This window comes from Undibacterium sp. FW305-107 (genome assembly GCF_058788535.1).
Genome location: NZ_JBYTAV010000003.1, coordinates 345,524 through 403,077, shown reverse-complemented (window position 1 = coordinate 403,077; position 57,554 = coordinate 345,524). Strand labels below are relative to the sequence as shown.

Genomic DNA, 57,554 nt, shown 5'->3' with positions numbered 1-57,554 from the left:
GCCAGCGTGCCATGTCTGTGGCGCGGATACCGGCAGCGATAGAGATCAGTAATTGCTGATCCAGATACGGTACCAGACCTTGCACAACCTCACGCAATTGCTGTGGTTTGACTGCCAGGATGATCGCATCCATTTGTGCCAGCCTGGCATCTGCAGCCAGTGCCGTACTGACGCCAAAGTCGCTGCTCAATTTATCCAGGGACGGCTGATTGAGGTCTATGACATGGATATGTTCAGCCGTAGTTAAATTTTTAAGCAAGCCGCCTATCAGGGCATTTGCCATGTTGCCGCCACCTATGAAGGCGATTTTTATCTTATTTTGCATAGTTCCTGTTTCCAAAAATAGCTGTTCCTATCCTGAGCATGGTACTTCCCTCCGCGATTGCCGCGTGCATGTCTGCGCTCATGCCCATGGACAGGGTATCAAGCACAATGCCTGTAGCTTGTATGCTGTCACTCAACTGTTTCAACCGGCGAAATGCCTGCCTTTGCACCTGTTCATCATCACTGGCTTCTGGCACGGCCATCAGGCCACGCAAGTGCAAGCCAGGCAGCAGCACAATTTTTTGTGCCAGTGCCAAGGCCTCACCTGGTAAAACACCACTTTTACTTGCTTCGCCGCTAATATTAACTTGCAGACAAATATTCAGGGCTGGCATACCTGCTGGCCTTTGTTCAGACAGTCGCTGGGCGATTTTTTCCCGATCGACTGAATGAACCCAGGAAAAATGTTCGGCAATGGGACGGGTCTTATTGCTTTGTATGGGCCCAATAAAATGCCATTCGAGCTGAAGTTGCGGCTTTTTTTCCTGTACTTCCTGCATCTTCTCCAAAGCTTCTTGCAGATAATTTTCACCAAAACAATGTTGGCCAGCATCTGCAGCGTCTATGACGGCTTCGGCGGGAAAGGTCTTGGATACAGCCAACAGGCGTAGTTGTTGCGGATCGCGCCCGCTGGCAAGGGCAGCAGCACGGATATCCGCACTTACGGCTTGCAAGTTGTCAGAAATTGAGGACATAATCAGTAACCAAAAATCTATCTAATTCGTTGTGGACTTCTGGTAAAACTCCTGTCCACAGCTTAATATTGCTGTAATCTTGCCTTAAAGCAGCTTACCCACAATCAGCAACGATCATTACCGGAATTATAAATGGACATTTCAGAACTGCTGGCGTTCTCCGTCAAGAACAATGCCTCCGACTTACATCTATCCTCCGGCTTGCCGCCCATGATACGGGTACATGGCGACGTCAGGCGCATTAATTTGCCCCCACTGGAGCATAAAGATGTCCATGAGTTGATCTATGACATCATGAACGACTCGCAGCGCAAAGCCTATGAAGACACGCTGGAGTGCGATTTTTCCTTCTCTATCCCCGGTCTGGCACGTTTCCGTGTGAATGCCTTCAATCAGGAACGTGGCGCGGCAGCGGTTATGCGTACCATTCCATCCAAGATTTTGTCGCTTGAGCAATTGAATACACCAAAGATTTTTGCTGACCTGGCCTTGAAGCCACGCGGCCTGGTGTTGGTGACCGGCCCTACCGGTTCTGGTAAATCAACTACCCTGGCGGCGATGGTGAATCACCTTAATGAACATGAATATGGCCATATCCTGACCGTCGAAGACCCGATAGAATTTGTGCATGAATCCAAAAAATGCCTGATCAACCAGCGCGAAGTCGGCCCACATACCATGTCTTTCAACAACGCGCTGCGCTCTGCCCTGCGTGAAGATCCTGATGCGATCCTGGTTGGTGAGTTGCGTGATCTGGAAACCATACGCCTGGCACTGACAGCTGCGGAAACCGGTCACTTGGTGTTCGGTACATTGCATACCTCATCTGCCGCCAAGACCATTGACCGTATTGTCGACGTTTTCCCGGCGGAAGAAAAAGAGATGGTGCGTTCAATGTTGTCGGAATCACTGCAGGCGGTTATCTCGCAAACCCTGTTGAAAACCAAGGATGGTTCTGGCCGGGTAGCGGCACATGAAATCATGCTTGGTACCCCGGCGATACGCAATCTTATCCGCGAAGCCAAGATTGCGCAGATGTATTCGTCGATACAAACCGGTAGTAACCTGGGCATGCAGACGCTGGATCAAAATCTGACCGATCTGGTGCGCCGCAATGTCATCTCGGTGGCAACTGCACGTGGTGCGGCCAAATCACCAGACAACTTCCCAGGCTAATTGATCAAAGGATAAAAACATGGAACGCGATCAGGCCACCAAATTCATGAATGATTTGCTGAGACTCATGCTCAGCAAAAACGGTTCGGACTTGTTTATTACTGCCGACTTCCCGCCGGCCTTCAAGATAGACGGGCGAGTAACACCCGTATCGAATCAACCGCTTTCACCTGCCCATACTGTCGATCTGGCCCGTTCTATCATGAACGACAAACAGTCTTCAGAATTTGAATCGACCAAGGAATGTAATTTTGCGATCAGCCCGGCAGGCCTGGGACGTTTCCGCGTCTCGGCCTTCATGCAGCAAGGCCGTGTTGGCCTGGTCTTGCGGACGATTACCACCGCCATTCCAAAACTGGAAGACCTGGGCTTGCCAGAGAACCTCAAAGAAATCGCCATGACCAAGCGCGGCCTGGTCATCATGGTGGGTGCTACCGGCTCAGGTAAATCCACCTCGCTGGCGGCGATGCTGGGCTATAGAAATGCGAATAGCTACGGTCACATCATCACGATCGAAGACCCGATAGAATACGTGCACCCGCACATGAATTGCATCATCACCCAGCGTGAAATCGGCATTGATACTGAAGACTGGGGTGCAGCGCTGAAGAACTCCCTGCGCCAGGCGCCAGACGTTATCCAGATCGGTGAGATCCGTGACCGCGAAACCATGGATTTTGCTGTTGCCTTTGCAGAAACCGGCCATCTTTGCCTGGCCACCCTGCATGCCAACAGCTCCAACCAGGCACTGGACCGTATCATCAACTTCTTCCCTGAAGAACGCCGCGCCCAGTTGCTGATGGATTTGTCGCTGAACCTGAAGGCCGTTATTTCCCAGCGCCTGGTACCACTGAAAGGGCGCAAGGGCCGTGCTGCAGCAGTAGAAATCATGCTCAATACGCCGCTGGTGTCTGACCTGATCTTTAAGGGTGCGGTACATGAAATCAAAGAGATCATGAAGAAATCCCGTGAACTGGGCATGCAAACCTTCGATCAGTCTTTGTTTGATTTGCATGAAGCAGACGAGATCACGTATGAAGATGCGCTGCGTAATGCCGACTCTGTCAATGAACTGCGCCTGGCCATCATGTTGAAGGGCAAAGACGCCAAAGACCGTGACTTGAGCGCAGGTACTAAACATCTGGGTATCGTATGAGTACGCTGGACTTTCAAGCCAACAGCCTGCAAGGCACGCCCGTCGATCTGAAGCAATATGCAGGCAAGGTATTGCTAATCGTGAATACCGCTAGTAATTGCGGTTTCACGCCACAGTACAAGGGACTGGAAGCACTTTACCAGCAGTTCAAGGACAAGGGTGTCGAAGTATTGGGTTTCCCGTGCAACCAGTTTGGTCATCAGGAACCTGGTTCTGCCGGTGAAATTGGTTCTTTCTGCGAAAAGAATTATGGCGTGACTTTTCCCTTGTTCGACAAGATAGACGTCAATGGTGACAATGCTCATCCCTTGTTCCTGCACCTGAAAAGCCAGGCCCCTGGCTTATTGGGCAGCCAGTCCATCAAATGGAATTTCACCAAGTTCCTGGTCAAGAAAGATGGCACAGTCTTCAAGCGCTATGCGCCACAAACTGCGCCTAAAGACTTGCTGGATGATATAGAAAAGCTGCTGGCGGAGTGATCATTCACAAACGCCCCGCCAACATAGCCTGGCGTATCAGCAGTTTTAAGCCCCAGCGATGAAAAGGGCGTATCAATTGTATATAGACTCGCCCAAACCAGTTGTGAGTGATGCAGACCGTGGATACTACGATAGAGATGGCCTGCTCCTCCTCTACCCGCACAATCGAAAGCCGGAAATCCAGGTGGCTATTGTCGCGCCCGGCAACCAGTTCTTCTGAACTCAAATAAAAGATAGGCCATGCGCCTATTTTTTCACCCACTTTATACTCTGATCTCAAGCGTGGATGCATGATTTCTGCCCTATCTGGTACGGCAATACCGAATAGGGACATCAGGTAATTACGGCTCAACATGATCAACTTCATCCATGTTGGCCTGTGCATGAAAATCGCATGAAATGCATCGCTGACTGTCAGCGCGGTGCGACCAAGCTCAGCCCTGTACGAATCGCGATAATAGGCTGCATGCACTACCTCGGGCATCAGCACACTTTGCTGCGGATGCCCGCATTCGCTGAGGAGTGTGCGCTGGTCAGGCATGTGTCATCCGGGTTTATTTACATCGCTTGGCGCACTTCCCGCTTCTGGCAAATCCTGATTTATCGCAGAGTCCTGCAAGGCCCTGTCTATAAGTTCTATCCAGTGCTGTACCGGCAATTCTGTGCCTGATTGCAAATGCGTGAGGCAACCTATATTCGCCGACAAAATCATCTCTGCGTCCGTCGCCTCCAGATTGCGTAGCTTATTATCTCGCAACTGATAAGAGAGTTTGGGTTGCAGGACAGAATAAGTACCAGCTGAACCGCAGCATAAATGGCTGTCGGCACACAGCTTCACATCTACGCCTATCGCCATCAACAGGCCTTCGACCTTGCCACGTATCTGCTGGCCGTGTTGCAGGGTGCACGGCGGATGCCAGGCGATGCGCCTGCTCAGTTTGCCTTGCAGGCGCTGCACCAGTTGCGGCTGGAATTCTGGCAGAATTTCGCTGAGGTCGCGGGTCAGTGCCGAGATTTTTTCTGCCTTGACTGAATAGGCTGTATCATGCGCCAGCAGATGCCCATATTCTTTTACTGTGGCACCACAGCCGGAGGCAGTCATGACGATGGCTTCGGCACCGGCTTCTACATAAGGCCACCAGGCGTCGATATTCTGGCGCATATCATTGAGGCCATCTTCATGCTCATTCAAGTGATAGCGTATGGCACCGCAGCAACCTGCCTTTTGCGCAATCTGCAATTGCACTCCCATGGCATCCAAAACCCTGGCCGTAGCGGCATTGATATTCGGTGACATGGCTGGTTGCACGCAACCATCGAGCAAGAGCATCTTGCGGGCATGTTCAGTTTGCGGCCAGATGCCTGCATCTTGCGCCACCGGCACTTTATTTTGCAAGGCCTTGGGCAAGACTGCGCGCAGGCTTTGCCCCAACTTCATCGCCGGGTTGAATATCCATTTGCGCGGCAGCACAGTCTTGAGAGCTGCACGATTGAGTTTTTGGAACAGAGGGCGGCCAACCTGTTTTTCGACTACCTGGCGGCCTATATCGACCAAACGGCCATATTGCACACCGGATGGGCAAGTGGTTTCGCAATTACGGCATGTCAGGCAGCGGTCAAGATGTTGCTGGGTTTTGACTGTAGCAGGCTTGCCTTCCAATACCTGCTTGATGAGATAGATGCGGCCACGCGGACCATCGAGTTCATCACCAAGTAATTGATAAGTTGGGCAAGTAGCTGTACAAAATCCGCAATGTACGCACTTGCGCAAGATATCTTCAGCCTCTTTGCCTTCGCGTGTGTCTTTGATGAAATCAGCGAGATTGGTTTGCATTGTCTTTACCAGCCTTTATACATGCGACCGGGGTTGAATATACCGGCAGGGTCAAAAGTATTCTTCAGGCGTCTATGTATTTTTTCTACCGGTGCAGACAAGGGTGCGAATACACCTATGCTCTTGTCACCACCACGAAATAATGTCGCATGGCCACCGGCAGCCAGTGCCGTCAGGCGTATCAGCTCTGGTTTTTCCGTGCTGTAAAGCCAACGCTGCGCCCCGCTCCATTCGATCATGGATTTGCCAGTCAGCTTCAAGGCCGGGCTGGTAGATGGTAGTGACAAGCGCCATAAGCCGTGTTCTTCTTCCTGCTGGAAAAAATCCAGGGTCTGTTCGCACAAAGCCGTCCAGAAGGCCGTGGCATCCTGCATTTCTTCACCACCCAGCCTGGCTTTGGCAGCACGCACTGCGGCCTCTGCGCCAGACAGACGTAACATCAAACGGCCTACATGCCAGCAACTGGCCGAGATAGGCAAGGCCTGGCCTGCCCATAGATTCAAGCGCATCAAAGCATCTGCCTCCGACAAGGCAAACACCAGGGTGGTTTCTGCAAAGGGACGTGGCAAGACCTTGATGGAAATATCCAGCAGCAAACCCAGGCAGCCCATGGAACCCGTCAACAAACGCGAGATATCGTAGCCGGCGACATTCTTCATGACCTGGCCACCAAATTCCAGTATTTGCCCTTGCCCATTCATGAGGCTGACACCGAGCACAAAATCACGCACGGCACCGACGGCTGGCCGCCGCGGGCCAGACAAGCCTGCAGCCACCACACCGCCTATCGTGGCGGCGTTGCCCCAGTGCGGTGGCTCGAATGCCAGCATCTGGTTTTGTGCGGCCAGGGCAGCTTCTATTTCTGACAGCGGCGTACCGCTGCGGGCTGTCAGCACCAGCTCAGTCGGGTCATATGCCAGGATGCCGCTATAGGCGCGGGTATCCAGTACCTCGCCCTGCAATCCCTGCCCATACCAGTGCTTGCTGCCACCGCCCTGTATCTGCAGCGCAGTACCACTGGCGCTTGCTGCCAAGATGCGTTCACGAAAATTGTCTAGCGTCGTTTGCATGCCATCGTCCAATTAAGTCTAGCCTTTGTCTTTAAAAACGCGGCAAATCAGGAAATTTCAACACACCTTTTTTCACATGCATGCGCCCGTATTCGGCGCAACGATGCAAAGTAGGTATAGCTTTGTCCGGATTTAGCAAGGCAGCCGGATCAAAAGCCCGTTTCAAGGCGAGGAAGGCAGTAATCTCTTCGCTGGAAAACTGCACACACATGGAATTGATTTTTTCTATGCCCACGCCATGCTCACCGGTGATCGTGCCACCGACCTTGACGCATAGCTCCAGTATCTCGGCGCCAAATTCCTCGGCACGGTGAAACTCACCTTCTTTATTTGCATCAAATAAAATCAGCGGGTGCAGGTTACCATCGCCCGCATGAAAGACGTTGGCGCAACGCAGGCCATATTTTTCTTCCATGGCAGTGATGCCGATCAGGACTTGCGCCAGATGCTTGCGCGGTATCGTGCCATCCATGCAGTAGTAATCAGGGGAAATACGACCCGCAGCGGGGAAAGCATTCTTGCGGCCAGACCAGAAACGCAGGCGCTCTGCCTCGCTATTGGAGACTGCCAATGCGGTCGCACCTGCCTGCTCTAATACAGCACTCATGCGGGCAATTTCTTCTTCGACTTCCTCTATCGTCCCGTCTGACTCACAGAGCAAAATAGCCTCGGCATCGGTGTCATACCCTGCCTGCACAAAGGGTTCCACCATGCGTGAAGAGGTCTTGTCCATCATCTCCAGCCCGGCTGGGATGATGCCTGCGGCGATCACGCTGGCCACCGCGTTGCCGCCTTTTACTACATCATCAAACGAGGCCATGATGACGCGTGCTGTTTGCGGCTTGGGTATCAGTTTGACGGTCACTTCAGTGACGACACCGAGCATGCCTTCCGAGCCTATGAACACGGCCAGCAAATCCAGGCCAGGTGCATCCAGTGCACCGCCGCCCAGCTCGATGACTTCGCCTTCCATGGTAATGGCGCGTACCGCCATGACATTGTGAACGGTCAGGCCATATTTGAGGCAATGCACACCACCAGAATTTTCTGCCACGTTGCCGCCTATGGTGCAGGCGATTTGTGAAGACGGGTCGGGCGCGTAATACAAATCGTGGGCAGCTACCGCTTCAGAAATCGCCAGATTGCGTACGCCCGGCTGAACCACGGCAGTGCGGGCATAGGCATCGACCTTGATGATCTTATTGAGCCTGGCGGTTGACAGCACCAGGCCATCAGCAATCGGCATGGCACCACCAGACAAACCAGTACCGGCACCACGGGGCACGATGGCAATCTGTTTTTCGCGGCAGATATTGATGATGCTGATGACCTGGCCTTCGTTCTCCGGCAGGGTAACCACCATCGGTAACTGGCGGTAGGCAGCCAGGCCATCACATTCATAGGGACGGGTATCTTCTTCATCATACAAAATGCAATGCGCAGGCAATTGCTGGCGCAGTGCGCGCACAAGATCTTGCTGGCGTGAAGAAATGGCGAGTGATGCTTCCATGCTGGCTCCTGTTGATCAGAACCCGTTTCATCAATGGCGATGTTGGCGCTTCATTGATGAAATGAGTTCTAGAGGAGTGTAATCAGCTTTACTACTCTTGTGATGAATTGTTCAGAGAAATTGCCGCAAATACTTTTCATTTCTCGAAGGGAAGTGACTTATGCAACAGTTCAATGTAAGAGTTTTTATCGGGTAGAAAATTTTCTGCTTAACAAGCAAAAATAAACAAAAAAACAAGCACGAAACTGTTATTTAGCCCCAGCCTTCACCAGGGTTTCTATCATTGTCTTGTTTTGCTTCGCTGCATATCTTGCCGTGGACAATGGCGTATCACCATTAGGGGCAATGGCATTGACGTCGGCTTTTTTGCTGATTAACAATTGGACTGTCTCCAGTCTGTCCATCAGTACGGCGCAGAGTAAAGCTGTATATCCATCACCATTCGTGGACTCAATACTTGCACCCGCCTTAAGCAAAGCCAGGATAATGTCATTGTTACCCTTCAAAGCCGCCTGCGTCATGAAGGTGGGGGCAGCCCTGCTGTCTTCTTGCAAGTCCAGCCTGATTTTATCTTTGATGAGCTTTTCAACTGCCGCAACATTATTCTCGTTGATGGCTTTCAGCATGGCAGTGTACTGACTGCGCTCTGCCTTGCTCAAACCACCCGCACCTGCACTGGCTGGCAGTGCTACCGCGAACAGGATGGACATCAGGATAGACGTCAAGCTGAGTATGTATTTGTTTTTCATGTCTGAAACCCTTTACTAAACCAAAGGGCGGCATCTTACAGGAATTGCCATGGCAAACCTTTTATCAAAGCGCAATAAACTGTAACAATCAATGTAATGCAGACAGACAAAAACACAAAAGGACGCCGCAGCGTCCTTTTTCAGGCAAATCGACGAGGATTATGCTGAGAATGAAGAACCGCAACCACAAGTGGTTGTTGCATTTGGGTTCTTGATGACGAACTGTGCACCTTCGAGGTCATCCTTGTAATCGATTTCTGCGCCAACCAGGTATTGGTAGCTCATGGAATCGATCAGCAAATGGACGCCATTCTTGGTCATGGTCGTATCATCTTCATTGGTGATTTCATCAAATGTGAAACCATACTGGAAACCTGAGCAACCACCGCCTTGTACGAAGACGCGCAGTTTCAGGTCAGGATTACCCTCTTCTTCAATCAGCTGGGCTACTTTGGCAGCGGCGCTTTCAGTGAAAACAATGGGTGCGGGCATTTCGGCAACAGCGTTCATAATTACTCCTTCAGACTATTTACCATCATTATAGACCCGCACGGAAATCTATGCATTGTTCGCTGCGAGTTTCAAGACAGGTTCTTGAGCCTGGTCATGGCTGAGCTTGCCAGAAACGACAGCACCGCTCAGCATTTCCAGTGTTTTGTAGTGCACATCACCAGATATTTGTGCTTTTGGCTGTAATTCAAGCAATTCTGATGAAAATACCGGGCCATTGATGACGCCATTCACCACGATGTGGGCGGCACGGACTTCGCCATCAATTTTTGCCTGTTCAGAAATCACCAGCATGCTGGATGCTTCCAGGTCAGCAACAACATTACCGCGTATATGACCATCGATGCGCAAACCGCCCTTGAAATGCAAGTCGCCTTGTATGACGGTGGTCGCACCGATCAGACTGTCTATGGTGTTTTTGGTTTTTCGATTAAACATTCGTGTTCCTTCTTGAGGAAGTGAGCCAGAAGCCGCAGCATATAAGAAATGCCATTTTAGCAAGCGCAGCTTTTCTTTGCGTGGTTTATAAATTGACCGCTTACAAATTGACCGCTATAAATTGACCATTTGCTGAGCCCGGATCTGGCCATTTACTAAGACCTTGGCCTGCACACCTTTAACCGTAGCTCCTTCTGGTAAGGTAATGGTACCTTCCAGTCTTTGATAATGCCGGAATGACAACTTCAACTTCCCGGCATCGCCCGACTTAGGATCGGGAAACAGCATCGTAGCAGGTTTACCCGCTTGTACCAAGTTCAGGCTGAATTGCATTTCCCCAGTGAAATCCCGGCCACTTTTGCCACCTTGCATGACCAATGCCCTATAGCGCAACTGGCCCGGACTGAGTATTTCTACTTTGAAATTTTGCAGCGAGATACCTTCAGCGCCAACGGCAGAAGGTGTCAGACTTTCAAAAAATGCCAGATCATCCTTAAGCTTGAGGTTTTCTGTAGTCAGGACCTTGACCTGGTCAGTCAATTGCTTTTGCGTCGACTTGTCTATATTAACCGTGCTTTCTATGGTATTCGCTGCCAGCGATAACTTGTCGCGTTCGGCAGTCAGTTCCTTGATTTTTTCTTTGAGCTCTTCGACCTGATCAGCGCTGATCCTGGAACCAAAGGCAAAGCTCTTGCCCAGATCATAAGTCCACCAGGCGACACCGGCAGCAACAGCAATGACGATGCCAGCCATGGCCATTTTTGATGACCATGGGCGTTCATGCGTAATCGTCATTTTTGGCGCCAGGAAGCGCTTGGGAGTCAGACGTGACTTTGGCATGGCCGTGCGATTAAGGCAGCACTGGCACGTGCATCAACCCAGTGCTTTCTTCAAGACCAAACATCAAATTCATACATTGCACTGCCTGACCGGATGCACCTTTCACCAGGTTGTCCTGCACAACCAGAATAATGACCGTATTGCCATTATTTGGCCTGTGCAAAGCCAGGCGCAACATATTCGAAGCACGGGTAGAGCGTGTTTCCGGATGCGAGCCAAATGGCAGAACATCAACAAAAACCTCATCTTTATAGGCGTTTTCAAACAGGGCCTGCAAGTCTTCGTTGTTGATTTCTGTATTCAGGCGTGCATACAGGGTGGAATGCATGCCACGTATCATAGGCACCAGGTGCGGCGTGAACAGCAAACCTATCTGCTCTTTGCTGATGCGCTGCAATTGCTCTATGGTCTCAGGGGTATGTCTGTGGCCGGATACGCCATAAGCTTTGAAGGTGTCACTGGTCTCAGAGAACAAGAGTCCCAGCTCAGCCTTGCGGCCAGCACCGGATACACCGGATTTGCAGTCAGCGATGAGGTTACCGGCATCAATGATGCCAGCCTTCAGCAGCGGTGCAAAACCCAGTTGCATGGTGGTTGGATAGCAACCTGGGTTACCAACCACTCTGGCGGTCTTGATGGCGGCACGGTTCAGCTCCGGCAAGCCATAGACAGCCTCTTCCAGTACCTCGGTGCAGGTATGCGGGATACCATACCATTTTTCAAATTCTGCCACATTCTTCATGCGGAAGTCAGCTGCCAGGTCGATGACCTTGACGCCGGCGGCCAGCAATTCTGGCGCCTGTGCCATAGCGACGCCATGCGGGGTGGCAAAGAAGACGACGTCGCATTCTTTGAGGTTGGCTTTGTCAGGCGCAGAAAAAGCAATATCCACGCGGCCACGCAGGGAAGGATACATTTCAGAAACTGGCAGGCCATCCTCCTTGCGGGAGGTGATCGCCGTAATTTGCGCCTGAGGATGGATGGCCAATATGCGCAATAACTCTACCCCGGTATATCCAGTGCCACCTACGATGCCAATTTTGATCATATGCTTTCCTTGCAAGAAATTTTGACGCTATTCTAGCAGCATAAGAGTCTATGCCGCTGCGACTGAAAAAACTCGTTACATGCCTAAGAATGTGTTTACGATCTTACTGCGCGAGCGTGATCGGGACTCATGTGCTGCTCAAAATGCTCATGTACTTCAGTACATTCCGCTTTTTGCGCTGCTCTTCATCCCGCTGACGCACGCTCGCTACAGATCGAAAGCACTTTCTAAAAGCAAAAAAGCCGCCCTTGCAGGCGGCTCTCTTGTAGCAATTCGTACAGCGATAAAAAATTAACGCTTGGAGAATTGTTTTGCGCGACGTGCTTTGCGCAGACCAACTTTTTTACGTTCAACTTCGCGAGCATCACGAGTAACGAAGCCAGCTTTTGACAATTCAGGTTTCAAAGCTGCATCGTAGTCGATCAGGGCACGAGTGATACCGTGACGAACAGCACCGGATTGGCCGGATTCGCCGCCGCCGTGAACGTTAACCATAATGTCGAATGTTTCGAGATTATTAGTCAGTTCCAGAGGTTGACGGATGACCATCAGGCCAGTTTCACGAGAGAAATACTCGTTTGCTGGTTTGCCGTTGACAACGATCTTGCCGCTGCCGGATTTCAGGAATACGCGAGCAACTGCGCTCTTGCGACGGCCAGTTCCGTAGTTGTAATTACCGATCATGGCTAATCCTTAGATGTCGAGTACTTGTGGTTGCTGAGCTGCGTGCGGATGTGTTGCATCTGCATAGACTTTCAGCTTCTTGATCATTGCATAACCGAGTGGGCCTTTAGGCAACATGCCTTTAACAGCTTTCTCGAGTGCACGACCTGGAAAACGCTCTTGCATTTTCTGGAAATTTGTTTCATAGATACCGCCTGGATAACCAGTGTGACGGTAGTATGTTTTGTTCAGAGCTTTAGTACCAGTCACGCGCAGTTTGCCTGCGTTAACAACAACGATAAAATCGCCTGTGTCTACGTGTGGTGTAAATTCTGGTTTATGTTTGCCGCGTAAACGGAGTGCCACTTCGCTGGCAACACGTCCGAGTACTTTATCTGTCGCGTCAATCACGAACCAGTCGCGCTGAACCTCATGGCCCTTAGCGGAAAAGGTTTTCATGTTGAATCCTAATAAAAGTTAAAAACGCCCTCAAATATTCTGTGTTTTTGGTGGTTCTGCCATTAATTTCAGCAGACTCGTCCTTATCACTTCTCCCTTGGGCGATCAGGGAGTCGGAAATTATAGTATTTTCAAAGACTTAGTGCAAGAACTGTTTAATTTTTGTGCAGACTTTGCAGAAACTGTGTGGAAATTTTGCGGAAACACAGGCAAAAAAAACCCGAAGGCTGGCTTCGGGTTGAATCCACCAAAGGAGTAGGTGGAGGAGACAATTGCAGGGTTAGTTGACAGACTTGCTATTAACTAACCGATGAGTCAATAATAGGATAAGAAATTGTGCAGTGCAAGGTAATTTACAGTTTTCTGCGCAAAAGTTCACGATTTTGAGCAATAGGCTACAATCTGAGGACAGCATTTTCAATTCAACGGGGGTAAGAAATGGAAGCAACAGTACGCTGGACAGGGTCGTCCGGCATGTCTTTTCTGGCAGAAACCGGTTCTGGTCATGCGGTATTAATGGATGGAGCGCCCGATGGTGGTGGCCGCAACCTGGCACCACGTCCCATGGAAATGGTGTTGCTCGGTACAGGCGGGTGCTCCGCCTATGATGTGGTGCTGATTTTGCGCAAGGGCAAACAGGATATCCGTGGCTGTGACGTCAAGCTGACGGCAGAACGTGCTGATACTGAACCCAAGGTATTCACAAAGATCAATTTCCACTTCGTCGTGCGTGGCCGCCAGTTGAAAGCGAACCTGGTGGAGCGTGCCATCAAGCTGTCACATGAGAAATACTGCTCGGCGTCCATCATGCTGGAAAAAACAGCAGAGATGACGCACAGCTTTGAAATTATTGAAGACCTCGACCTGCCTTCAGAGCATCAGGCAGCGGGCTGACTTTCTTCCTCCGGCTTACCAAAAATATCTGTGTAAGTCGGATAGGAGGAACAATAAGCGATGATAAAAATAATAAATGACAATATTGTCAACAGCAACACCGCAACGCTAACGTCTATGCTAAGAAAGATAAGCGCCAGAGGGCTAATGAGGATCGAAAGACCATACCAGCCAAGGAAATAAACAAGAAATGCTTTCCAGGAGTGAAGGACGGCAAAGAAACTGTAGAACATGGATTTAATCAAGGACATGCGCTGCCAGGCAATCAATGGAACGCTATACCAGAATGCCATCACAAATGGGACATAGATCAGGACGGACAAAAGCATCGCCTTGACCGGTATGGCTTGATCCAGGCTGGCAGCATCTGCAGGCGTAGCCTTTCCTGCTGCCTTCATGAAGTTGGACAGAGCATCATCATTGAGCAGGTCAGAAAGCCAATAGGTAAAGAATATGGCGACTATGCGAAGCAAACCCGAGCCGAGCAAAGCGACCATGCGCGGGGATTTAAAACCGGAGAAAAGTAAGCCGGGTGTTATTTTTTGCTGATTATCTGCGCGTCGGCATGCTTCTATAAATCCGACTGAAAATACCGGGAATAAAAACAAGGTCAGGAATTGCCCGGCTACAGGAATGAACCTCAGCAACTGCGTCAGCATCATCCACAAGAAAAACAGGCTGAGTAATTCCAGTGGCCGCTTGCGAAACAGTGCAAAGCCCTGCTTAACCCATGTCCAGCCGGACTGTGCATTAACAGCATTCATTGATTATTGGGGTAAAGCTGGCACGCGACCAGACTCACGCAGGCGCAGAATACGTTCAAAATGAGTAGGATCATGCGGGGTCAGCATTTCTGCGTCCCTGGGTTGATAAAAATCATACAGGCGCGACAACCAGAAACGCAGGGCAGCAGCGCGCAGCATAGGTTGCCAGGCTATACCCTCTTCTTCAGTGAAAGGGCGTACAGCATGATAGGCGTTCAACAAGGCCAGCACACGCGCCTCATCCAGCACACCGGTAGCGACATCAATACACCAGTCATTGACTGTTACGGCCACATCAAAAATCCAGGTATCGCAACCAGCAAAATAAAAATCAAAGAAGCCCGTCAGCCGCTCGCCATCGAACATGACATTATTGCGGAACAGGTCGGCATGAATGGGGCCGCGCGGCAAGGCGCGGTAAATTGACGTACTGTCAAAGGCATCCTGGAAATGAACCTCTGCGCGCAACAAATGCTGCAATTCATCTGACAAGAATGGCAGGACTTTGGGCGTCGTCTCGTGCCACCAGTCCAGCGAACGCAGATTTGGCTGCTGTATGCTGAAATCCTTGCCTGCTGTATGCATGCGTGCCAGCATGGCACCCACTTCTGCGCAGTGTACGGTCTGCGGCTCCATCTGTGAGCTACCTTCAAGTTTGCTGACAATAGCAGCAGGCTTGCCTTGAAGAGCGACCACTAACTCACCTTGATCATTAGCGATAGGTGCAGGCACCAGTACGCCATGATCTGCCAGGTGGCGCATGAGTTTCAGGTAAAACGGCAATTGCTCGAAGCTCAGGTTTTCAAAAATCGTCAGGACGAATTCACCTGCTTCGGTATTAATGAAAAAATTGCTGTTCTCTATACCTGAAGCAATACCTTTGATGCTTAGCGCCTTACCGAGAGGAAATTGCTGCATCCAGGGGCCAAGGTCTTCCAGACTTACCGGTGTAAAAACTGCCATGTCAATTAAAAATGAGGAGCTAAGTGAATGCTTACTTCGATGCTGCAGCACTGGCGGAGGCGGCTGATTTTGCTGGCGCAGGTGCCAGCACATCAGGAGGGTTGCCCTCTTTAACTTCTTTCTTGCCACCGAATTCGAGTATCGTCCATTGGGCTGCACGATTAGCATCGCCCTGTACCGTACCTTTTGGTGCATTACCTACATCGGTATCGGTTTTAACCGTGTAATTACTTTTACCAGACTTCACTTGCACTTCGGTTCCCTTACCACCAATGACACGTTTTTCAGTCACCTTGGTTTTAGGTTCTGGTTTGCTCACTGACACACCCTTGGGATCAGGGAGCTCCTCCAGTTTTTCCATTTTTGGCGGAGGTGGCACGTCAGCCTTGGAAGGCGCTTGTGCTGAAACTGACTGAGCGGCTGTGAATGCCAACAAAAACGACATCAGCAGCACTGCAGATTTGTTTGTGATTTTCATGTTGAAGCCCGGAAACGATATATATTCTGTCATTGTAACAAACCCAGGCGGGTCTGACAGGAATATACGGTCAGACCTGGCGCAAAGCTTATGTCAGCGTCTGCCTGCATTCACAATTACAACGGCTTTGAATAAATAAAATAAAAGAGGCGCTATCTTAAAAGATAGCGCCTCTTTCGTATTCAGATCAAACGGGCCTGAACCCGTTTAACAAGAACCGTATTAGAACTGGTGACGGATACCAGCTGTCAATTCTTTTACGTCAGCGCCTTTAACTGCTGCGCCCACTTTTTGGGAATTGGCATCTTGTGATGTGCTTGCGAAAGCAGCATACAGGTCAGTACGCTTGGAGAATGCATACTGATAACCGATAGCGAATTGCTTGGCATCGCCAACTGTCGCTGTCGAAGATGCGGACAGACGTGTAGAGTCTTTGATGTTGGAGTAAGTAGCCAGGATCTTGTTGGATGCATCAAACGGAACTGTTACACCAACTGTGTAGATTTTTTGATCTACAGCCAGCGCAGCATCATCGCTTACTTTTTGATAGATCAGCACTGGTTTTGCTACGCCGAAGTCGTAGGAAGCTGCCAGAGTGTTACCTTTGCGTGCATTGATAACGCCACCAGCTACAGCTTGGCCATTATCTTTAACGAAAGAGTAACCAACGTCCAGACCATTTGCTGAGTAACGCAGGTTCAGACCCAAGGAACGGCCAGCGGAGTTGTCGCCAGCAGCTTCGCCGAAGCCATATTGACCAGCAGCAGAGAAACCATTCAGGTTACCTGGTGTGTAGTAGTAAACTGCATTGCTTGCACGGCCACCGGAGTTGGCGTTAGCGCCAGCAACTGTAGCTGTACCGCCGATGAAGTACAGATTGGACAGACCATTGCCGCTGTTGATATAGCCGGATGCAAACGGATCGTAGTTGTCGAAGAATTTGAAAGTTGGAGTCTTGTCACGGCCCAGATCTACTGTACCGAAATCGCCAGACAGGCCAACTGTAGAACGACGGCCAAATGTACGGCCTTGAGCAGAGCTACCATCATCAACGTTCAAACCCATTTCCAGAACGAAGTTGGCTTTCAAGCCGCCGCCGAGGTCTTCAGTACCTTTGAAGCCTACGCGGGAACCGTTTTCCTGACCACTCTGCAGTTTGTTGAAACGGCCAGCAGGCGTGCCGTTGTCCAGACTTTGGAAGCCAGCGTCAACGATACCGTAGACAACAACGGAAGATTGAGCGAACGCTGCACCGGAGAAAGCACTCATCAGAGCAAGTGCGAGGAATGATTTTTTCATTATCTAGTATCCAAAAATGAATGTTAAGTTTTTACCAATTTCACATCAAGCACGGTAAAAACAGAATTACAGGTGTTTTACAGCCTTGAATCGGTAAGAGATCCAATGACAAGCGGCACGATACCTGTGAAAAGTGACAACTTGATGAATTCAATGTGTTTAGAAAGCTACACTTTAATAAAGTTCAGCCAAAAAGAACACGACGGATATCTTATTTGCATATGCGGAACGAATAGTACACAAAATCAGGGAAACCTGCTGCCACACAAGATTATGCACCATTGCTGCAAAGCACCAATTATATAAGGCCAGTAACAAGCATTTCAAGTAACTGACTTGAAATTTATTTATATATTACAGTAATTGAAACATTTCATAATCAGTGAAAACCCCTACTCTATGGCCTCCCAGGCGTTCTGTTTTTGTGCAGTCATGGCACGCCAGTAAGCACGTCCGGTGTACCACATGGCTGCGCCTATGGCCGCACACGCAAACTGCCCCAGGGCCAAAGTCAGGACGGAATGATCAAGGGCCGGTGCGACAATACCGGCAATCACTGCCCCCAGCAGGGTTACCGTGGCCGACTGACAGGACGCGACGATGCCACGTATATTCGGGAACAAGTCCAGCACCAGCAAGGTTGCCCCTGGTGCAACCAGAGACATGCCAAAGGTATAAAAAAACAGCGGTGTCACTGACCACAAGAGTATAGGTGGAGAAAAATAGTGGAAGATGACATTAAACAAAGATGCGCCAATCAGGAAGCAAAAACCTATGCTGACCTGCTTCCATACCGTCATATTGCCTGCCAGCCTGTTGGCTGCCAGAGCACCAAAAAATATGCCGCCCACCGACGGTACAAACTGCCAACCAAACTGGTCTGGCCCCAGATGCAAATGCTGGGTAATAAAAGCCGGGGCTGCAGAAACATAGAGGAACAAGCCAGCAAAATTAAAGGCGATGGTGCCTGCCTTTAAATGAAATAGTGGTGACTTGAATACTTTTTTATAACTAACCCATAAAAATTCTGCGCTGAAAGGCTGGCGCTTATCCATAGGCAGGGATTCAGGCAGACGCTTATAGCAAGCCCACCACAAGACCACGGTATAGCCAAACAACAACAGGAAAATCGCCCGCCAGCTCAGGAAACTGACTACCCAGCCACCCAGGATAGGTGCAATCGCCGGTGCAATAGAGAAAATCATGGTCACCAGTGACAGCAAACGCTCAGCCGGGGCACCTGCATACAAGTCACGGATGATGGCACGACCAACCACCATGCCCGCCCCCGCCGACACACCTTGCAGAATGCGAAAGCCCCACAAATAATGAATGCTATGCACAGAAGCACAACCAAAGCTGGCCACGGCAAACACCCCCAGTGCCACCAGGATCACGTTGCGGCGTCCAAAAGCATCTGACAAAGCACCATGCCATAAGGTCATGACGGCAAAGGACAGCATATAAGCTGTCAGGGTCTGCTGCACTTCCAGTGCACTCGCATGCAGGGTGGACTGGATATTGGGGAAAGCAGGGAGATAAGTATCGATCGAGAACGGACCAAGCATGGCCAGGGCAGCCAGTAAGGTCGCCAGGCCAGCATTGCTGATCTTGGTTGCAGAGGACATGGGCAAATTCAGTGTTGCGCCTGATAGCCAGAGCAGCTATCAGGCATGGGACTACAAATTGGGAGGCGAAAAAACTGCAGCCAATACTACTCCGCTGTTCACGCTGAAGTTCACACTGAAATTCAGATGCCACCCATGCAAAGGTATTTCATTTCCAGATATTCATCCATGCCATATTTGGAGCCTTCACGCCCCAGGCCGGATTGTTTGACGCCGCCAAACGGTGCTACTTCATTCGAGATCAAGCCGGTGTTGATGCCTACCATGCCGTATTCGAGTTTTTCAGCAACCCGCCAGACACGGCCTATGTCGCGTGAATAAAAGTATGACGCCAGGCCAAAGTCAGTGTTATTCGCTGCGGCAATGGCTTCTTCTTCAGTCTTGAACTTGACGACTGCGGCTACCGGGCCAAAGGTCTCTTCATTCATGATCAGCATGCCGGATGTGACATTCGACAGCACGGTTGGTTCATAAAAAAGTTTGCCGGCTTCCAGCAATTTGCCACCCGCCTGCAAGCTTGCACCTTGCTTGAGGGCGTCGGCCACATGTTCTTCTACCTTGGCGACTGCCTGTGCATCTATCATTGGCCCCTGGTTAATGCCAGCACCAAAGCCATCGCCCACCCGGATCTTTTTAGCACCGGCTGACAGTTTTTCTACAAAGGCATCGTAAATCGACTCATGCGCATAAAAGCGGTTGGTACAGACACAGGTCTGGCCAGAATTGCGGAATTTCGATTGCAGCGCACCTTCGACAGCAGCATCCAGGTCAGCATCTTCAAACACGATGAAGGGAGCATGGCCACCCAGTTCCAGCGCCAGTTTTTTTACCGTCTGGGCAGACTGACGCATGAGGATACGGCCTACCGGCGTTGAACCGGTAAAGGACAAATGCCTGACCACAGGGCTGTCGCACAAGACCTTACCAACAGCAATAGACTGCTCCGAGTCAGCGGTGATGATATTGATGATGCCTGCCGGTATGCCAGCCCTGTGCGCCAGTTCTGCCATGGCCAGCGCCGACAAGGGTGTTTGCTCGGCAGGCTTGATGACGATGGAACAGCCAGCGGCTACTGCAGGCGCCACCTTGCGCGTAATCATCGCGATAGGGAAATTCCAGGGCGTGATCGAAGCGCAGACACCGATAGGCTGCTTCAAGACCACCATGCGCTTGTCGCTCCAGGTCGATGCCATGACATCACCAGATACGCGCTTGGCTTCTTCAGCAAACCATTCTATGAAACTGGCACCGTAGATGACTTCACCCTTGGCCTCAGCCAGTGGCTTGCCCTGCTCTGCCGTCATGATGGCAGCCAGGTCGTCGGCATTCTCTATCATCAGGTCAAACCATTTGCGCATGAGCGTCGCGCGTTCCTTGCCGGTTTTTGCGGCCCAGAGCGGGAAGGCAACTTGCGCGGCCTTGATGGCGGCCTCGGTATGGCTGGCGCTCAGGTTCGGTACTGTGCCCAATATTGCCAGCGTGGAAGGATTATTCACTGCAAAACTGGCCGTGCCTGTAACCCATTCGCCATTGATGTAGGCCTGCTCACGTAATAAGGATGGGTCTTTTAAATTCAGTTGCTTTGCTGTTGATTCCAGTGCCATGACTACATCTCCTTGCAGAATCTTGAAGTTAAGCCTCAAGCCTAAAGCAAAATGGCCAGGTCTGCTGAGACCCGGCCATTTTTTTAGTAGCTTATTGCCATAGCATGAAAATTATTCAGCTATATCTTTGGGTTTGGCTTCTTCCCTGCGGTTAAAGCCTGCCACCATATCAAAGCGGAACAAACGGCATTCCAGTGCACCGTTGAAGAATGGCGTCTTGCGCGACTCTTTCAGACGCAACATCTTGGGCAAACCCAGGTCAGCAGTGAACAGGAACACACTCCAGCCAGCAAAGCGCTGCTTGAGCGTGGTACTGAAGGCACTGAAGAAGTCTTTGGCCATATCATCTTCTTCCATCGTGCTGTCACCGCGTACACCGATACGTTCACCGTAAGGCGGATTGGTCAGCAAGATGCCTGGCTCTGTCGTTGGTGCCTTGATTTCCTGCGCTTCTATCTGCTTCAATGGTACGTCAAAACGTATGCCAGCCTTGTTCAGGTTATTGCGTGTCATGACTATCATGTCGCCAGAAATATCGCTACCGAAAATAGTTGGTTCAGCAGGCAGAGGATGTGGCTTGGCGCTGGCCTTGATCTGAGCCCATGCATCGGCATCGAATTGATGCATTTTCTCAAACGCGAAATCGCGCTTCAGGCCAGGTGGTATGCCTGCCAGGATTTGCGCAGCTTCGATGAGGATGGTGCCGGAACCGCACATGGGATCAAACAAAGGGGTGCCAGGTTTCCAGCCAGCGGTTCGCAGCAAGCCTGCTGCCAGGTTTTCTCGCAAGGGCGCATCACCGGTTTCCAGACGCCAGCCACGCTTGAACAAAGGCTCGCCAGAGATATCCAGATATACCGTAAAATTGCGCGCATCCATGAAACCGACGATGCGCATGTCAGGGTTCTTGGTATTGACCGAAGGACGCTGGGTGAACTGGTCACGGAAACGGTCGCAGATCGCGTCCTTGATTTTGAGCGTGGCAAAGTCCAGGCTCTTCAAAGGTGATTTTACTGCCGTGACATCGACACGGATAGTGTGGTGATAACCAAACCAGTCTTCCCAGGGCTGTGCCAGCACCAGGTCGTAAATATCGTTTTCATTGGTATAGCCAGAATGCGCCATACGCATCAGCACGCGCGATGCAATGCGTGAATGCAGGTTGATACGCCAGCCATCATGCAGGCTGCCTGAGCAATGCACGCCGCCCGGCACTTGATTGTGGACAGCCATGGTCTTATCCAGGGCGGCAATTTCACCCAACTCTTCAGCCAGGGCTATTTCCAGGCCACGTGGACATGGACAAAAATAAGAATAACGCGTCATAGGAGTACCCTTTATCCGTTAAAAAAAACGATGGTGAATATTCACCGCCAATTGTTGGCCTGGAGTTCTGCACTCCAGGTCAACCATATTTTGAAACCTCATCAAACCTAGAAAGGTTTGACGACTACCAAAATCAATATCGCCAGCAACAAAATTACCGGCACTTCATTAAACCAGCGGAACCAGACATGACTACGCTTGTTAACACCCTTCTCAAACTTTTTCAGCAAGCTGCCACAGGCGTGGTGATAACCTATCAGCAAGATCACCAAGGTCAGTTTGGCATGCAGCCAACCATTACCCGGTCCCTTGCCTATGCCATAGCCTAGCCACAACCACAGGCCGAAGATCAGTGCCAGCACCGCCAGGATCGTCATGAAACGGTAGAGCTTGCGCGCCATCAGCAACAGACGCTCTGTTGTGGGTGAGTGATTTTCCATCGCCAGGTTGACCAGAATGCGCGGCATATAAAACAGGCCAGCGAACCAGGACGTGACGAACAGGATGTGGAAAACTTTAACCCAAGGATAAAAATCCATATTGCTCTTTCTTTTTATTGACGCACTTCACCATGGCCAAAGACTACATACTTCATCGAAGTCAGCCCTTCCAGACCTACCGGGCCGCGTGCATGCAGCTTGTCATTCGAGATGCCAATCTCTGCACCCAGGCCATATTCAAAACCATCGGCAAAACGGGTGGAAGCATTCACCATCACCGATGCTGAATCAACTTCGCGCAAGAAACGCAGGGCACGGCTGTAGTCTTCTGTGATGATGGATTCTGTATGTTTGGATGAATAATCATTGATATGCGTGATGGCTTCATCCAGGTCAGCCACTAGCTTGATGGCCAGAATAGGGGCCAGGTATTCAGTACTCCAGTCTTCTTCTGTGGCTTTAGCCAGATGCGGGTAGCCTGCCAGAATCGCAGCGGCGGCATCGTCACAGCGTAATTCCACCTGCTTGCCTGCATATAACTCAGCCAGTGCAGGCAAGACTTGTGCAGCTATGCCCTGCGCGACCAGCAAGGTTTCCACGGTGTTGCAAGTACCATAGCGGTGGCACTTGGCATTGAAAGCCACGTCTACCGCTTTTGTCAGGTCAGCCTTGTCATCAATATACACATGGCAGATACCATCGAGATGCTTGATCATGGGCACTGTCGCCTCTTGCATCAGACGCGCAATCAGGCCCTTACCACCACGCGGAACGATGACATCGACATATTGCGGCATGGTGATCAGCTCACCGACGGCAGTGCGGTCTGTGGTCTCGACGATTTGTACAGCATCAGCAGGCAAACCGGCACCGGCCAGGCCTTCCTTGACCAGCTTCGCCAGCGCCTGGTTGCAATGGATAGCTTCTGAGCCGCCACGCAAGATGGTGGCGTTGCCACTCTTAATGCACAGGCCGGCGGCATCTACAGTCACATTCGGGCGTGCTTCATAAATGATGCCGATGACACCCAGCGGCACGCGCATTTGCCCTACCTGTATGCCGGTTGGGCGGTATTTCATGTTCGAGATTTCACCGATAGGGTCAGCCAGGCTGACGATCTGCTCCAGGCCTTCGGCCATGGTGGCAATCGCCTTGTCGGACAGGGTCAGCCTGTCGAGCATCGCTGCTTCCATGCCTGCTGCTTTGGCTGCGGCCAGGTCAAGTTCATTGGCGGCACGCAAGGCGGCGGCTTCACGCCTGATGGCGGCAGCGATCAGGGACAGAGCCTTGTTCTTGGCGGCGGTGTCGGCTTTGGCCATGGCGCGCGATGCTGCGCGGGCACGGATGCCGAGGTCATTCATGTAGTGCTTGATATCCATATCGTCATTCAGAGGACATCTAGTCCTCATATTCGTTGATCAGCCACCAGCAAGGTGGCGAGGGAATTCAATTTCCGGTTTGATAAACCGCTTAATCAGGTGCAGGTACAATTGCGATTAAGCCGCTTTTGCCACTCTCAAACCCAACTGTAATAAGGCATCCCAGGGATCACCTGCAAATGCCTTCGCTCGTAAACCTTTTACCATCTTATCGACTTGCGATGCCTCTTGCAGTGCAGCCCGCAAGTTTGCCAGGCTGACGCGACGCAAGGCGGGGTCCATGAGTTTTTCCCGCGGGCCCCAGATGCGGTATTCTTTCAGCAAGGCTGACAAGGGCCTGCCTTGCGCCATGCCAGACTTCAGTTTCAGCAAGGTACGTATCTCTTCTGCCATGGCCCACAAAACCAGTGGCAGTGCTTCGCCCTCACCTTTCAAACCATTCAACATGCGTACCAGTCTCGCAACGTCACCAGCCAGCATGGCTTCATTGAGTTTGAAGACATCATAGCGCGCCACATTCAGCACTGCATCATGGATTTGTTCAAAACTCAGCTTGCCTGGCGGATGCAAGAGTGCCAGCTTCTGGATTTCCTGATGGGCCGCCAGCAAGTTGCCCTCTACCCTGTCGGCAATGAAATCCAGGCTTTGCCGGTCTGCACTTTGCTGCTGCAAAGACAGGCGCATGCTGATCCAACCTGGCAGTTGATTACGCTCTACCAGCGGAATATCGATATATACCGCTGCCTGCTGCAAGCTGCCTACCCAGGCGGCTTTTTGCGTCGCCCAGTCCAGCTTGGGCAAAGTGATCAGGGTGAGGTTATCGGGCGACAGATTCGTCACATAATCCTGCAGGGCCTGGCCACCATCTTTGCCGGGCTTGCCGGTAGGGATACGCAAGTCGATGAGTTTTTTATCACCAAACAGGGATTGCGACTGATTCGCGGCCAGCAAGCCCCCCCATTTGAAACTGCGTTCCACTGTCAGGATTTCGCGTTCGTAAAAACCCTGCGACTTTGCTGCACGACGTATCTTGTCTGCGGCTTCCAGCGCCAGCAAATGCTCATCACTGGTGATCACATACAGTGGCGCCAGTGTTTTCGCCAGATGGCCATCAAGGGCATCGAAGCGTAATTGCATATCAGTCGTCCATCTTTACAACAGCCAGCCTGCGCATGATTTGCTGCACCAGGTCACTTTGCATGTCGCGGTACAGCAAGACTTCTTCCGCTTCTTTCGCCAGCACTTGTGATTCATTAAAGCTGATATTACGCTTCAACTGCAGATCTACCGGTTCCAGATACTCCTTGCCCACATTATTGCGGACACGGAAGCGGAAGTTATAAATCAGATTGTATTCACGCACACGCCCCTGGCTGTTCAGGGACAGGATTTGCTTGTCCCTGGTTTCGCTGAGCACTTCCAGTATGACCTGGGCATCCTTGGCTTCAGACATGATCTGGGTCTGACCATTGGCACGGATATGGCGGCGCAATTCGCCACCAAGTGCCGAGCTTTCAGGCATGCCGATATAGATACTCTTGAATGGCAAAGCAACCGGGCCACGCAGGGCAAAACCGCAAGCCGACAACAACATGATGGACATGATGACTGCCAGCCATTGCAGATGCTTTAAATACTTTGCTTGCATGCGGTTTCCTTTATTACTTTGTCAGACTATTGTTCAAGACCAAGATATCACGCAACGATATTCACCAGCTTGCCAGGTACGATGATGATTTTCTTGGCTGCGCCTTCCATGAATTTCTGCACGCTTTCATTGGCCAGGGCTGTCGCTTCAATGGTCGCCTTGTCGGCATCCTTGGCAACCTTGATACTGCCGCGCAGTTTGCCATTGACTTGCACCATCAGCTCGATTTCATCTTGCACCAATGCAGCTTCATCCACCAGCGGCCACGGCGCATCAATGATTTCACCAAGTTCTGTCGCCAGACCCAGTTCCTGCCACAGTACGTGGGTAATATGCGGACATACCGGATACAGGCCACGCAGCAGGATGCTGAAAGCTTCACGCAAAGCTGCCGCGCTGCCTTCGGCTTCTGACTTGAAGGACTCTATGGTGTTGAGCAACTTCATGGCACCAGAGACAACGGTGTTGTATTGCAGGCGATCATAATCAGCATCAATCTGCTTCAGCGTCAGATGCACTTCACGACGCAAAGCCTTGACATCATTGGCATACGCAGCAGGCGCAACGGTGCCAGCAGCAATGCTGCCAGATAATTTCAATGCAGACGCCCACAGACGGCGCAGATAACGTGATGCACCTTCTACACCGCTATTACTCCATGCTGCACTTTGATCCGGAGGACCAGCGAACATGGTGAACAGGCGTGCTGTATCAGCACCAAACTGCTCAATGATGTCTTTCGGCTCAACTACATTGTTCTTGGACTTGGACATCTTTTCTATGCCGCCCATTTGTACAGGCTGACCGTCGCTTTTCAGCGATGCCGAAATTGGGCGTCCCTTGTCATCATGCTGGACTTCAATTTCATTCGGGTAGAACCAGATTTTCTTGCCAGTAGAATCTTCACGATAGTAAGACTCGTTGAGCAACATGCCCTGGGTGAACAGGTTCTTGAAAGGCTCGTCTATCTTGACCAAGCCCAGGTCACGCATGGCCTTGGTCCAGAAACGTGCATACAGCAAATGCAAAACTGCATGCTCGACGCCGCCTATGTACTGGTCCATCGCCATCCAGTAATCATTGCGCTCGTCGACCATGGTCGGCGCATCTGGGCAGGTATAACGCATGAAATACCAGCTGGAATCAACGAAGGTGTCCATGGTGTCGGTTTCACGATGTGCCGGACTGCCACATTTAGGGCAAGGCACATTAAGGAAATCTTCACGATGCTTCAATGGGTTGCCAGAACCGTCAGGAATGCAGTCGGTAGGCAAGACCACCGGCAAATCTTCATACGGCACAGGCACATCACCACAGCTTGCGCAGTGAATGATAGGGATAGGTGTACCCCAGTAACGCTGGCGGGAAATACCCCAGTCACGCAAACGCCAGGTGGTTTTCTTTTCGCCGAGTTCTTTGGCAATAAGGTCGGCAGCGACTGCATCGACAGTAGCCTTGAAACTCAAGCCATCATATTTGCCGGAATTGACGGTGACACCACGTTGCTTGTCGCCATAATATTCTGCCCAGGCATCAGTGCTGAAGCTTTCACCTTCAATCGCCACCACTTGCTTGATGGCGATATTGTATTTTTTCGCGAAAGCGAAATCGCGTTCATCATGCGCAGGAACACCCATGACAGCGCCATCGCCATAAGTCATGAGGACATAATTACCGACCCAGACTTCTACCTGCTCGCCAGTCAAAGGGTGAGTAACGAAGAGGCCAGTAGGCATGCCCTCTTTTTCCTTGGTCGCCATTTCGGCTTCTGTCGTACCACCGGCTTTGCAGACTTCAATGAAGGCTGCCAGCGCTGCATTGTTTTTTGCGGCCAGCGTAGCAACAGGATGCTCTGCCGCTACTGCGCAGAAAGTCACGCCCATGATGGTGTCTGGACGCGTAGTAAATACATACATCTTGCCGTCTTGTATCAGCGCGCCTGCTTCATCAGCGATCTGGTGCGGAAAAGCAAAGCGTACGCCTTCGCTCTTGCCTATCCAGTTGCGTTGCATGGTGCGTACTTGCTCAGGCCAGCCATCCAGATTATCGATGCTGTTCAGCAGTTCGTCAGCGTATTGGGTGATGCCGAAGTAGTAGCCTGGGATTTCGCGTTTTTCTACCAGGGCGCCAGAGCGCCAGCCGCGACCATCGATGACCTGCTCATTCGCGAGCACGGTTTGATCGACAGGATCCCAGTTGACGACCTGGGTCTTTTTGTAGGCGACGCCTTTTTCCAGCATCTTCAGGAACAGCCACTGGTTCCAGCGATAGTAATCCGGGTCGCAGGTCGCGACTTCACGCGTCCAGTCGAATGCCAGACCCAGGGGCTGCATTTGCGACTTCATGTCTTCAATATTCGCGTAAGTCCATTCTGCCGGTGATTTTTTATAGGCAATCGCCGCATTTTCTGCTGGCAAGCCAAATGCATCCCAACCCATGGGCATGAGAACGTTATAGCCCTTCATGCGCAACTGGCGTGCCAGCATGTCATTGATCGTGTAATTGCGCACGTGGCCCATATGCAGCTTGCCAGAAGGATAAGGCAGCATGGAACAGGCGTAATACTTGCCTTTAGGGAAACGTGGATTGTTTTCTACTGCCGTATAGGCATCGATCTTTTTCCAATGGGATTGCGCCGATTGTTCGACGTCGGAAGGCGTGTATTTTTCTTGCATGGCGTAAGCAGAAGTAGATGCGGAAATGACTCAGAACCTTTGATTATAACTGGTTCAGGCACATTATTGAGGAAAGCCTGATGGACAAAGGCTGTCAGGGCGAATTTACAGGGAGAGTGGTGCTTATTCAGGCTAGTCTGACCTGAGCAGGCCAAGAACAATTAAGGCTTTTTAGCCTGCTTGCTGTCGGTCACGAAAGAAATCTTGGCCAGCCCCTGTGCCTGGGCAGACGCCATGACCTGGGCAATGATTTCATAACGGGTGGACTTATCTGCGCGTAGTTGCAATTCTGTCTGCTTGTTCTTTTTTGCCAGCAAAGCCAGTCTGGATTCCAGATCAGCCATGGCGAGAACCTGTTTATCCCAGTACAGAATGCCGTCAGCATCAAAGGAAATACGCACTGTATCTGCCTGGTCCGGCACCGGGGCAGACTGGGCTTGTGGCAAATCCAGCTTGACGGCATGTGTCATGAAAGGAGCTGCAATGATAAAGATGACAAGCAAGACCAGCATCACATCGACCATGGGCGTGACATTGATGTCCGCCATTGAAGTCAAGGGGCGGGATGAAGATTCGCGCAGCGTATGGAATTGACCGAATGTCATCTCTGGAAAGTATCAAACCTTGCTCATGTGAGCATGCAAGTCAAAAGCAAAACCATCAAGCTCTGCCAGGGTAATGCGGTTGACACGGTTAAAAGCGTTGTAAGCAAGCACTGCAGGTATCGCGACCAGCAAACCCAGCGCTGTCATGATCAGGGCCTCACCTACCGGCCCTGCCAGTTGGTCGATTTGCACCACGCCATTGGACGAGATTGCCGTCAAGGCGCGGTATATACCCCAGACCGTTCCCAATAAGCCAACAAAAGGAGCGGTTGCGCCGACTGAGGCGAGAAAGCTCAGGCCGGTTTCCAGCTTGACTGTCAGCCCCTGCAATTCTTGACGCAGGCTACGTGTCAGGATTTCGCTAAGCCCGGCACTGGCAGACAGCGTGGCGCTGCGCTGTGCAGTGTCACCTGCTGCATGCGCAGCATCTGCCAGAGTGATGAATACCTTGGATTGATCCGCCTGACGCAAGGACGACAAGGCATCTGCCAGGCTGGGGGCGCGCCAGAATGTACGCACTGCCGGCGCCGCCTTACGGATGCGCCAGAAACTCCAGCCCTTCATCAAGATCAATGTCCAGCTCAGTACCGACATCAACAATAATAGCCAGCCGACCAGATGACCCAGGGCATCAGCCTGTTCCCAGTAATGTGCAATTGCAGAATTCATGCGTGCGCCGCTTATTTCACTTATTTAAATGTCAGGCAAATGTTGTGTTATTAACGAAAACTAAATAGGACTTACGCAAAATTGTCCCGGCAAGGCTATCGCCTTAGGAAACCTCTCTTGCAAGAGAGGTTCGTTACGTCGGCAGGCAACATGTTGCCTGAAACCCCGACTACACCATAGCGACGAAGACAGTACTTTAGTACGGCCAGGAGCTGCAACGCTGCTGGGGCAGTTTTGCGTCAGTCCCACTACCGCAAACCCAGCACATCATACATATCATACAAGCCTGTAGACTTGCCTTGCAGGAAACGTGCTGCACGCAGGCTGCCATGGGCATAAGTCACACGGCTGGATGATTTGTGGCTGATTTCTACACGCTCACCTATGCCGGCAAACAAGACTGTGTGGTCACCAACAATGTCGCCGCCACGGATAGTGGCAAAACCGATGGAAGATGGATCGCGTTCACCAGTCACGCCTTCGCGGGCAAAGACACCCACTTCATTGAGGTCACGGCCCAATGCATCGGCGATGACTTCACCCATTTTCAGGGCAGTGCCTGATGGAGCATCCACCTTGAAGCGGTGATGGGCTTCGACGATTTCGATGTCATACCCCTCTGCAAAGCTCTTGGCTGCCATTTCCAGCAACTTCATGGTGACATTCACACCCACACTCATATTCGGTGCAAACATGATGGCAGTTTTTTCTGCGGCGGCGGCGATCGCTGCCTTGCCAGCCTCATCAAAGCCTGTGGTGCCTATGATCATCTTGATGCCATGCGCAGCACAATATTCAAGATGCTTAAGTGTACCTTCCGGACGGGTGAAGTCGATCAGGTAGTCAGCATTCGCCAGGCCTGCGGACAGGTCAGCCGTAATGCTGACACCAGAAGGCTTGCCCAGGCTGGCTGCCGCATCCGTACCCAGAGCTGGCGAAGCTGGCACATCCAGGGCACCAACCAGTACCATATCATCCGCATTGCTGATCGCTTCGACCAGCATTTTCCCCATACGGCCAGAAGCCCCGGCCACGGCGATTTTCAGTGCAGTCATTGGTATTAATTTCTCTTTAGATTTATTTCTCTTTAGGCTTATTTAAGACTTATTTATCTTTTTTCTTCGGCGCATCAGTTTCTATTACTGATTGCACCCGGTTCAGGCCCAGTGCGGATTCAGTGATGCGCGCCAGATATTCTTTTTCAGTCGGCAAATTACCACCGCCTTCGAACTTCGCTACCGTACCATCCTTGAAGTACACCGAAACACGGCTGGTAATACGCTCGCCATTCGGCTTGGTCAGGCGGAAAGGATAATCCCAGCGGTCTTCATGGAACATATCGGTCAGCAAGGCTGTACCAAGCACAAAACGCACTTGTTCGCGCGTCATGCCTTCTTTTAATTGCGCCACCATTTCCTGGGAAACAAAATTACCTTGCTGTATGGAAACGCGATAAGGTGAAATAAAGGCCAATACCTTGCCAAAACCAGTAGGCTCTACCACTTGTGCACCATTCGCATCACCAGGTGTGCCCGATGTTGCATATACTGATGTCTTGTCAGCCGATGACAGCAGGGGAATAGGTGATGAGCATGCTGTCAAAGAAGCCAGCACTACCAGACCCGCTACACGGCTCATCTTCTTCCGTGTTAATTCTGAAAACAACAGTTGCATAGATAACCTCTTAATTGAGCAACAAGCCCTAAAACCCGATATCATAAAGCAGATAGCAATTTTTTGATCGAAAACATGACAAACAGCACCCCCAACCTCAAGGCCAGCGGTCTGAAAGCCACTCTGCCCCGTCTGAAAATCCTGGAAATCTTCCAGAGCAGCAAGGTTCGTCATCTGACAGCAGAAGATGTATATAAGATCCTGCTGAATGAAAATATGGATGTCGGTCTGGCAACTGTGTACCGCGTACTAACCCAGTTTGAGCAGGCTGGCCTGTTAAACCGCAATCATTTTGAGACTGGCAAAGCCATTTTTGAATTGAATGAGGGTTCACACCATGACCATCTGGTTTGCCTGGATTGTGGTCGCGTGGAAGAGTTCTTTGATGAAGAAATCGAGCGACGCCAGCAGACGGTAGCTCAGGAGCGTGGCTTCAAGATTGCTGAACATGCACTGGCGATCTATGGCAACTGTACCAAGCCGAATTGCGAGCATAAGGCTTAAGTCAGACAACAATTTCTCAAATTTGGTTTTCAAGCGCACCGGGATGGATATACATGTCCTGTGCGCCGCCAGACTCACTTATTGATCTTGGTAACAACAGCTTCCACAGTACCTATGATCTTTTGGGCATTAAATGGCTTGAGGATATAGCCATGTATGCCGGTTTTGACTACCTCATTGATGGTTTCCTGATCTTTATTGGCTGTCACCATGAGTACCCGGGCATCTGGCAGCAGTTCTCGGATACGCGGTAAAATTTCAGTACCGCTGATTTTGGGCATCACAATATCAAGCAAGATCAGGTCGGGCCTGAGCTTCACTGCCATTTCCAGGCCAGCACCGCCATCCGTTGCCTCACCAACAACGTTATACCCCTCGCTGCGCAATATGACCCTGAGCACTTCGCGGGTTACATCATTGTCATCTATCAATAAAATCTTCGCGTTTTTCTTGTCCATGGCAATCTGTATTCGCGTAAATGTTTAATAAGCTGCTACGCCAGTCTGGGCATGTTGACATCCCGGCTTATTGACTTAATGCATTCGATAATAATTTCGAAGTGATATCCACGATAGGAATTACTCTTTCATATGCCATGCGGGTTGGGCCTATGACACCCAGGGTACCTACTATTTTACCGTTCACCTCGTAAGGGGCAGTGACGATACTCATTTCTTCCATGGGCACCAGTTGCGACTCGCCGCCTATGAATATCTGCACGCCGGTTGCCTTGCTGGAGACATCAAGCAGTTGCATGAGACTGTTTTTTTGCTCAAACATATCAAATAGCTTGCGCAGGGAACTCATATTCGAAGACAGGTCCTGCACATTCAGCAAATTGCGCTCGCCAGAGATGACGACTTCGTCATTATCTTCATCCATGGCATTGCTGCCTGCTTCAACAGCCGCCTGCATGAGTCTGGTCATGTCATTTTGCAATTGCCGCAACTCACTATTGATACGGGTACGTGCATCGGTAAAACTAAGGCCGCCAAAGTTCTGGTTCAGGTAATTGGCTGCCTGCACCAGTTGGGTGGGTGTGTAATCAACATCCGTCAACAGCAAGCGGTTATGGACTTCGCCTGTTGGAGTGACGACCACCAGTAAAATACGTTTTTCTGAAAGACGCAAGAATTCAACTTGCTGGAAAATCGACTCAGTACGCGGGGTCATGACGACACCGGCAAACTGCGTCAAGGAAGACAAGATTTGCGCCGCATTCGCAATCAGTTTTTGCGGCGGCTGTGCATTCATATTCGATTGCAGGCTCGATTGCAGGCGCGAATCCATACCTGCACCATTGATATCTTGCACAGTCAGCAACTTATCAACGAAGACACGATAACCTCTGGGGGTGGGGATACGGCCCGCAGACGTATGCGGGCTAGCGACAAAGCCCATTTCTTCGAGATCCGCCATGACATTGCGTATCGTCGCTGGCGATAACTCCAGACCGGATATTTTTGACAAGGCGCGAGACCCCACAGGCTGGCCATCGGCGATATAACGCTCGACCAGGGCTTTTAATAAAGTTTGTGCGCGGATATCTAGTTGCATGGTTTCATTTTATGCGTTCATGACTGACATGAACATAGAAAAATTCACAGCCATAGAGTCAGGTCATGCAGATTGGCAAATTCTGCATCCGGCTTGATATGCAGATGGCGCTCATCTTCAATTTTTAAACCCTGGCGGTTCATCCAGCCGCCTTTTAATCCCGCCTGTTGCGCACCTTGCACATCAAGCAACAAATCATCACCTACGTACAATACCTCTTGCGGGGCCAGACCCAATTCCTGGCAAGCAGCCAGAAATATCCTGGGATCAGGCTTGGCACAGCCAAAGCGGAAGGCAGCGATAGACACCTTGAAATGGTGCGCCAGGCCTATCGCCTGTAAATCGGCAAAACCATTTGAGACAGTGCCCAGCAGCAGTTTTTCTTGCAGGGCCTGTAAAGCCGGTTTGACATCGCTGTACAAATCGACTTTGTTCCTGGCATCGGCAAATACCGCCATGGCCTGGTCGGCTTTATCGGCTGCCACGCCATGCTCATCAAACACCTGCTTCAACAGGGTATGCCGCAAGGCCCATAAATCGTATTGAAAACGCTGGTCGCTCGCTACCAGCACATTCCTGCGCTCGCGCAATTTTTCCATATTGTAATTTTGTGCCACGACTGGTACATGCTCATGCATCCATTGCTGCAACACTGATTCGGCATGGCGAATTACCGGTGCAACCGGCCACAAAGTATCATCCAGATCCAGCAAAACTGCTTTAATTGCCATAAAGAGCACTCATTCCATTCATTGATGTCCTAATTATGTTCTAATCTTAGCCATCATGTCACCCTACCTTTGTTTATGACAGTACAGGCCAAAACCATTGCACTTGTTGGAAAATCTAATGCGGCAGGCATTGCCGACTCGATTAAGGAGCTGGCCAATTTTCTTGCGAGCGAGGGACATCGTGTCGTCATCGAAGCAGAAACGGCGCAGTACCTGCAGTTAAGTGAATTCAGCAGTATGCCCGTGCCAGAGATAGGCAAGCTGGCGGACGTTGCCATCGTGGTTGGAGGTGATGGCACCATGCTGGGTATAGCGCGGCAACTGGCCCCCTATAATATCCCGCTGATCGGCATCAATCAGGGCAGGCTGGGTTTTATCACAGATATTGCGCTCGACCGCAAAATCCCTGTCATCACAGAAATGCTGAATGGCAAATATGTGTCTGAACGGCGCAGCCTGTTACAGGCTATCGTTACCCGTGACGGCAACCAGATTTTCAGTGGCGTGGCTTTCAATGATATTGTGGTGTCGCGTGGTGCTGGCTCAGGCATGGTGGAACTGCGCGTTGAGGTAGACGGGCACTTCATGTACAACCAGCGTTCAGACGGCCTTATCGTCTCGACACCGACTGGCTCTACGGCCTATGCGCTTTCTGCTGGCGGCCCCTTGCTGCACCCCAGCTTATCCGGCATTGCGATGGTGCCGATTGCACCGCATGCCTTATCGAACCGGCCCATCGTTTTGCCAGACAGTAGTGAAATCGTCATCACCATCGTGGCTGGGCGCGATATCAGCCTGAACTTTGATATGCAAAATTTTGCCAGCCTGCAGCATCAGGACAGGATCATCGTCAATCGTTCTGCTCATACAGTGACCTTTCTTCATCCTCAGGACTGGAATTATTACAACACTCTGCGCGAAAAATTGCACTGGAATGAATATCCATCCGTAGAGGGTGCGCTGAATTAATCTACTGAGTAAGTACCCAACTAAGTAGGTATCCTATTGAGTAACTTATTAAGCGTACCAAACCCACTCTTACGAACACAGAAGTCACAGGCTGTTGCTAGAATAGCGATTTCGCTATGCTGGGCCATATACCGGGTCATATACCATATAGTCCAGCCCTGTTTTCTTAACAAATTCCTTCATGTCAGCCCATTATGTTGCGCACGCTTGCCATTCGTGATTTTGTCATTGTCGATACGCTGGAACTTGAATTTTCTTCCGGCTTCAGTGTGCTGACCGGAGAAACCGGTGCTGGTAAATCCATCCTCATCGATGCCCTGACCCTGGCCTTGGGTGGACGGGGTGATGCCAGCATGGTGCGCGAGTCTGCCAGCAAAACTGATATCAGCGCGGAATTTGCCGTCAATGAGATTCTTGCAGCATGGCTCAAAGAACATGAATTCTTTGACCAGGACCAGCCTTTGATCTTGCGCCGTACCATCGATAATGCAGGCCGCTCAAAAGCATGGATCAATGGCATCACCGCCACAGCAAGCCAATTGCGCGAGATTGGCGACATGCTGGTGGATATCCACGGCCAGCATGCACATCAGTCATTGCTGAAAACTGAAGCGCAACGCGATTTACTGGATATGCAAGGCGGCTTGCAAGAACAAGTCACAGAAGCAGGTTTGCGTTACCGGGCGTGGCGTAACATCAGCAAGCAACGCGAAGAATTTGAAACCAATGCCAAGAGCGTATTGCAAGAGCGCGAGCGCCTGGAATGGCAAGTTGGTGAACTCGATAAATTGCAAATCAAACCAGGCGAATGGGAAAGCATCAGCCAGGAGCACAGCCGCCTCGCCCATGCCGCCAGCCTGCTCGAAGCTGGTCAGGAAGCGGCGGCATTGATTTCTGAATCCGAGCATCCGGTCTTGTCGCAACTGACTGCCATCCAGCAAAAGCTGTTGAAGCTTATCGATTACGATGCAGCGCTCAAGCCCGTCACCGATGCGCTGGAATCTGCCTGTATCAACTTGCAGGAAACCACTTATGCACTCAATGTTTACCTGAGCCGCACCGAACTTGACCCGGCCCGCCTGCGCGTCGTGGAAAACCGTGTAGAAGCAATACACACCACGGCAAGGCGCTTTCACGTCGCACCAGAAAAACTGCATGAAGAATTTGCCACGCTGTCTGCCCAGTTGGCACAACTATCCAATGCGACTGACATGGATGCCCTGAAAGCACAGGAAGAAAAAGCCAGGCTGGCTTACCTGCAAACCGCAGAAAAACTCAGCAGGGCCAGACAAAAAGTTGCCAAGGACCTGGGCGCAGCAGTAACCACGGCAATGCAAGACTTGAGCATGGGCGGCGGCAGTTTCTCGGTCGCCCTGAACCCGGTCGAACCAGCCGGCTATGGTCTGGAGCAAGTGGAATTTCTCGTGGCAGGCCATGCAGGTGTGCAGGCAAGGCCATTGGCCAAGGTGGCCTCTGGCGGTGAACTCGCACGTATCTCGCTGGCGATTTCTGTTATCACCTCTTGTGCTACGGCCACCCCTACCCTCATATTTGATGAAGTTGATAGCGGCATAGGTGGTGGCGTGGCTGAAGTGGTTGGACGCTTATTGAAACGTCTTGGACAAGACAGGCAAGTCTTGTGTGTGACGCATCTACCACAAGTAGCCAGTCAGGCTAACCAGCACTTCCAGGTCAGCAAAGCCAACCAGAATGGCAAAACCGTTTCGCAGATAGAAGCACTCGATAATAAGCAGAGAGTGGAAGAAATTGCCCGCATGCTGGGCGGCATAGAAATTACAGCGACTACGCGCAAACACGCCAGAGAATTATTGGCATCTTAAGAAAAAAAATACATCATGCGCTTCCTTAAAGAACCTGAATATTCACACGGCAAAATCCCCAGGACAGCAGTAGTGCTGATCAACCTGGGCACGCCTGATGCGCCAACGACATCGGCTGTGCGCCGCTACCTCAAACAATTTTTATGGGACAGGCGTGTGGTTGAAGTGCCGCGCCCGGTCTGGTGGCTGCTCTTGCATGGGATTATCCTGCCCTTCCGTTCTGGCCAGTCAGCAAAAAAATATGCGTCCATCTGGACCAAGGATGGCTCGCCACTGAAGATACATACGCAAAAACAGGCTGCATTGCTGAAAGGCTATCTGGGTGAGCGTGGGCATGAAGTACAAGTTGCGTATGCCATGCGGTACGGCTCACCTTCTATACCCGATGTCTTGCAAAAGCTAAAAGCCGACGGTTGTGAACGCATACTGATATTGCCTGCTTACCCGCAATATTCTGCCACCACGACGGCATCCAATTTTGATGCCGTAGCCCAGCATTACCAGCAAGTCAGGAATATGCCTGAACTGCGCTTCGTCAAGAATTATCATGATCATGATGGCTATATACAGGCGCTGCGTATATCAGTGATGGATCACTGGCAAAGCCATGGCCGCCCGGACAAACTGGTCATGAGTTTCCATGGTTTGCCCAAGGCCTTTTTACTGCGTGGCGATGCTTACCATTGCGAATGCTATAAAACCGCGCGCCTGCTGGCTGAAAAACTGGGGCTGGGCAAAGATGATTATGTGGTCACCTTCCAGTCTCGCCTGGGTCGTGCAGAATGGCTGCAACCTTACACTGCACCTACTGTGGCAAAACTGGCCAAAGAAGGCGTCAAACGGATTGACGTGATCTGCCCTGGCTTTATCGCTGACTGCCTGGAAACCCTGGAAGAAATCGCCATGGAAGTAAAGACCGATTTTCTCAAAGCAGGTGGCAAGGAATTCAACTACATCCCCTGCCTGAATGAATCACCAGCATGGATGCGTGGCCTGGCTGAAATTGCAGAACAACATCTGATAGGCTGGCCAACCATGATCACTGCCAGCGTGCGTGAACAACAAAAGCAACAAGCCCTGACCAGCCGCGCAGAAGCCAAACGTCTGGGTGGAGAACCCTGAGGCAGCAATGGCAAAAACTTATTTTATCGGTGATATACAAGGCTGTGCCAACCAGTTACAAAGCCTGCTCAATAAAATAGAGCTGACCGAACCGGATTCGCAGTATTTGTTTGCAGGCGACCTCGTCAATCGCGGCCCCAAATCGCTGGCCAGCCTGCGCCTGATACGTGAGTTGCAAATCGCTGGCCGGGCAGAATCCGTGCTCGGCAACCATGATCTGCATTTGCTGGCTGTCGCCAACGGTATACGCAAAGCAAGTCGTAGTGATACCCTCGACGATATCCTGCAAGCTCAAGACCGTGAAGAATTACTGGACTGGTTGCGACACAGACCCTTGGCGATTTTGCAGCATCAGCATTTGCTGGTGCATGCAGGCATATTCCCGCAATGGTCAGCAAAGCAAACCATCAAGCTGGCGCATGAAGTCGAAACACAGTTACGCAGTAAAGACTGGATAGATTTATTGCGCAATATGTATGGCAATACACCCGCGCAATGGTGCGATGATTTGCAAGGTTATGACAGGTCACGCTGCATCATCAATGCGTTGACACGCATGCGTTTTTGTAGTGCTGATGGCGTCATGGATTTTGACAGCAAGGATGGTCTGGATGGCGCACCAGAGGGATTTGCCCCATGGTTTGACCTGCCACGCGCCAGTGAAAAAACCTCTGTCGTATTTGGTCACTGGTCTACCCTGGGCCTGATCTTGCGCGACAATCTGATCAGCCTTGATACCGGCTGCGTCTGGGGTGGCAAGCTGACTGCTGTTGCTCTGGAAGACAGGCAAGTTGTGCAGGTAGATTGTCCGCAGCAGCAAAAACCGGGTTAAGCCTTACTCGCTTAAACCCAGTTCTTTCATCACCGCCGCACGAGCCACTTGTGCCACTTCTCTGCGGTGTGCACCTTCGGTAGGAATAGCAGGCAAGCGCACCAGTTCTGCCGTCATGCGCGGTGCCAGCAAGATGATGCGCATGCTCTCTGCAAAAGTCATGTCACCGATAAAATCAGCCGCAGCATGGAACTGCCCCTGCGCATCAAGATAACGGACAACAAAGGGTTGCACAGGTACATGTGCTTCTATTGCTGCTTCAAACAGGTTGGCGTGAAAAGACAGCAAATTGCCTTGTGCCGCTGTTGTACCCTCAGGAAAAAACGCAATGCGCTTGCCCGCTTCTATCTGATGTACCAGACCTTCATAAATACGCCGCACATCACGCTGCCTGCCACGCACCAGGAAAATCGTGCCCGCTTTTTCGCATAACCAGCCCAGCAAAGGCCAGTTGCGAATATCTGACTTGGCGACGAAATGGCAAGGGTGCAGGGTATTGATGACAAAAATATCCAGCCACGACACATGGTTAGAGACGATCATCGCCGCCGGATTCACCGCGCCTCCGCTTTTATCCTTGAAAGTAACATCCACAGTACAGATAGCCAGCAACTTGACCGACCAGCGACGGACCAGATCGTCACGCCTGACATCAGAAGAAAACGGAAAGATCACGGCGCAAGTCAGCAGACCTGCCGTGAGATGGAGAAATATCCGAAAAAAATGCCAAACGATCATACTGACTCACAAAAATACTCATGTAGAGTAACAATTAAAATAGCCAAGCTGAATAAACAAAAGCGGGAGTAAGGCCATACCCGCCTGTACTCCCACTCTTCCCACTCAATCAAACGAATTTCTCACTGAGCAGTTTGAATCACTACCTCAGCCTGCTTCAGGCGCGCAGCCTTGCCACTTCCTCTTTGGCGTCTTCATCAATCAAGACACTCACTGACTCTGCACAATGCACATTGGAACCGCGCTTTTTAACGCCCGAAACCCAATATTCTTCATGGGTATCGGCGTCAATAAAATTACCGGATATTCCACCTCCGGTACATACCTGCAAGGACTTGCCACGGTAGTAAACTGTTCTTCCTGTTTTGGAAAATTCAACCCAACCTATGCGTGCAGCAACACCATCGATCAAGCCGTTTTTGTTTTCCACATACATGACGCGCCTTTGCTCGCCACGGGTAAGCTGATTACTTTTCATCTGCGATGTTAATGCAAGGTATCAAACGCAATATGCCCTGACACTATCGTAGCCTTGACCACACCCGGCAATTCATAACCCAGGAAAGGCGTGTGCTTGCCCTGGCTGGCGAGGGCTTTGGCTTCTACCTTCCAGCGTGTAGCAGGATCAAAAATGCAGATATCGGCTGCCTGGCCAACTGCGATTTGCCCGGCTGGCACACCTGCCACTTTGGCGGCATGCTGGCTGATCTTGGACAGGGCCAGCGTCAGGCTGACTTCACCACGGCTGTCTTCTGCCCATTTCAATGCTAACGATAACAATAATTCCAGGCCGGTAGCACCTGGTGATGCCTCGGCAAAGGGCAGCAGTTTTTCATCATCATCAACTGGCGTATGGTCTGAGCATATCGCATCGATGGTGCCGTCTTTCAATGCTGCAGAAATGGCATCGCGGTCACGCTGGCTGCGTAAAGGCGGGGTCAGGCGGGCGTTGGAATCAAAGAAACCAATGTCGGCATCAGTCAGGTGTACATGATGGGCGCCAACATCGCAGGTCAGCGGCAAGCCTTCTTTCTTGGCCTTGCGTATCAACTCAAGACCAGCTGCTGAAGAGATACGGCACAGATGCACTTTGGCACCAGTGGCACGCATGAGTTCAAACAGAGTATGCAGGGCTATCGTCTCGGCCATGACAGGTACGCCAGACAAACCCAGGCGTGAAGCCAAAGGGCCGCTGTGGGCAACGCCACCCTTGCCTATATAGGCATCTTGTGGGCGCAGCCAGACGGTGAAACCAAAGGTGGCAGCGTAATCCAGAGCCCTTTGCAGGGTATTGGTATTGGCGATGGTTTCTTCAGCCTGAGAGAAACCTATGCAGCCAGCCTGTGTCAGCTCGGCCATCTCTGTCAGGGACTCACCCTTCAAACCGACAGTCAATGCACCCAGCGGATAAACGTGGGCCTTGTTTTGCATGCGCGCTCTTTGCTTGAGCATTTCTACCAGGCCAGACTCATCAAGCACAGGGTCAGTATCTGGTGGGCACACCAGGCTGGTGACGCCACCGCGCATGGCGGCCTGTAATTCAGATTCCAGCGTGGCCTTGTATTCAAAACCAGGCTCACGCAGGCGGGCACTCAGATCGACCAGACCAGGGGCAACGATCAGGCCTGTTGCATCCACAGTTTTATTGGCAACGAAGTCGGCAGGTGCCTGGCCTATAGCGACGATCTTGCCAGCAGCGATAAACACGTCCTGTACTGCATCGGTAGCACTTGCCGGATCAATCACACGGCCATTTTTGATATGTATCTTCATATTCTCCTCATACCCCGCCGCTGTTGCCTGCAACGATGCTCATGACAGCCATGCGCACGGCGATACCAAAAGTCACTTGCGGCAGTATCACTGCCTGCGGGCCATCGGCCACGGCAGAATCAATTTCCACACCACGGTTCATGGGGCCGGGATGCATGACGATGGCATCTGGTTTTGCCAGTGCCAGACGTTCTGGAGTCAGGCCATAGCTCTTGAAATATTCTTGTGCTGAAGGCAGCAAGGCACCGCTCATGCGTTCATTTTGCAGGCGCAACATGATGATGACATCGACACCTTTGAGGCCTTCATCCATGTTATTGAATACCCGCACCCCCATCTGATCCAGGCCACCGGGCAACAAGGTACGTGGACCTATCACACGCACTTCTGGCACGCCCAGGGTTGTCAGGGCATGAATGTCGGAACGCGCAACGCGGCTGTGCAAGACGTCGCCGACAATCGCCACTGTCAGGTTAGTGAAGTCTTTTTTGTAGTGGCGTATGGTGTACATGTCCAGCAAACCCTGGGTGGGGTGGGCGTGGCGACCATCACCGGCATTCACCACGTGTACATGGTGTTGTTTGGTGTCGTTCAGATGCTTGGCGATCAGGAAAGGTGCACCTGAAGTGGCATGACGCACGACAAACATGTCGGCGTGCATGGCTGCCAGATTATCAATGGTGTCGAGCAGGGATTCACCCTTGCTGGTACTGGAAGCGGCGATATTGAGATTGATGACATCTGCCGACAAACGCTTGGAAGCAATCTCAAACGTAGTACGCGTGCGGGTAGAGTTTTCAAAGAACAGATTGAAGACGCTTTTACCCCGCATCAGCGGCACTTTTTTGACTTCCCTGTCGCTGACGCTGACGAAGGAAGATGCGGTATCGAGAATATGATTGACGATGGTTTTCGGCAAGCCGTCTATCGTCAGCAAATGCTGGAGTTCGCCGTGTTTATTGAGCTGGGGATTATGCATGGTCGACAGAGATGCTGAAAGTGCCGTCATCTGCACGTTGCAGATTGACAGAGACGGCGGGTTCAAATGAGGCAGTATGGGCTACAAAATCAGCAGCCACCGGCAATTCGCGACCACCACGGTCTACCAGGGTGGCCAGCATGATGCGGGCCGGGCGGCCATAATCAAATAATTCATTGATGGCGGCGCGGGTGGTGCGGCCCGTGTACAACACGTCATCTACCAGGATGATTTGCGCGCCATCGACATCGAAAGGAATTTGCGTAGGTTTGACTTCGGCATGCAGGCCCTTGGCGGCATAGTCGTCGCGGTAAAAGGACACATCGATGAGGCCCGCTTTATTCGGCAAGCCCAGGTCTTGCACCAGCCGCTCGGCTATCCAGGCGCCGCCTGAGTAAATGCCAACGATGGCCAGTTTATCTTGTGCCAGCGCATGTGGTCTGATTTGCTCCAGTAACTGCTGATACAAGACTTCTGCATCAAGCGGGGCAGCATTGGTGGTCGTGGTAGTCATGGCGTTTCGTCAAAATATTGTTGCAGAATAAGGGCAGCCGCATCGTCGTCGATGAACTCGCCACGCGAGCTTGAGAGTACGGCAGAAGAATAGCGTTCATCGACCAGTACGGCGGGTATGTTGAAACGGCCATTAAGCTGGTTGGCAAAGCGCTTGCAGCGCTGTGTCATTTCATTATCGGCACCATCGGGGTGCATGGGCAAACCCACTACACACAGCACGGGCTGCCATTTTTCTATGAGCTTGGTGATGTCGGCAAATTTGCCGTCATTGGTAGGAGCGTGGATGATGCTGAGCGCTTCAGCCTGACGTAAAAAGGTATTGCCAACGGCAACGCCTATGCGCTTTAAACCAAAATCAAAGGCGAGTACCGTACCTTCGCTTGCAGCCATCAGGCATGCCCCGCTTCGGCTGCCAGCATCAATGGATCGATGCCCAACAATTTGATGGCGGCGGCAAAGCGTTCTTCCAGCGGCAAATCGAACAGGATGCGCGCGTCAGCAGCAACTGTCAGCCAGCCATTGGCCAGTATCTCCTGCTCCAGCTGGCCAGCACCCCAGCCAGCATAACCAACACTGATCAGGACTTGCTCAGGCCCGTCACCGGCGGCCACGGCTTCCAGCACATCGCGTGAGGTGGTGAAGGCGATCTCGTCAGTCACTTTTAATGAAGATGAATATTCACCAACAGGGGTATGCAGGACAAAGCCACGGTCATCCTGCACCGGCCCGCCAAATATGACGGGGCGTTTGCCTATGGGATGAGAATCAGGAATGATTTCCAGTTTCAAGTCTATGCGGTCAAACAGGCCAGCCACTGTCAGCTCTATGGGGCGGTTGATGACCATGCCCATGGCACCGCGCGGGCTGTGCTCGCATAGATAAATCACCGTGCCGCCAAAGACGGGATCCATCATGGATGGCATTGCAATCAGGAAATGATTGGTTAAATTCAATTCCAAATTGTTATCGTCTTCGCTTTTCACCTGGAATTTATGTCTGGAAGTCATGGGGGCCGACTGTGTTGCATCGTCGTGCAGATTGGTATGTAGTGATTTTGTTTGCTTCGCCATGGTCACATTTTAGCATTTTTAGCGTGTATTTTCGATGTGTGCTAAGGTGCCACACTGCGTTTTGACCACACTATCAGACAGATCATGCAAGAAAATAAAGCCCATTTCCCTCGCGCGCTGGTCTGGTTCCGCCGCGACCTGCGAAATTTTGATCATGCAGCCCTGTACCATGCCCTGCGGCAAAGTGACGAGGTCTACTGCGCTTTTATCTTCGATAAGACAATATTAGACAATTTGCCAGAAAATGACAGGCGGCTGGCCTTTATTCATGAAAGTATTGTTGAACTGGATCAAGAACTACAGCAAATGGGTGGTGGCTTGCTGGTGCGTTATGCCCATGCAGAAACAGCCATACTGCAACTGGCGGCCGAGCTTGGTGTGGATGCCGTGTTCACCAATCATGATTACGAACCACAGGCAGGGATCCGTGATGAGTCTGTCAGGCAAGAATTATCAAAACGAAATTGTGCATTTCTGAGCTTTAAAGACCAGGTCATTTTTGAAAAGGCTGAAGTCTTGTCGCTGGCGAACGCGCCCTTCTCTGTTTTTACACCCTACAAAAATGCCTGGCTGAAAAAATTCCATGCAGAAGGCAGCGACTTTTATTCGCGCTCTTACCCCATAGAAAAATATGCGCACAAGCTGAGCACCATGTCAGCACAAACCATACCGACGCTGGCCGAAATGGGTTTTGCCTTGGCCGCTGAGCGCCGCATGCCAGTCGCCGCCGGCATGTCGGGCGCACGCAGTTTGCTGGAAGACTTTGTCGGCCGCATGAAACTGTATGACCAGTCGCGCGATTTCCCGGCGATCAAGGGACCATCCTATTTGTCAGTCCACCTGCGCTTTGGCACGATATCGATACGGCAACTGGTGCAGGAAGCCGTGCAGCAAACGCGCATATCTGCCAATCGCGGAGCAGAAATCTGGTTGTCTGAACTGGTCTGGCGCGACTTTTATTTCATGATTTTGCATCACCACCCGCACGTGGCAAGCCGCTCGTTCAAGCCAGACTACGATGCCATACTATGGGAAACCGGCCCGCAAGCTGACGCCAACTTCGCCGCCTGGTGCGAAGGCCGCACCGGCTACCCCCTGGTCGATGCCGCCATGCTGCAACTGAACCAGACCGGTTACATGCACAACCGCCTGCGCATGGTCACCGCCTGCTTCCTCATCAAAGACCTAGGCATAGACTGGCGCCGCGGCGAAGCGTATTTCGCCGAACACCTGAACGACTTCGACCTCTCCGCCAACAACGGCGGCTGGCAATGGGCATCCTCATCCGGCTGCGACGCCCAGCCCTACTTCCGCATATTCAATCCCATCGCCCAGTCAGAAAAATTTGATGCTGATGGCAAGTTCATCAAACGCTACCTGCCGCAATTATCAAAACTGGATAAGCGCAGCATCCATGCACCATGGAAAACTGCACCGCTATTGCTGGAACAGGCTGGGATTAAGATAGGCAGGGATTATCCGTTCCCACTCGTCGAACATGACGTGTCGCGCAAGCAAACATTGACGCGGTATGCGGTGGTGAAGAAAGGGACTGCTCATAATGAGGATGAGTGACGCTTAAAAGTTTGAAGAACCAGTGCTGATAGCAATGTGTTGATGTGGTTTTGACGTTGCTTTTGACGTTGCTTTTGACGTTGCTTTTGACGTTGCCGTTGGTTTTGACTTTGCCGTTGCAGTTGTATCTGCTTTTGATTTTTTCAGTTCCCATGTGTAGACGCCGTTTGTGCGGTACAGAAAATGGGAAAAGAAAGGCCGATGTTTGAGCCGCAGGCGAGTTTTCGGACTTTCCCATTTTTTGTACTGCACAAATGGGAACCCCGCAGGGGCGGTTACGCCTGGGTCGCCTTTTTGGCTTACCTTTTTGGCTTACCTTTTTGGCTAAGCAAAAAGGTAAGTAGCCGCCGGTCTACCACCGGCCTGCAATCGTAATCAACGAATGCAGGTATTCAAAAATGTGCGCCAGTAAATCAATGTACGGCCTGCTATGGACGCCGCTGGATTCCTGCCTACGCAGGAATGACGACATTTAGTTTACGGTGATTCAGCCGATGTGTATTAGCGGTCACATAAAGCTAAAAGCAAAACAAAAAAGCAGAGATCACTCTCTGCTTTTTGAGCAACTTAAATCTACAGCAGGCTTACACAATCACCGCTGCATCTTTACCCAGGAACCCCATAATCGCCCCCAACAAATCATCCTCACGATAAGGCTTACCAAAGTACTCATTCACGCCGAGTTCTTTCGCATAGTTCCTATGCTTATCCGCAGTACGCGAAGTAATCATGATGATAGGGATATGGCTGGTACGTGAATCGCTGCGTACATTACGGGTCAGATCGAAGCCATCCATGCGTGGCATTTCGATATCGACCAGCATCACGTCTGGTGTGACGGACTGCAACTGCTCCAGCGCATCAATACCGTCTTTTGCCAGGATAACCTGATAACCTTCACGTGTCAGTAAACGCTGGGTCACGCGGCGTACGGTCAGAGAGTCATCGACTACCATGACTGTATGCTGGGTACGCAAGCCCTGTACTGGCTGGGCTTTGGTTTCAGCCACTTCCGTTGCTGCATGCAGGTTGGCAACCGCGCCCATTTCAGGGGTGGCTTCTGTACCCAGTTGCTGCAGACGTGCATGTTCATGTTCCATGCGTTGTGCCAGCGGTACCGGGTTCAGGATCAGAACGATTTCACCGGAACCGAGTACGGTCGCGCCGGCGATACCTGTCATACGTGCCAGTTGCGGGCCGATGTTTTTAACAACCACCTCGCGGTTACCCAGAACGTCATCGACGTGAATCGCAACACGCTCGCCGCCGCTCTTCATGATCAGCAACGGGCTGTATTGTTGTGTCATCGGCGTGGCATCGTCCTGGCCCAGCATGGAGGACAGGTAGTACAAGGTCACACGCTGACCTTGCCACATGACTGCGCCTTCGTTGTAGGCATTGGCCAGGGCATTTGATTTCAGTTGCTGTACTTGCTCGACCAGAACGGAAGGTACGGCAAATGTACGGCCACCAGAACTCAGCAACACGACCTGCGTCACTGCCAGCGTCAAAGGCAGGCGAATAGTAAATTCAGCGCCCTTGCCTTCATTGCTGATGACTTCAACACGACCACCCAGCGATGCAGCTTCAGAACGGACCACGTCCATACCTACACCACGACCGGCGAGTTCGGTAATTTCAGTCGCTGTCGAGAAACCAGGTTCGAAAATCATATTGGCTGTTTCCAGCTCATTAGGATGATCTTCATTAGAAATCAAGCCGACAGAGAGCGCTTTTTCGCGAATGCGGGTCAGGTTCAAGCCCTGTCCGTCATCGCTGAAGCGGATCACAACTTCATTACCTTCCTGACGGATTTCGATCAGCAATTCACCGGTTTCTTCTTTGCCGTGATTGCGCCTGTTTTCACGGCTTTCAATACCGTGGACAATTGCATTACGCAGCAAATGCTCGAAAGGCCCTGCCATTTTTTCAAGAACGCCCCTATCCATCTCTACCGTTGCACCGCGAATATCCAGATTCACGCGCTTGTCGACTTCTTTGGAAGTCTGGCGGGTCACGCGATACAGACGCTCGGAAATACTGGCGAAAGGAATCATACGTACGCGCATCAAATCCTGTTGCAAGTCACGTGTCAAACGCGCTTGTACCAGCAAGTCATTGGATGCACCGTCAATAGTACGGGTCAAGTTGGTTTGTACGGTAGCAACGTCGCTGACGCTTTCGGCCATCATGCGCGTCAGTTCTTGCAAGCGGGTGAAGCGGTCAAATTCAAGTGGATCAAATTCACGGTCGCCAGAATGCGCCATACGTGAGGTGATCTGGGTCTCGGCCTGAATCTCTACTTCACGCAACTGATCGCGCAGACGGTTGACGTTCTCTGTCAACTCACTGAGGGATGAGCGCAAGGTGCTGACTTCATTTTCCAGACGTGAACGCGAGATGGAAACTTCACCGGCCTGGTTAACCAGACGGTCAAGAATGTCGGCACGCACACGCACCAGGGTGGCTGGCGTATTGGCTGCTACTGCAACTGGTGCAGCAACTTCCCTGGCCGGTATGGCGCGGGTCATGAGCGGCACAACAGGTGTCAGGTTCACCAATTCATTGATGACCACTGGCGCATCTGTATTGGTAGCCGCCATTTGTTCCTGGAACTGATCCAGTTCTTGGGCGGCAGTCAGCGGTGCATCAGCTTGTGCCGGGGTTGCATGTGCTTCAGGATGCAGCAAGCGGTCAAACATGTGCATACTGTGATCGTGACGTGCCAGCAAATCATCCAGCAGTGATACGCGGACCGCGCTACCGCCATGCATCAGAGTTTCGATGCGTGATTCCATATCATGAATGTGCTGACCCAGCGCCATGGCACCAGCCATACGTGCACTACCCTTGATGGTGTGCATGATACGGGCAATGGATTGCGGTGCTGCCATGTCGTCTGGCTTTTCCTGCCAGGTACGCAACAACTGACCGACCATAGGCAGCAAGTCATTACCTTCTTCTATGAAGACAGGTAACAAGTCCATATCCAGATCATCGCGGATCTGCACAGTACCATCACTGGTCTGAGCTGCATATTCAACAACCGCAGGCTGGGCCACCGGAGTAGCGGCGGCCGGCGCTGCTACTTCAACTATTTCTGGTTCAGCAGTTGGTTCAGCCTCAACGACAGGTGCAAGCTCGGCATGTGCTTCCACTGGATGAATATCATCCATGGCATCCAGCATGATAGAGCCGATGCGGTCAGTAATGGTTTCTGCAGGAGCTTCTGGTTCTGGCAAAGCTTCGGCAACAACGATTTTTGCTTCCTGCGGCAAATCGGCAATCAATTCTTCAGGCAATGCGTCTTCGAGAACAGGCAAAGCCTCCAGCACGTCTGCATCATCCAGATTGATTTCTGCTTCAGACAAAGTTTCTGTGACTACTGGGATATCAGCAGTTACTTCAGCAGCGGTTACTTCAGCAGCTATTACCTCGTCAGCTATTACTTCGGCAGTTTTTACTTCTTCCGCTGGCGAGGCTGCCAATTCGTGCGCATCAACAGCTTCGGCCAGTTCACTGACTTCAAGTGCAGGCAAACTTTCCAGCGTATCTGCAGTCAAGGCTTCTGCTGCGATCAGATCGACAGGTTGCAGCTCTTCTGACAAAGTGACAGGATCAAGTTTTTCATTTGTGGAAGTGATGAATTCTTCATCTGCACCAGCGTTGGAACGCTCGATGACGACTTGCAACAAATGCTCAAGCTGACGAATTTCTTCAGGTGCGGATGCGGCCATTTCTGACAAGGCAAATTTTTGCAGCATGCGTTTGGCAGAATCCAGAGAACGATCCAGTACATCGTATTCTGATTCCAGCAGTACGACAGGATGACGTTCCAGTCTCTGCAAGACAAATTCCAGGCTATGCGCCAGTTCCTGCAAAGGCTTGAGGCCTACAGTTGCAGAACTACCGGCCAGAGAATGGCTGGCATGGATGGCATGCGTAGAAACGTGGCGATGTGGCTCATGTCTCCATTCAGCGAAATCCTGTACCAGGAAACGGACGATTTCATCAGTTTCTGCCATGTAAATGGAATACAGCGGCAAGCTGATTTCTATATCGCCGATGCGCTTGATGTTGTCGTCCACACTAGGTGCAGGCGCTGACAAGTCAGGGAAATCGATGATTTTTGCAGTCGCAATTTCTGCAGCTTCTGGTACTTCCTGTGTTTTTTCGGCTTCTTCGCTGGCAGCAATCTCAACTGGCAAGGCTGCTTGAGTCAACTCATCCGCCATAGCGAGATCAGATACCAGGCTATCAAGGCTTGCGTCCACAGACTCTGCTTCTGCTACAGGCAGTTTTGTCTCTGCCAGCGCCGTCAATTCTATGGCTTCTGGCAATTCCAGCGTCGGGATATCTGCGACTGTTTCAGTCAGAACTTCCAGCGGAGTTTCTTCTGTTAAGGCTGAAGAGACGAGAATTTCTTCTTGTACAGCTTCTAGCGGCAAATCAGCCACCAGTTCTTCAGCTTCCGGAACTGGCATATCTTCTGCCGCAACAGCCACTTCCAGCGCACGATCAAGCGGCAAGCTGGTTTCTGGCAAAACTGATTCTTCGGCCAGGGAAGGAGCATCCAGTGTCAGCTCAGGCAAGCTGGCGAATACAGGTGCAACTGCAATCACTTCCGCAGCAGGCTCAGGTACTTCGACAGGTTCACTTGCTGCCGGTACTTCTGCTACGGCAGGTGCTTCGACATTCACCATCTCTACTGGTGTAAACTCAAATGCGTCGAATTCGGAAGAAGCATCTGCAGTCACCGGAGCAAGCGCTTCCGCAGTTGTATCTTCAACGACAGGAGTAGCGACGGCCTCAATTTCAAGAGTTTCTGGCAAGGCCGCTGCTTCAACCTCTTCAAGCACCGGAGCAGCGAGGACAGGTTCAACTACCGGGGCGGTAACTACTTCAGGAATGTCCTGATAATCTTCGCCGGCTTTGACACGTTCAGCAGCAGCGATAATGGCTTTGCCAGTGCGTGAAGAAACGCCGTTCTGCTTCAATTCACCGACCCACTCTACCATTTCACGCGCAGTGCGTTCCAGCAGGGCATACAGGTTTTCATCACCACTGCGTGAATCAGACAGCCACAGGTTCATGACCTGCTCTATACTCCAGGCGGCTTCACCAAATACCATCAGGCCAACCATACGGCCACTGCCTTTGAGGGTATGGAAGGAACGGCGCAAACTGGTCAGGTATTCCTGGTTATTGGTATCTTTTCTGGACAGCGGCAAGGTGGTCTGGACATACTCCAGCACCTCATCAGCTTCCATGAGGAAAATTTCCAGCAATTCAGCGTCAATGGCATCATCGCCATCAGGAATATCCTGGGCTGGTGCAGATGCGGCGACTGTTTCGGCTGGTGGTGTCGTGACGATTTCCTGCAAGGCACCCGAGCCACTTGCTGCATCAGTTTGTGCCAGCAGGGCGATGGCAGATTTGGCACGTTCCGACGCAGCAGTATCGTCCAGCAAAATAGCGACTGAACGCTCTGATTCCAGCGAGCTTTTCAGTTGTGCTTGCAAGCCTGCGTCTTCCGGGGTTTCAGCAAGCGATGCAGCCAGACGGGCAGACTCTTGCTGTTGCTGAGCCAGTTCCTGCTCGGCGGTCTGCAATACGGCGACCTTGGGTTCCTGACCATGTGCTTCATCACCAGGCAAATGTATGTCTGCGCTAGGCAACAATTCTTTGCTTGCCTGGGCTTCCAGCAAATTGGAACGGAACAAGCCTGCTTCTTTGTCGAAGCTGAATTTCTTTTTCGCGGTATCTGGCTGAGATTGCAGAGTCTCGATGAAGAACGACAGCGCACCTATGTTTTGCGCCACGTTTTCATGAGAGGCAGCTTGCGCAACCGGGTCAACTGCATCTTCTTCTTTGAAGCCGCTGATCATCTGACGGGTATGCTCTACTGCAGCCATCGCATCGTCCTGATCCAGCATGGCCAGGGCACCACCGATCTGATGCAGATTGCCATCGATAGGTTTCAGGGTTTCTTTGTCAGCAGGATTGCGGAAATACTCATCCAGCACTTTTTCTATATGGCGCAGGCTGGATTGCATTTCAGCAACCAGTACACCCATGGTCTGACGCTGCTGTGCTTCACGGGAAATCTCACCCATCCAACTGGCCTGGGTTTGTGGTGTTTCACCTGACACGACAGATAACAGACGGGTGGTAATTTCTTCAGCACGCTCGGCAAAATGCGCGGGCAGGCGCGTTATGTGATCAAGTGCATGCTCAACAAACAGCAAGCTGGTTGCCAGTTCTATACCCAGTTTGCTGCCATCGGGCGAATGCGCGACACTGCGGGCAATACCGTTCAATTCGCGCAGGAGTTTTGCCAGTGCGGGAGCATTCAGACCTGCGCCGGTATCGGCCAGGTCGGTCATTTTTTGTGAGAATTTTTCTGCCAGGCCAGTTTCGCCATTGGCTATCCTGCCCCACAGATTTTTGACAGCCGACAATTGTTCTTTTGCCGTTGTCAGTGCACCTGCAGTGATCTGACCATAATTTTTTTTGTCGTAATCAAGCGGCACCGTATCGTCCAGCTGGTAAGCCTTGCGTACCCTGGTGACAAAAGGGGAAGGATTTTCAACTTGAGCCAGGAAAAACAGGGCATCGCGCAACAGACGTTCCGGGATGGTACTGACACCTTCTACCAGACGACGGATTTGCAGATTGATGCGGCCAAATATCTGTTTGACATATTGCTGGTTGTCGATGGAACCATGACCTACGGCTTCAACAAAAGCACGCATGACGACCCAGAAAGCCTTGGCTTGTGAGTTGGTCTGGCCATTTTCGATTTCCGCAATCATGTCATGCATGGATTGCGTGGCGGCGCGTTGTTGTTCTTTGTCCTTGCTAGTCAATACCGTCAGCAATAGCTTTTCGAAGCGCTGGCGCAAGCCGGTATAACTGATTGCCACAGCCTTGCTGCTGACGGCCAGTTCAGGTATTTGCTCTTTGGCGGACAGGGACGGGAAAAACAAGTCGGCCGGATGTATTCTCTCGGCACCCTTGAGTTCCAGCAGGGCTCGGTAATACGGAAACAGGCGTACCGGCTGGTGCAGCGAACCAGACAGCAAGTCTTCCAGATAGCGCAAGACCGCATGGAAGGCATCGACGATGACTTCGACATTCGCTTGTGTCATTTCAAGCTGCCCACTTTGCAGGCGCTCGAGCAATTCTTCTATGGTTTCTGTAACGATGGATACACCATCGATATCAACGATCTGCAAGGCACCATGGGCCTGATGCAGATAGCTTTTTGCATGCAATAAAGTGGTGGGACGGGTTTCAGTGTCCTGGCCAAGTGCGTCCGTCAGCATCTTGCCAGCGTTCGTGATTGCTTCCCGCACTTCTCCCATCACCCAGGATAGCGGCCCGATGTCGAACTGTTCCTGTGGGAGATCTGGCGATTTTGATAAATCGGATGTCATGCGTACTCCGCAAACTCAAGGGCAATGGACCGCAGTCCATTGCCGTGCAAATATGATAGGGTTGCAGCTAGTGGTCTGTAACAGTGAAAGCGCAAGTGAAAGACATGTGCCCGGCAAATCAGGGCTAGGAGCAAAACACAGCGATAGCGGGGCTATCGCGAGTATTTGCAACGCAGCCCTGGTCGGCGCGCACATGGCAGGCACTTCGCTTTTCACTGTTACAGTCCACTCTCACAACCGGGGCGTGAAAATCAGGCGGCAACCCGGAACCGTGACACAGAGTTCTTGAGTTCTTCCGCAAGCATGGACAATTCTTTAATGGAAACCGCAGTTTGCTGCGTACCATGCTGCGTTTGCTCGGTGATGGTCAAAATGTGCTGAATATTTTGCGCAACGCCGTTGGCTGAGGTAGCTTGTTGTTCCGTCGCCAGCGAGATACCTTGAATCAGTTCCGCCAGACGGTTGGAAACGCTACGGATTTCAGACAGCGCCGTACCGGCCGCATCTGACAGTTTTGCTCCCTCGACCACACCCTGCGTGGATTTTTCCATCGCGGCAACCGCGTCATGGGTATCTGTTTGAATCGTACGAACCAGCGCACCAATCTGCTTGGTCGCTTCAGCTGAACGTTCCGCCAGACGCTGAACCTCTTCCGCAACCACCGAGAAGCCTCGACCTGCTTCACCCGCAGATGCCGCCTGAATCGCCGCATTCAGCGCCAGAACGTTGGTTTGTTCGGTAATGTCGGAAATCAGTTCCGTGATCTCACCAATCTCTTGTGAAGACTCACCCAGACGTTTAATACGTTTGGAAGTTTCCTGGATTTGCTCGCGAATCTCGTTCATACCCTTGATGGCGTTTTCCACCGCATGGGCACCTTGCTCCGCCGCAGCAACCGACTGACGCGCAACCAGTGCTGATTCATTCGCAGAGCGGGATACGTCAGTAATTTCAGCCGCCATCGTCAGAACCACCTGACCAGCATCAGAAATCTCGCGTGACTGTTGTTCAGACGCAGTCAACAAATCGCTGGAAATATTCTGCGCTTGTGTAGATGCTGAAGTAACCTGTTCTGCAGTTGCGGTAACACGACCTACCAGGCCGCGCAACTCTTCCACCGTGTAGTTAACCGAGTCGGCAATCGCGCCCGTGATATCTTCAGAAACCGTCGCCTGCACCGTCAAGTCACCATCCGCAACCTCTTGCAATTCATTCATCAGTCGCAAAATCGCGGCCTGATTCTGATCGTTCGCAGCTTTCGCTTCTTCTTCCTGTTTCTGCGCTTGCATCATTTGTGCCGCAGCTTCAAGACGACGATCATTCGCTTCTTTAGCGCGGTTACGGCTTTCCTGCAACTGAACGAAACCGATACCTACCGCAGCCAGCAGAGCGAAGAAGGCAGAACCCAACATGGCCCAGAAATAGATACTGGTACCATCTTGTTCAGCCGTATAGGTTTTCTGCAATTTGGACAGTTTGTTTTTGAGATCTTCGTTCTCGTTAAACACCAGCTGTTCGGATTGTTTTGCAGCAATAAAGTTTTGCAGATTGCCCAGAATGCTGGAAACCCATACCTGATATTCAGAGAAGGTTTTTTGCAGCTCAGTGAGTTTGTCGCGAGTATCTGCATCCTTGGTGGCTGTCAGGCGCAATACGTCACTACCTTTCAGGAAACCATCGACCAGATCACGGAAAGTATTTGTGTCCTTACCCAGCAAGAATGCCGTTTCAGGATTAACACCCTCGGAAGTCAGGAATTCATTCGCACTACGACCCAGACGCTGGGTCAACATGACCAGCTGACCGGCAGCATTAATTTCACGCGCTGAACCGCCGCCCTGTACTTTCAGGGTAGAGATTTGTTCCGTCAATTCCAGCAGGATTGGGGACAGGGCATTCATTTTTTGCAGAGTCTGACCGAAACCCGTCAATTCTTTCTGACGGTTCAAGATCGTTTCCGCAGCCTTATTGGAGTTATTCCAGGCTTTTTGCGCCTCTTTGACGACTGGCTCAAGAGTAGAGTCAGCACGTTTGACGACACGCCCCTGGTAAGGACCACCACTCAGCAGAACACTCAAATCGGCATTCAATTCGCTACGGCTGTCCTTGAGCTGTTTAAACGCTTCAACGTTACCCTGAATCGCATTTGGTGCCGCTTTACCGATACGCTGCGAGTGCATCAGCGCCTCACCGGCGATCTGTGCCTGCGTCGATATCAGTGTCGATTGTTCAGAGTTCAGGTACACGGAGACACCACCCAGCAACAGGAAGAATGCCATGGTACCGAGCAAGAAGTTGGTCTGACGACGAACTGACATACCGCCAATGATGGGCAGGCGCATGCCGCTGCCCTTTTCCAGCGCGTCACCGATAAAGGTGGCGTCGCCATACGACTCAACTTTTGAAGCAGCAGTTTCTGCCACAACAGGAGTAGCGGCAGCCGCTTCCTGCTCCGGTGTCAGCATTTTTACATTGCTTGCTTCTTCAATTTCAATCGAATCAGCATTCCCGAACGACCTTGCCGAACCTTCTGCTCCGTCAATTTCCGGATTTTCTTTATCTTTGGACAAGAACGGTAGATTAAATGCCATTACTAAGTCTCCTAAACGATTGAAAAGCTGTCAGTACTGCTAGAGTGCACGTACTGACTTAAATACCTATTTGCAAAAAATCCTGGTCCTGTACCAAAGTGGCCAGACTAAGCTCAAACCAGATGTTGCCATCCTTATCCCTGTACTTTTTCCTCAACCAGGCCTTGCTCTCAAACTGATTGTCTTCAAAAGGGATTTCTTCCATCTCTGAAACTGTACGCAAACCCAGAACCTGGGATACCAGCAAACCGCTGTTAAATGCCATGCCGGGAGCAAAAGCAACGATCCGGCATTGTGTATCAAGCTTGGTATTATCCATACCCTGGAAGCGCGGCAAATCGACGACACCAGTTAAATTACCGCGGATATTGGAGAGCCCGATGTACCAATCGCGCGTCAAAGGCACCCTGGTCAGGGTACCTGCACTGACGATTTCTCCGGATTCTCGCAAATCCAGGAGATAACGTCCCTGTCCTATCATAATGCCCAACTGGCTAAGTTTCGTATAGCCACCGCGCTGGGCAGCTTGCATGCGTTCAACCAGCTGCGCCTGAAATTCACGCAAACGGGTACGACGCACGCCCTTTTCAGGTTTGACAACGTCCAGATTTGCTGCAGCAGTTTCACGCACAGTCTGATTCATGAGGCAATCCGAAGATATCTTATTGTTGATACAAGAATTAATACTTGTCTATACGGATTAACCGAGGGCAGAAATCTTCGCCAGCAGTTCTGCCGGATCAATAGGCTTCACCAGGTAATCACGGGCACCCTGACGCAAACCCCAGATACGGTCAGTTTCCTGATTTTTGCTGGTGCAGATGATCACGGGAACGTCTTGCGTATCAGGATCTTTGGCGATCGCGCGGGTAATCTGGAAACCATTTTGCCCAGGCATGACCACGTCCATCAAGATCAACTGTGGTTTATCAGCCTTGATTTTGCTCAGGGCTTCTTCACCGTTTTCAGCTGTTGATACTGAAAAACCATTTTTCACCAATACGTCGGTCAGGAAATAGCGTTCTGTTGGAGAATCGTCTACTACCAGAATTTTTTGAATGGCCATCTTGTTTTACCTCACATTAACTAACTTAACTATATAAATCTAGGTCGCCGAAGTGTAATTTCTTACTGTTTTCAGCAGACTATCCTTTGTAAAAGGCTTGGTCAGATACTCATCAGAGCCGACCATCGCACCGCGGGCACGGTCAAATAAACCGTCCTTAGAAGACAACATGATTACCGGTGTGTCCCGGAATTTCGCACTTTTTTTAATCAAAGCGCAAGTTTGATATCCATCCAGCCTTGGCATGAGGATATCGCAAAAAATCAGGTCTGGATGAGAATCGTTAATCTTGGCGAGTGCGTCAAAGCCATCTTCAGCCAACACTATTTTGTATCCGGCTTGCCCAAGAAAAATCTCGGCCGAACGGCGTATGGTGCTGCTATCGTCAATCACCATGATTTTCAAGTTCTCGTTGCCTGTCAACGTTGACATAAAATCATCTCTTCCCGGCAGTATTAAGGTTACATATCACTGTAACAAAAAATCGCACATTTGCGCTTTTTTTCCTTGAATAAACATATTAAGCAACATCAAAATCGACAAATCGATCAGATTGCCACCATTTCGAAGTCTTCTTTCCGTGCGCCGCATTCGGGACAGGTCCAGTTCATGGGAACATCTTCCCATTTGGTACCGGCCGGAATCCCGTCTTCAGGTGAACCTTGCTCTTCATCATATACCCAACCGCAAATCAAGCACATCCACGCCTTGAAAACTACCTTTTCCGTTACCGTATCAGTCACGACTAAAACCCTTCAATCAAGTAAAATATTGAAACTGCTGCAAATATTCTATTTGCAATGTGTTACTAATGGCATTTGCGCGAGTAATTTAAGTCCTCACGAAGTCAGCTATATTAATCTACCCAACGTGCAAAACCAAATTTCTCCACTAATACTTAGCTTTGGCGCATCAGATCCTGTTGCTGCCACTGGCATCCATGCTGATCTGGCATCGTTTGCGGCCATGGGCTGTTATGGCTTACCCGTTATCACCGCCATTTTAACTGGTGATACGTCGCAAATCGATGATTTACATCCACTTGATGGAGATTTAGTCGACGAACAGGCCCGCACCGTGCTGGAAGACATGCCCGTGCTGGCCTTTAAAGTAGGCCAGGCAGGCAGTGTCGAAAATGTCACCGTCATCGCCGAGATCGTTTCAGACTATCCAGAACTGCCGTTGGTACTCGACCCCTTCAATGCTGCCCTGACAGAACAAGGCCCTGAAGCCGAAGACCTGGTACTGGCGATC

General features: G+C 51.2%; 56 protein-coding genes (2 of these 56 running past the window's edge). 11 read left to right on the top strand and 45 right to left on the bottom strand.

Translation table 11 applies throughout. The annotated features are described in order from the left end of the window. Together proC and AC3WQT_RS08865 are read right to left on the bottom strand one after the other, a co-directional pair. Positions 1-325: the start of a pyrroline-5-carboxylate reductase gene (proC, locus tag AC3WQT_RS08870; RefSeq protein WP_492703509.1), read on the bottom strand. 506 nt of this gene lie to the left of the window's left edge; the window shows 325 of its 831 coding nt (coding positions 1-325); its start codon is at positions 323-325; its stop codon lies off the left edge, out of view. Further along, entirely contained in the window at positions 315-1,019 is a 705-nt protein-coding gene (locus AC3WQT_RS08865) for a YggS family pyridoxal phosphate-dependent enzyme (protein WP_492703508.1), read from the bottom strand. The genes proC and AC3WQT_RS08865 overlap by 11 nt, the downstream gene beginning before the upstream one ends. A gap of 132 nt (positions 1,020-1,151) precedes the next feature. On the opposite strand from AC3WQT_RS08865, the gene AC3WQT_RS08860 reads away from it, so the two are divergent. From AC3WQT_RS08860 to AC3WQT_RS08850, 3 genes are read left to right on the top strand one after another with little or no spacing between them, the layout of a single operon-like run. Further along, on the top strand, positions 1,152-2,195 hold the full coding sequence (locus AC3WQT_RS08860) for a type IV pilus twitching motility protein PilT (RefSeq protein ID WP_492703507.1): 1,044 nt from the start codon (positions 1,152-1,154) through the stop codon (positions 2,193-2,195). A gap of 19 nt (positions 2,196-2,214) precedes the next feature. Continuing rightward, positions 2,215-3,351, top strand: coding sequence for a PilT/PilU family type 4a pilus ATPase (locus tag AC3WQT_RS08855; protein WP_492703506.1), 1,137 nt, complete (start codon positions 2,215-2,217; stop codon positions 3,349-3,351). Beyond that, on the top strand, positions 3,348-3,830 hold the full coding sequence (locus AC3WQT_RS08850; RefSeq protein ID WP_492703505.1) for a glutathione peroxidase: 483 nt from the start codon (positions 3,348-3,350) through the stop codon (positions 3,828-3,830). Before AC3WQT_RS08855 ends, AC3WQT_RS08850 begins: the two co-directional genes overlap by 4 nt. Positions 3,831-3,834: 4 nt before the next feature. Here AC3WQT_RS08850 and AC3WQT_RS08845 read toward each other — a convergent pair whose 3' ends face one another. The 11 genes from AC3WQT_RS08845 to rplM all read right to left on the bottom strand — a co-directional run bounded on the left by AC3WQT_RS08845 (position 3,835) and on the right by rplM (position 12,951). After that, positions 3,835-4,371, bottom strand: a complete 537-nt coding sequence (locus AC3WQT_RS08845; protein WP_492703504.1) for a DUF2867 domain-containing protein — start codon at positions 4,369-4,371, stop codon at positions 3,835-3,837. Between the two features lie 3 nt (positions 4,372-4,374). Further along, on the bottom strand, positions 4,375-5,664 hold the full coding sequence (glcF, locus tag AC3WQT_RS08840; RefSeq protein ID WP_492703503.1) for a glycolate oxidase subunit GlcF: 1,290 nt from the start codon (positions 5,662-5,664) through the stop codon (positions 4,375-4,377). Positions 5,665-5,669: 5 nt separating this feature from the next. Beyond that, complete coding sequence (gene glcE, locus AC3WQT_RS08835) at positions 5,670-6,734, bottom strand: glycolate oxidase subunit GlcE (protein ID WP_492703502.1); 1,065 nt, start codon at positions 6,732-6,734, stop codon at positions 5,670-5,672. 31 nt (positions 6,735-6,765) lie between these two features. Further along, a complete protein-coding gene (locus AC3WQT_RS08830; RefSeq protein WP_492703501.1) occupies positions 6,766-8,244 on the bottom strand; it encodes an FAD-linked oxidase C-terminal domain-containing protein in 1,479 nt (492 codons plus the stop codon). Positions 8,245-8,492: 248 nt separating this feature from the next. Next, positions 8,493-8,993 (bottom strand): ankyrin repeat domain-containing protein, encoded by a 501-nt coding sequence (locus AC3WQT_RS08825; protein ID WP_492703500.1) that lies wholly within the window; start codon positions 8,991-8,993, stop codon positions 8,493-8,495. A 159-nt stretch (positions 8,994-9,152) separates the two neighbouring features. Next, positions 9,153-9,503, bottom strand: a complete 351-nt coding sequence (gene erpA / locus AC3WQT_RS08820; protein WP_110255173.1) for an iron-sulfur cluster insertion protein ErpA — start codon at positions 9,501-9,503, stop codon at positions 9,153-9,155. Positions 9,504-9,551: 48 nt separating this feature from the next. Next, a complete protein-coding gene (locus tag AC3WQT_RS08815) occupies positions 9,552-9,941 on the bottom strand; it encodes a bactofilin family protein (protein WP_422949483.1) in 390 nt (129 codons plus the stop codon). A gap of 114 nt (positions 9,942-10,055) precedes the next feature. Further along, positions 10,056-10,781: a DUF6776 family protein gene (locus tag AC3WQT_RS08810; protein ID WP_492703499.1), complete on the bottom strand. Its 726-nt coding sequence runs from the start codon at positions 10,779-10,781 to the stop codon at positions 10,056-10,058. Between the two features lie 10 nt (positions 10,782-10,791). Further along, a complete protein-coding gene (argC, locus tag AC3WQT_RS08805; protein WP_492703498.1) occupies positions 10,792-11,829 on the bottom strand; it encodes an N-acetyl-gamma-glutamyl-phosphate reductase in 1,038 nt (345 codons plus the stop codon). Between the two features lie 291 nt (positions 11,830-12,120). After that, positions 12,121-12,513, bottom strand: a complete 393-nt coding sequence (rpsI, locus tag AC3WQT_RS08800) for a 30S ribosomal protein S9 (protein WP_110255177.1) — start codon at positions 12,511-12,513, stop codon at positions 12,121-12,123. 9 nt (positions 12,514-12,522) lie between these two features. Further along, entirely contained in the window at positions 12,523-12,951 is a 429-nt protein-coding gene (gene rplM / locus AC3WQT_RS08795; RefSeq protein WP_110255178.1) for a 50S ribosomal protein L13, read from the bottom strand. Between the two features lie 438 nt (positions 12,952-13,389). Between rplM and AC3WQT_RS08790 the strand changes: the two genes are divergently transcribed. Next, complete coding sequence (locus AC3WQT_RS08790; protein WP_492703497.1) at positions 13,390-13,845, top strand: OsmC family protein; 456 nt, start codon at positions 13,390-13,392, stop codon at positions 13,843-13,845. Here the strand turns inward: AC3WQT_RS08790 and AC3WQT_RS08785 are convergent. The 16 genes from AC3WQT_RS08785 to AC3WQT_RS08710 all read right to left on the bottom strand — a co-directional run bounded on the left by AC3WQT_RS08785 (position 13,830) and on the right by AC3WQT_RS08710 (position 30,961). Next, on the bottom strand, positions 13,830-14,609 hold the full coding sequence (locus tag AC3WQT_RS08785) for a BPSS1780 family membrane protein (RefSeq protein ID WP_492703496.1): 780 nt from the start codon (positions 14,607-14,609) through the stop codon (positions 13,830-13,832). The genes AC3WQT_RS08790 and AC3WQT_RS08785 overlap by 16 nt on opposite strands. 3 nt (positions 14,610-14,612) lie before the next feature. Beyond that, positions 14,613-15,572, bottom strand: coding sequence for a homoserine kinase (locus AC3WQT_RS08780; RefSeq protein WP_492703495.1), 960 nt, complete (start codon positions 15,570-15,572; stop codon positions 14,613-14,615). A 31-nt stretch (positions 15,573-15,603) separates the two neighbouring features. Beyond that, positions 15,604-16,050: a hypothetical protein gene (locus tag AC3WQT_RS08775; RefSeq protein ID WP_492703494.1), complete on the bottom strand. Its 447-nt coding sequence runs from the start codon at positions 16,048-16,050 to the stop codon at positions 15,604-15,606. A 222-nt stretch (positions 16,051-16,272) separates the two neighbouring features. Next, complete coding sequence (locus AC3WQT_RS08770; protein ID WP_492703493.1) at positions 16,273-17,349, bottom strand: porin; 1,077 nt, start codon at positions 17,347-17,349, stop codon at positions 16,273-16,275. A 392-nt stretch (positions 17,350-17,741) separates the two neighbouring features. Then, on the bottom strand, positions 17,742-18,977 hold the full coding sequence (locus AC3WQT_RS08765; protein WP_492703492.1) for a multidrug effflux MFS transporter: 1,236 nt from the start codon (positions 18,975-18,977) through the stop codon (positions 17,742-17,744). Positions 18,978-19,099: 122 nt separating this feature from the next. Then, positions 19,100-20,581 (bottom strand): NAD-dependent succinate-semialdehyde dehydrogenase, encoded by a 1,482-nt coding sequence (locus tag AC3WQT_RS08760; protein ID WP_492703491.1) that lies wholly within the window; start codon positions 20,579-20,581, stop codon positions 19,100-19,102. Positions 20,582-20,692: 111 nt separating this feature from the next. Further along, positions 20,693-21,907 carry a THUMP domain-containing class I SAM-dependent RNA methyltransferase gene (locus AC3WQT_RS08755; RefSeq protein WP_492703490.1) on the bottom strand — a complete coding sequence of 405 codons (1,215 nt, stop codon included), beginning with the start codon at positions 21,905-21,907 and terminating at the stop codon, positions 20,693-20,695. A gap of 107 nt (positions 21,908-22,014) precedes the next feature. Continuing rightward, entirely contained in the window at positions 22,015-22,446 is a 432-nt protein-coding gene (locus tag AC3WQT_RS08750) for a CopD family protein (RefSeq protein ID WP_492703489.1), read from the bottom strand. A gap of 14 nt (positions 22,447-22,460) precedes the next feature. Continuing rightward, positions 22,461-23,726, bottom strand: coding sequence for a glutamate-5-semialdehyde dehydrogenase (locus tag AC3WQT_RS08745; RefSeq protein WP_492703488.1), 1,266 nt, complete (start codon positions 23,724-23,726; stop codon positions 22,461-22,463). A gap of 117 nt (positions 23,727-23,843) precedes the next feature. Further along, positions 23,844-24,863, bottom strand: a complete 1,020-nt coding sequence (holA, locus tag AC3WQT_RS08740) for a DNA polymerase III subunit delta (protein WP_492703487.1) — start codon at positions 24,861-24,863, stop codon at positions 23,844-23,846. Between the two features lies 1 nt (position 24,864). Next, positions 24,865-25,374: an LPS-assembly lipoprotein LptE gene (locus AC3WQT_RS08735; protein WP_492703486.1), complete on the bottom strand. Its 510-nt coding sequence runs from the start codon at positions 25,372-25,374 to the stop codon at positions 24,865-24,867. A 47-nt stretch (positions 25,375-25,421) separates the two neighbouring features. Continuing rightward, positions 25,422-28,049 carry a leucine--tRNA ligase gene (gene leuS, locus AC3WQT_RS08730; RefSeq protein WP_492703485.1) on the bottom strand — a complete coding sequence of 876 codons (2,628 nt, stop codon included), beginning with the start codon at positions 28,047-28,049 and terminating at the stop codon, positions 25,422-25,424. A gap of 161 nt (positions 28,050-28,210) precedes the next feature. Continuing rightward, positions 28,211-28,654 carry an ExbD/TolR family protein gene (locus tag AC3WQT_RS08725; protein ID WP_492703484.1) on the bottom strand — a complete coding sequence of 148 codons (444 nt, stop codon included), beginning with the start codon at positions 28,652-28,654 and terminating at the stop codon, positions 28,211-28,213. 12 nt (positions 28,655-28,666) lie between these two features. Beyond that, positions 28,667-29,323, bottom strand: a complete 657-nt coding sequence (locus tag AC3WQT_RS08720) for a MotA/TolQ/ExbB proton channel family protein (RefSeq protein ID WP_492703483.1) — start codon at positions 29,321-29,323, stop codon at positions 28,667-28,669. 248 nt (positions 29,324-29,571) lie between these two features. Then, positions 29,572-30,378 (bottom strand): 4-hydroxy-tetrahydrodipicolinate reductase, encoded by an 807-nt coding sequence (dapB, locus tag AC3WQT_RS08715; RefSeq protein WP_492703482.1) that lies wholly within the window; start codon positions 30,376-30,378, stop codon positions 29,572-29,574. 49 nt (positions 30,379-30,427) lie between these two features. Continuing rightward, the gene (locus AC3WQT_RS08710) at positions 30,428-30,961 is read right to left on the bottom strand and encodes an outer membrane protein assembly factor BamE (protein ID WP_492703481.1); all 534 of its coding nucleotides are present in this window, start codon (positions 30,959-30,961) and stop codon (positions 30,428-30,430) included. A 111-nt stretch (positions 30,962-31,072) separates the two neighbouring features. Here AC3WQT_RS08710 and fur point away from each other — a divergent pair, with 111 nt between their 5' ends. Beyond that, positions 31,073-31,501 carry a ferric iron uptake transcriptional regulator gene (gene fur / locus AC3WQT_RS08705; RefSeq protein WP_492703480.1) on the top strand — a complete coding sequence of 143 codons (429 nt, stop codon included), beginning with the start codon at positions 31,073-31,075 and terminating at the stop codon, positions 31,499-31,501. A gap of 74 nt (positions 31,502-31,575) precedes the next feature. Here the strand turns inward: fur and AC3WQT_RS08700 are convergent, their stop codons facing one another. The 3 genes from AC3WQT_RS08700 to AC3WQT_RS08690 form a co-directional block, all read right to left on the bottom strand. Next, positions 31,576-31,959: a response regulator gene (locus AC3WQT_RS08700; RefSeq protein WP_492703479.1), complete on the bottom strand. Its 384-nt coding sequence runs from the start codon at positions 31,957-31,959 to the stop codon at positions 31,576-31,578. A gap of 67 nt (positions 31,960-32,026) precedes the next feature. Then, a complete protein-coding gene (gene hrcA / locus AC3WQT_RS08695; RefSeq protein ID WP_492703478.1) occupies positions 32,027-33,058 on the bottom strand; it encodes a heat-inducible transcriptional repressor HrcA in 1,032 nt (343 codons plus the stop codon). A gap of 44 nt (positions 33,059-33,102) precedes the next feature. Then, positions 33,103-33,789 (bottom strand): HAD family hydrolase, encoded by a 687-nt coding sequence (locus tag AC3WQT_RS08690; protein ID WP_492703477.1) that lies wholly within the window; start codon positions 33,787-33,789, stop codon positions 33,103-33,105. Positions 33,790-33,864: 75 nt separating this feature from the next. Between AC3WQT_RS08690 and AC3WQT_RS08685 the strand changes: the two genes are divergently transcribed. The 4 genes from AC3WQT_RS08685 to AC3WQT_RS08670 all read left to right on the top strand — a co-directional run bounded on the left by AC3WQT_RS08685 (position 33,865) and on the right by AC3WQT_RS08670 (position 38,553). Then, on the top strand, positions 33,865-34,758 hold the full coding sequence (locus AC3WQT_RS08685; RefSeq protein WP_492703476.1) for an NAD kinase: 894 nt from the start codon (positions 33,865-33,867) through the stop codon (positions 34,756-34,758). 194 nt (positions 34,759-34,952) lie between these two features. Continuing rightward, positions 34,953-36,599: a DNA repair protein RecN gene (gene recN / locus AC3WQT_RS08680; protein ID WP_492703475.1), complete on the top strand. Its 1,647-nt coding sequence runs from the start codon at positions 34,953-34,955 to the stop codon at positions 36,597-36,599. A gap of 15 nt (positions 36,600-36,614) precedes the next feature. Next, complete coding sequence (hemH, locus tag AC3WQT_RS08675; RefSeq protein ID WP_492703474.1) at positions 36,615-37,721, top strand: ferrochelatase; 1,107 nt, start codon at positions 36,615-36,617, stop codon at positions 37,719-37,721. A 7-nt stretch (positions 37,722-37,728) separates the two neighbouring features. Further along, a complete protein-coding gene (locus AC3WQT_RS08670; protein ID WP_492703473.1) occupies positions 37,729-38,553 on the top strand; it encodes a symmetrical bis(5'-nucleosyl)-tetraphosphatase in 825 nt (274 codons plus the stop codon). Positions 38,554-38,556: 3 nt separating this feature from the next. On the opposite strand, the gene AC3WQT_RS08665 is transcribed toward AC3WQT_RS08670, so the two are convergent. From AC3WQT_RS08665 to AC3WQT_RS08635, 7 genes are all read right to left on the bottom strand, one after another. Next, complete coding sequence (locus AC3WQT_RS08665) at positions 38,557-39,228, bottom strand: lysophospholipid acyltransferase family protein (RefSeq protein WP_492703472.1); 672 nt, start codon at positions 39,226-39,228, stop codon at positions 38,557-38,559. A 220-nt stretch (positions 39,229-39,448) separates the two neighbouring features. Next, on the bottom strand, positions 39,449-39,769 hold the full coding sequence (locus AC3WQT_RS08660; protein WP_492703471.1) for a 1-deoxy-D-xylulose-5-phosphate synthase: 321 nt from the start codon (positions 39,767-39,769) through the stop codon (positions 39,449-39,451). An 8-nt stretch (positions 39,770-39,777) separates the two neighbouring features. Further along, entirely contained in the window at positions 39,778-41,064 is a 1,287-nt protein-coding gene (locus AC3WQT_RS08655; protein ID WP_492703470.1) for a dihydroorotase, read from the bottom strand. 7 nt (positions 41,065-41,071) lie between these two features. Further along, a complete protein-coding gene (locus tag AC3WQT_RS08650) occupies positions 41,072-42,043 on the bottom strand; it encodes an aspartate carbamoyltransferase catalytic subunit (protein WP_492703648.1) in 972 nt (323 codons plus the stop codon). Next, positions 42,036-42,557 carry a bifunctional pyr operon transcriptional regulator/uracil phosphoribosyltransferase PyrR gene (gene pyrR / locus AC3WQT_RS08645; protein WP_492703469.1) on the bottom strand — a complete coding sequence of 174 codons (522 nt, stop codon included), beginning with the start codon at positions 42,555-42,557 and terminating at the stop codon, positions 42,036-42,038. Before pyrR ends, AC3WQT_RS08650 begins: the two co-directional genes overlap by 8 nt. Then, on the bottom strand, positions 42,554-42,949 hold the full coding sequence (ruvX, locus tag AC3WQT_RS08640) for a Holliday junction resolvase RuvX (protein WP_492703468.1): 396 nt from the start codon (positions 42,947-42,949) through the stop codon (positions 42,554-42,556). Before ruvX ends, pyrR begins: the two co-directional genes overlap by 4 nt. Then, a complete protein-coding gene (locus AC3WQT_RS08635) occupies positions 42,949-43,566 on the bottom strand; it encodes a YqgE/AlgH family protein (RefSeq protein WP_422949683.1) in 618 nt (205 codons plus the stop codon). Before AC3WQT_RS08635 ends, ruvX begins: the two co-directional genes overlap by 1 nt. A 147-nt stretch (positions 43,567-43,713) precedes the next feature. On the opposite strand from AC3WQT_RS08635, the gene AC3WQT_RS08630 reads away from it, so the two are divergent. Continuing rightward, complete coding sequence (locus AC3WQT_RS08630; RefSeq protein ID WP_492703467.1) at positions 43,714-45,204, top strand: cryptochrome/photolyase family protein; 1,491 nt, start codon at positions 43,714-43,716, stop codon at positions 45,202-45,204. A 584-nt stretch (positions 45,205-45,788) separates the two neighbouring features. Here AC3WQT_RS08630 and AC3WQT_RS08625 read toward each other — a convergent pair. The 6 genes from AC3WQT_RS08625 to AC3WQT_RS08600 form a co-directional block, all read right to left on the bottom strand. Further along, the gene (locus tag AC3WQT_RS08625) at positions 45,789-52,643 is read right to left on the bottom strand and encodes a hybrid sensor histidine kinase/response regulator (protein ID WP_492703466.1); all 6,855 of its coding nucleotides are present in this window, start codon (positions 52,641-52,643) and stop codon (positions 45,789-45,791) included. 251 nt (positions 52,644-52,894) lie between these two features. Continuing rightward, positions 52,895-55,234, bottom strand: coding sequence for a methyl-accepting chemotaxis protein (locus tag AC3WQT_RS08620; RefSeq protein WP_492703465.1), 2,340 nt, complete (start codon positions 55,232-55,234; stop codon positions 52,895-52,897). Between the two features lie 58 nt (positions 55,235-55,292). Continuing rightward, positions 55,293-55,877 carry a chemotaxis protein CheW gene (locus tag AC3WQT_RS08615; RefSeq protein WP_492703464.1) on the bottom strand — a complete coding sequence of 195 codons (585 nt, stop codon included), beginning with the start codon at positions 55,875-55,877 and terminating at the stop codon, positions 55,293-55,295. A gap of 57 nt (positions 55,878-55,934) precedes the next feature. Continuing rightward, positions 55,935-56,300: a response regulator transcription factor gene (locus AC3WQT_RS08610; protein WP_186952120.1), complete on the bottom strand. Its 366-nt coding sequence runs from the start codon at positions 56,298-56,300 to the stop codon at positions 55,935-55,937. A gap of 39 nt (positions 56,301-56,339) precedes the next feature. After that, on the bottom strand, positions 56,340-56,732 hold the full coding sequence (locus AC3WQT_RS08605) for a response regulator (protein WP_186952119.1): 393 nt from the start codon (positions 56,730-56,732) through the stop codon (positions 56,340-56,342). 116 nt (positions 56,733-56,848) lie between these two features. Next, a complete protein-coding gene (locus AC3WQT_RS08600; protein ID WP_110255217.1) occupies positions 56,849-57,001 on the bottom strand; it encodes a rubredoxin in 153 nt (50 codons plus the stop codon). Between the two features lie 169 nt (positions 57,002-57,170). Here AC3WQT_RS08600 and thiD point away from each other — a divergent pair, with 169 nt between their 5' ends. After that, positions 57,171-57,554, top strand: the start of a protein-coding gene (thiD, locus tag AC3WQT_RS08595) for a bifunctional hydroxymethylpyrimidine kinase/phosphomethylpyrimidine kinase (RefSeq protein WP_492703463.1). The gene runs 444 nt beyond the window's last position; 384 of the gene's 828 nt are visible here — the first part of the coding sequence; its start codon is at positions 57,171-57,173; the stop codon falls past the right edge of the window.

Bases quoted from the DNA above. Each gene is read 5' to 3' on its own strand.
- AC3WQT_RS08825 (WP_492703500.1), bottom strand. From the start codon at position 8,993: ATGAAAAACAAATACATACTCAGCTTGACGTCTATCCTGATGTCCATC.
- AC3WQT_RS08755 (WP_492703490.1), bottom strand. From the start codon at position 21,907: ATGACGCGTTATTCTTATTTTTGTCCATGTCCACGTGGCCTGGAAATA.
- hrcA (WP_492703478.1), bottom strand. From the start codon at position 33,058: ATGCAACTAGATATCCGCGCACAAACTTTATTAAAAGCCCTGGTCGAG.
- rplM (WP_110255178.1), bottom strand. From the start codon at position 12,951: ATGAAAACCTTTTCCGCTAAGGGCCATGAGGTTCAGCGCGACTGGTTC.
- recN (WP_492703475.1), top strand. From the start codon at position 34,953: ATGTTGCGCACGCTTGCCATTCGTGATTTTGTCATTGTCGATACGCTG.
- AC3WQT_RS08600 (WP_110255217.1), bottom strand. From the start codon at position 57,001: ATGTGCTTGATTTGCGGTTGGGTATATGATGAAGAGCAAGGTTCACCT.
- argC (WP_492703498.1), bottom strand. From the start codon at position 11,829: ATGATCAAAATTGGCATCGTAGGTGGCACTGGATATACCGGGGTAGAG.
- AC3WQT_RS08605 (WP_186952119.1), bottom strand. From the start codon at position 56,732: ATGTCAACGTTGACAGGCAACGAGAACTTGAAAATCATGGTGATTGAC.
- holA (WP_492703487.1), bottom strand. From the start codon at position 24,863: ATGCAATTACGCTTCGATGCCCTTGATGGCCATCTGGCGAAAACACTG.
- AC3WQT_RS08830 (WP_492703501.1), bottom strand. From the start codon at position 8,244: ATGGAAGCATCACTCGCCATTTCTTCACGCCAGCAAGATCTTGTGCGC.
- AC3WQT_RS08615 (WP_492703464.1), bottom strand. From the start codon at position 55,877: ATGAATCAGACTGTGCGTGAAACTGCTGCAGCAAATCTGGACGTTGTC.
- ruvX (WP_492703468.1), bottom strand. From the start codon at position 42,949: ATGGCTGCAAGCGAAGGTACGGTACTCGCCTTTGATTTTGGTTTAAAG.
- AC3WQT_RS08735 (WP_492703486.1), bottom strand. From the start codon at position 25,374: ATGCAAGCAAAGTATTTAAAGCATCTGCAATGGCTGGCAGTCATCATG.
- AC3WQT_RS08725 (WP_492703484.1), bottom strand. From the start codon at position 28,654: ATGACATTCGGTCAATTCCATACGCTGCGCGAATCTTCATCCCGCCCC.
- AC3WQT_RS08845 (WP_492703504.1), bottom strand. From the start codon at position 4,371: ATGCCTGACCAGCGCACACTCCTCAGCGAATGCGGGCATCCGCAGCAA.
- rpsI (WP_110255177.1), bottom strand. From the start codon at position 12,513: ATGATCGGTAATTACAACTACGGAACTGGCCGTCGCAAGAGCGCAGTT.
- AC3WQT_RS08700 (WP_492703479.1), bottom strand. From the start codon at position 31,959: ATGGACAAGAAAAACGCGAAGATTTTATTGATAGATGACAATGATGTA.
- AC3WQT_RS08775 (WP_492703494.1), bottom strand. From the start codon at position 16,050: ATGAAAATCACAAACAAATCTGCAGTGCTGCTGATGTCGTTTTTGTTG.
- AC3WQT_RS08815 (WP_422949483.1), bottom strand. From the start codon at position 9,941: ATGTTTAATCGAAAAACCAAAAACACCATAGACAGTCTGATCGGTGCG.
- leuS (WP_492703485.1), bottom strand. From the start codon at position 28,049: ATGCAAGAAAAATACACGCCTTCCGACGTCGAACAATCGGCGCAATCC.
- AC3WQT_RS08785 (WP_492703496.1), bottom strand. From the start codon at position 14,609: ATGAATGCTGTTAATGCACAGTCCGGCTGGACATGGGTTAAGCAGGGC.
- AC3WQT_RS08625 (WP_492703466.1), bottom strand. From the start codon at position 52,643: ATGACATCCGATTTATCAAAATCGCCAGATCTCCCACAGGAACAGTTC.
- erpA (WP_110255173.1), bottom strand. From the start codon at position 9,503: ATGAACGCTGTTGCCGAAATGCCCGCACCCATTGTTTTCACTGAAAGC.
- AC3WQT_RS08770 (WP_492703493.1), bottom strand. From the start codon at position 17,349: ATGAAAAAATCATTCCTCGCACTTGCTCTGATGAGTGCTTTCTCCGGT.
- pyrR (WP_492703469.1), bottom strand. From the start codon at position 42,557: ATGACTACCACGACCACCAATGCTGCCCCGCTTGATGCAGAAGTCTTG.
- AC3WQT_RS08855 (WP_492703506.1), top strand. From the start codon at position 2,215: ATGGAACGCGATCAGGCCACCAAATTCATGAATGATTTGCTGAGACTC.
- AC3WQT_RS08790 (WP_492703497.1), top strand. From the start codon at position 13,390: ATGGAAGCAACAGTACGCTGGACAGGGTCGTCCGGCATGTCTTTTCTG.
- AC3WQT_RS08630 (WP_492703467.1), top strand. From the start codon at position 43,714: ATGCAAGAAAATAAAGCCCATTTCCCTCGCGCGCTGGTCTGGTTCCGC.
- hemH (WP_492703474.1), top strand. From the start codon at position 36,615: ATGCGCTTCCTTAAAGAACCTGAATATTCACACGGCAAAATCCCCAGG.
- AC3WQT_RS08765 (WP_492703492.1), bottom strand. From the start codon at position 18,977: ATGTCCTCTGCAACCAAGATCAGCAATGCTGGCCTGGCGACCTTACTG.
- AC3WQT_RS08690 (WP_492703477.1), bottom strand. From the start codon at position 33,789: ATGGCAATTAAAGCAGTTTTGCTGGATCTGGATGATACTTTGTGGCCG.
- AC3WQT_RS08650 (WP_492703648.1), bottom strand. From the start codon at position 42,043: ATGCATAATCCCCAGCTCAATAAACACGGCGAACTCCAGCATTTGCTG.
- AC3WQT_RS08860 (WP_492703507.1), top strand. From the start codon at position 1,152: ATGGACATTTCAGAACTGCTGGCGTTCTCCGTCAAGAACAATGCCTCC.
- AC3WQT_RS08720 (WP_492703483.1), bottom strand. From the start codon at position 29,323: ATGAATTCTGCAATTGCACATTACTGGGAACAGGCTGATGCCCTGGGT.
- AC3WQT_RS08760 (WP_492703491.1), bottom strand. From the start codon at position 20,581: ATGGCACTGGAATCAACAGCAAAGCAACTGAATTTAAAAGACCCATCC.
- AC3WQT_RS08780 (WP_492703495.1), bottom strand. From the start codon at position 15,572: ATGGCAGTTTTTACACCGGTAAGTCTGGAAGACCTTGGCCCCTGGATG.
- AC3WQT_RS08655 (WP_492703470.1), bottom strand. From the start codon at position 41,064: ATGAAGATACATATCAAAAATGGCCGTGTGATTGATCCGGCAAGTGCT.
- AC3WQT_RS08810 (WP_492703499.1), bottom strand. From the start codon at position 10,781: ATGCCAAAGTCACGTCTGACTCCCAAGCGCTTCCTGGCGCCAAAAATG.
- dapB (WP_492703482.1), bottom strand. From the start codon at position 30,378: ATGACTGCACTGAAAATCGCCGTGGCCGGGGCTTCTGGCCGTATGGGG.
- AC3WQT_RS08685 (WP_492703476.1), top strand. From the start codon at position 33,865: ATGACAGTACAGGCCAAAACCATTGCACTTGTTGGAAAATCTAATGCG.
- AC3WQT_RS08850 (WP_492703505.1), top strand. From the start codon at position 3,348: ATGAGTACGCTGGACTTTCAAGCCAACAGCCTGCAAGGCACGCCCGTC.
- glcE (WP_492703502.1), bottom strand. From the start codon at position 6,734: ATGCAAACGACGCTAGACAATTTTCGTGAACGCATCTTGGCAGCAAGC.
- glcF (WP_492703503.1), bottom strand. From the start codon at position 5,664: ATGCAAACCAATCTCGCTGATTTCATCAAAGACACACGCGAAGGCAAA.
- AC3WQT_RS08750 (WP_492703489.1), bottom strand. From the start codon at position 22,446: ATGGATTTTTATCCTTGGGTTAAAGTTTTCCACATCCTGTTCGTCACG.
- fur (WP_492703480.1), top strand. From the start codon at position 31,073: ATGACAAACAGCACCCCCAACCTCAAGGCCAGCGGTCTGAAAGCCACT.
- AC3WQT_RS08620 (WP_492703465.1), bottom strand. From the start codon at position 55,234: ATGGCATTTAATCTACCGTTCTTGTCCAAAGATAAAGAAAATCCGGAA.
- AC3WQT_RS08635 (WP_422949683.1), bottom strand. From the start codon at position 43,566: ATGACTTCCAGACATAAATTCCAGGTGAAAAGCGAAGACGATAACAAT.
- AC3WQT_RS08710 (WP_492703481.1), bottom strand. From the start codon at position 30,961: ATGAGCCGTGTAGCGGGTCTGGTAGTGCTGGCTTCTTTGACAGCATGC.
- AC3WQT_RS08865 (WP_492703508.1), bottom strand. From the start codon at position 1,019: ATGTCCTCAATTTCTGACAACTTGCAAGCCGTAAGTGCGGATATCCGT.
- AC3WQT_RS08660 (WP_492703471.1), bottom strand. From the start codon at position 39,769: ATGAAAAGTAATCAGCTTACCCGTGGCGAGCAAAGGCGCGTCATGTAT.
- AC3WQT_RS08670 (WP_492703473.1), top strand. From the start codon at position 37,729: ATGGCAAAAACTTATTTTATCGGTGATATACAAGGCTGTGCCAACCAG.
- AC3WQT_RS08610 (WP_186952120.1), bottom strand. From the start codon at position 56,300: ATGGCCATTCAAAAAATTCTGGTAGTAGACGATTCTCCAACAGAACGC.
- AC3WQT_RS08745 (WP_492703488.1), bottom strand. From the start codon at position 23,726: ATGGATATCAAGCACTACATGAATGACCTCGGCATCCGTGCCCGCGCA.